Genomic DNA, 56,346 nt, shown 5'->3' with positions numbered 1-56,346 from the left:
GTCGGCGCCGACCCGGAGCTGCCGGTGCTCGCCGGGGTGCTGTTCGATGTGGAGCCGGACGGGGTGCGGCTGGTCGCCACCGACCGGCACCGGCTGGCCACCGCCTGGGCCGGCGGCCGGGTGGACGGCCCGGCGGTCCGCGCGCTGGTGCCGGTCGCCGCGGTGGACGAGCTGCGGGCGCTGCTGGACACGGGCGACGGGGTCACCCCGGACGCGCAGCTCACGGTCGGCCCGGCCGAGGTGGTCGGGTCCGTGGGCGGACGCGTGGTGCGCGCCGTCCCGCTGCCGTACGACTTCCCCGACCATCGCCGGCTGCTGCGCGAGGCGGTCAGCGACGCCCCGGCGCACCGGGTGCCCGTGGACGTGGCCCCGCTGCGCGCCGCGCTCACCGCCGGGGACGTGCCGGTGCTGCTGAAGGAGTACGCCGGCAGCCGCCACGAGGTGACCGTGCTGGGGCTCGACGAGGGCGGGCTGCGGGTGCTGGCGGCCGACGAGCCGCCGGTGCCCGGCGTGCTCCGGGTCGGGGTGAACCGGCACTACCTGCTCGACGCCCTGGACGCGGGCGACCGCGGACAACTGGTGCTGGAGCTGGACGGGCCGATCGCCCCGCTGGCCGTGCGCCGGCCGGACGACGGGGACGCCTTCTCCGTACTGATGCCGATCCGGCTCTGAGTCCGCGCCGGGCGGCGCGGGCGGGCCGGCGCGGCGGCGACGGTAGCATCTGGGGGTCCTACCTGAGTCCCTGGACGGAGGCGTACGGAGCGCATGCTCGACATGGAGTTGATCCGGAAGGATCGCGAGGCGGTGGCGGTCGCGCTGGCCAAGCGATTGGATCCGGCCGAGGTCAGTCAGGCGCTGGACGAGATCCAGCGACTGGACCAGGAGCGACGCGCGCTGATCACGGGGATCGACGCCGAGCGGCAGCGCCGCAAGGCGGAGGCCCGGGCGTACGCCGAGGCGAAGCGGGCCGGCCGGGAGCCGGAGCCGGTCGCCCCGGAGGCCGAGCGCAAGCAGCTCGCCGAGCTGGAGACCCAGCTGGACGAGGTGCAGGCGCGGCTGCGGGACCGGATGAGCGAGCTGCCGAACCTGCCCGCGGACGACGTGGTGCCCGGTGGCAAGGAGGCCAACCGGGTGGTCCGTACCTTCGGCGCGCCCCCGGTGATCGAGCGGGTCCGTGACCACGTGGAGCTGAGCCGAGCGCTCGGCCTGGTCGACCACGAGCGCGGCGTCAAGCTGGGCGGTTCCGGCTTCTGGATGTACACCGGGCTGGGCGCGCGGCTGGAGTGGGCGCTGCTCAACTGGCTGATCGAGCGGAACATCGCGGCCGGGTACGAATTCCTCCTCCCGCCGCACCTGCTGTTGGACAGCGCGGGTTTCGCCGCCGGCCAGTTCCCGAAGTTCTACGACGACGTCTACCACCTGGACCGGCAGTCCGCCCCGCGCGGGCAGTTCCTGCTGCCGACCTCGGAGACGGCGATCCTCGGGGCGTACCAGGACGAGATCCTGGAGACGGCGAAGCTGCCGCTGAAGGCGTTCGCCTACACCCCCTGCTACCGCCGGGAGGCGGCCGGTTCGCACTCCGACGAGCGCGGGACGGTGCGCGGGCACCAGTTCAACAAGGTGGAGATCTTTCAGTTCACCCTGCCCGACCAGGCGGACGCCGCGCTGGCGGCGATGGTCGCCCACGTGGAGGGCCTGGTCGAGCAGCTCGGGCTGCACCACCAGACCAGCCTGCTCGCCGCCGGCGACTCCAGCGCGTCGATGAAGAAGACCCTCGACATCGAGGTGTGGATGCCGAGCACCGGCAAGTACAAGGAGGTGTCGTCGGTCTCCTGGGCCGGCGACTACCAGGCCCGGCGGGCCGCCATCCGCTATCGCGAGCCCGGCGGCAAGCAGACCCGGTTCGTGCACACCCTCAACGGCTCGGCGCTGGCCACCAGTCGGCTCTTCCCGGCCATCCTGGAGCAGTTCCAGCAGGCCGACGGCTCGGTGCTGGTGCCGGAGGTGCTCCGCGACAAGCTCGGCACGGACCGGCTCACCCCGGTCCGCTGACCCGCCCCGCCCCGCGCCCGGGAACCGCCCCGGGCGCGGGGTCCGAGTTGCGGCAAGTAGCGCCTTCCTCAGGCCCGGAAGCAGCGTCACGCGGCAACTCGCGCCTTCGCCAGGCGACGACGAGGAGGGCGAGCAGGGCCGCCGCCACAAGCGCCGGGCCGGCCGCGTCCAGCACGGCGACCAGCCACTGCTGAAGGCGGGCCGCGGCGACCACCACCGGGCCGCCGAGGGCGTCGTGCCGGCCGAGGGCCAGCCGCACCTCGTACCAGCCGTACCAGGCGACGTAGCCGCCGGCGGCGAGCAGCACCAGGCCGCCGAGGCGGGGCACCTGCGCGCCGGCCCGGCGCAGCCGGGCCAGCACCGAGCCGCGGACCAGGGCCACGGCGAGGGCGGCCACCCCGACCACCAGACCCATCCCGATCGCGTACGCCCCGAACAGCGCCAGCCCGCGCAGCGTCGAGCCGGCCCGCAGGCTGGTCACCACGATCGCCAGGAACGGGCCGACGGTGCAGCTCAGCGACGCCAGCGCGTACGCCATCCCGAACAGCGCCATCGACGCCCAGGAGCGGGTGAGCCGGGGCGCCCGCAGCCCCGCGCCCGGACCGGGGAGCCGCCGGCCGGCGAGCAGCCAGCAGCCCAGCGCCACCAGCAGCAGGCCCAGCCACACGGTGAGCCAGGGCAGCCGGGGCCGCAGCCAGCCGGACAGCGGGGCGAGCGCCAGCCCGAAGGCACCGAAGACCAGGACGTACCCGCTGGTCAACCCGGCGGTGGCGACCAGCGCGCGGCGCACCGCGCCCCGGCCGTCGGCGGGGCCGGCGACCAGCAGCGACAGGTACGCCGGCAGCATCGCGAAGCCGCACGGGTTGACCGCGCCGAGCATGCCGGCGGTCAGCGCCAGCAGCAGCGGGGTGCCCACCCGATCATCCGGCCAGCTCGGCGACCCGGCGGGTCAGCGACTCGCCGTCCAGGAAGCCCTGGTGGATGATCCGGCCGTTCCGGTCGAGCACCACGAAGGTGCTCTGCTCGACCACCTTGAACCGGCGCCAGAGCGCCCCTTCCCGGTCGTCGAGCTGGGGCGTGCCGGCCAGGTCGAACTCGGCGACGAAGTCCCGCATGGCCGCTCGCTCGCCGAGCCCGGCCACCCCGACGATCGGCACCGTGTCGCGGTACCTCGGCGCGATCTCGGCCACCGTCCACGCCTGGCTGGCACAGGTCGCGCACCACGGCGCCCAGAACCAGAGCACCACCGGCCGCCCGGCCAGCGCGGCGGCGGGGAAGGCCGCGCCGTCCAGGGTGGTGCCGGTGAACCGCAGGGCCTCCGGCACCCGGACCGGGTCGGGCGAGGCGCCCGGGCCGACACCGCCGGCCGGGACCGGGGAGGCGACGGCGGACGGGCCGGACGCGGCGGAGACCGGGGCGGCGACGGCGGACGGGCCGGACGCGGCGGAGCCCGGAGCGGCGGTCGGTGCGCCGGCCGGTCCGGCGTCGACCGCGCAGCCGGCCGCCAGCAGCACGGCGGCCAGCCCGGCCGCCGGCATCCACCGGCGCACACCCGACGATCTCGACATCCCGCTCCTCCTCAATGGGCTACTCGGCCTTGGACAGCCGCAGCGCCAGTTCAGGGCAGACCTTGACCGCCTTCAGCGCCCCCTCCCGCAGCCAGGTCGGCACCGGGGTGGGCGGGAAGGCGGGGTACCCGTTCCCGTCGAGCCGGATGAAGTCCGGCACCACGTGGGCGCAGAGCCCGTGCCCGTCGCAGCGGGACCAGTCGAGAGTGAGCTGGCGCGGATCGGTGTCGGGGGCGCCGGGCAGCCCCAGCACCCCCTTGACCCGCCGGCCGCACCCCTCGCCGGTGGTGTGCAGCCGCAGGTCCTCGGCGAAGACCTCGATCGCGGAGAGGGCGAAGCGGGCCGTACCGTCGGGGTGGCTGCACGCGCCGCGGCCCTTCACGTCGCCCGCGGCCGCGCGGACGATCTCCACCGGCGCGCTGCCGGCGACCGCGAGGTCCACCGCGCGGGCCAGGTCCGGCAGGCCCATCTTGCACGGGCCGCACTGGCCGGCGGACTCGCCGGCCAGATAGCGCACCACCTGCGCGGCCTCGCCCAGCGGGCAGGTGTCCCGGCCGAGCGGCACGATGATGCCCGCGCCGAGGGTGCCGCCGACGGCGGTGAGCCCCTTGCGGGACACCTCGGCCCGGTCCGCGGCCTCGGCGGTGATCCACTTGCCGTGGTAGCCGCCCATCAGGATGCCCGGCCCGTCGGGCACCTCGCACAGCTCGAGGATCTCCCGCAGCGGCGTGCCGGCGGCGCACTCCACCACGGCCGGGCGGGCGGCGGCGCCGGTCACCGTCAACAGCACCGTGCCCGGCTCGTCGTCGGTGCCGAGCGCCGCGTACTCGTACGGGCCGAGCCGGGCGGCCACCGCCACCTGGGCGTACGTCTCGGCGTTCGAGAGCAGGGTGGGGAGCCCGCCGACCCCGGAGTCGCTGGACCGCTTCTTGGTGCCGGGCGGGATGTGCGGCAGCCCGTTGATGCCGTTGACCAGCGCGCCACCCTCGCCGGAGATGAACCGGTGCGGCACGGTGACGATGCTGGTCGGCACCGGCATCCGCCGCTCCCCCAGCGCCTCGGTCAGCGACGGCCGGCCGATGTCGTCGTCGGCCACCCCGATGACGATCTCCTCGGCGTCCAGCGCGTACGCGGCCAGCGCCGCGCCGTCGAGGATGAGGTGCGGGGCGCGGGTGAGCAGCACCTTGTCCTTCCAGCTGGCCGGCTCGCCCTCGGTGGCGTTGACCACCACCACCGCCGGGGCGTCCTGCCGCTGGCAGGACTCCAGCACGGCCCGCAGCTTGCGGGCGAACGGGAAACCGGCCCCGCCCTTGCCCTTGAGCTGGATGCCCTCGGCCAGCCGCAGCAGGTTCGCCGGTTCCATCGGGCCGATCGGCCCGTGCACCTCCTCGTGCGCGGCCAGGTCGAGCCGGCCGAACTCGGCGAACCCGGCGGTGAGCCGCGGCTCGCCGACGCAGGCCACCGGTGGCACCTTCGTCCGGATCACTTCGCCTCACCCCGCAGCCCCGCCCAGTACGCCCCGTCGACCGCGTCGGCGTTGGCCCGCCGCCGGCGGCTGGACCGGGACTCCCCGGCGGCCCGCCGCTTCCGGCGGGAGGCCAGGTCCACCAGGGTGGGGGTGTCGTCGTCCACCGGCGTGATGTCCGGCGCGTAGCTGACCGGCGGTCGCCAGTAGTCCGGCTCCACCGGCACGTCCTCCTCGCGGCTGTGCCGGCCCGCGGAGACCGGCTCGGCGGAGATCGGCTCGGCCGACACCGGCGAGGCGCTCGCCCAGCGGCGCGGGCTGTCCCACGGCAGCTCCGGTTCCTCCCGGCGCGGCGGTGCCGAGTACCGCGCGACCAGGTCCTCCTCCTCCCGGGCGGCGCGGCGGCCGGCGGAGGTCGGCGCGTCCTCCTCGACGTACCGCGACCGCCGCCCGCCGGAGGCCGGCGCCGTCCCGGTCGCCGTGCGGCGGGCGGCCGGTTCCAGGTCGCGCCCACGGCGGCGCGGCGTGTCACCGCGGGCCGCGCGCAGGGTGCCCGGCTCGGGCACCACCGGCACGGAGAACCGCTCCGGGTCACGCCGCCGGGACGGGCCGGCCGGGCCGATCCAGCCGGTGGCGGCCGGCTCGGCCCAGCCGCCCCGGTCGTCCTTCGACTCGCCGCCGGCCCGGCGGCGGGCGAACCCGGCCAGCAGGCCACGGCCCGTGCCGTCGTCCGTCGAGCGGGCGGCCATCGCCTTGTTCAGCGCGGCGGCCTGGTGCTGCTCGCGGCTGCGCCGCCCGAGGTGGACGGAGACCCGGACCAGCAGCGCCAGCACCACCAGCAGCACGCAGGCCAGGTAGCTGAGCACCACCCAGGACGCCGCGGCGCGGCCGGCGTTGAGGCCGTGGACCAGGGCGAACGGCCAGGAGACGTACGCCGCGGAGTGCAGCGCCCGCCACAGCCACTTCGGACCGGCCCCGGCGAAGCGGGCCCGGATCAGGCCCGTCCAGAGCACGCTCACCATCAGCAGGGCGGCCACCGTGCCCAGGCCGACGTAGAGGCCCTGCCCGCCGAGGAACGGCAGCACGGCGTCGGTGACCCCGGCGCGGCCGATGGCGACCTTGGTGATGACGTGGAACACCAGGCCGGCGACGCCGAGGACGCCGGTGGCCCGGTGCGCCGACTGGAGCAGCACCCGGTGCCGGATGAGCAACACCAACCGGTCGGTGGCGAGCAGGCCCATCATCACGGTGAGGCTCAGCGAGACCAGGGTGACCACCCCGGCGAAGAACTCGGTGAAGAAGAAGCCGTACGCGTACATCACGGCGCCCTCGCCGGTGAGCTCGATCCCCGCCCACAGCAGCGCGAGCACCGAGGCCGCCAGGGCCGCGAGGGCCCGCGCGGAGACGGTACGGACGCCGCGGCTGCTGCTGCTGGTCCGGACGGTGGCCGACTTCTGGTTCTGCTGTCCCCGGCCCATCTGCTCCTCGATCGTCACTCGCGGCGGCGCACGCACCACCGGTCGACCCTGCTCCGCCCAGCAGTACGCACGCCGGGGATGAACGGATCAGCGCGGCGGCCAATTTCTCGGCGGATCCGTCGAACCGTCCCGGTCCGGCGCGCGTGTAGCGCCCTACGCAACGACAGATTTCCATTCGTTGACAGTCGTTGCAACGGGCTTGTAACCTTGCCGAAAATTTTCAGTCCCGGTTGCAAGAACCGCGCACTGGAGCGCTCCCCCGCGCACCACCACCCCGTCCCCCCGCACCCCCAGGAGTACCGATGCATCGACGCCGACGCCGCTCGGTGATCGTCGCCCTCGCCGCGATCGCCGGCCTGCTCGCCCCGAACGCCGTGGCGGCACCCCCGGCCGCCGCCGCCACCCCGGGCAGCAAGAAGGTCATCGTCCAGCTCTTCGAGTGGAACTGGGCCTCGGTGGCCAGCGAGTGCACCAACGTGCTGGGCCCCAAGGGCTACGGCTACGTCCAGGTCTCCCCGCCGCAGGAGCACGTCAACGCCGCCCCGTGGTGGGTCTCCTACCAGCCGGTCGGCTACCGGATCGAGTCCCGCAAGGGCACCCGGGCGCAGTTCCAGTCGATGGTGAACACCTGCCACAACGCCGGCGTGAAGGTGCTCGTCGACACCGTGGTCAACCACATGTCCGGGCAGGACAACGGCGGCACCGGCTGGGCCGGCAGCGGCTACGGCCACTACGACTACCCGGGCACCTACGGTCCGCAGGACTTCCACTACTGCGGGCGCAACGGCGGCAACGACATCGCCAACTACAACGACCGGTACGAGGTGCAGAACTGCGAGCTGGTCAACCTCGCCGACCTCAAGACCGAGTCGGAGTACGTCCGGACGCGGCTCGCCGCCTTCATGAACGACCTGCTCTCGCTCGGCGTGGACGGGTTCCGGCTGGACGCCAGCAAGCACATGCCGGCCGCCGACATCGCCGCGATCAAGGGCAAGCTCTCCCGCTCGGCGTACCTCGTGCAGGAGGTCATCCACGGCGCGGGCGAGCCGATCCAGCCGACCGAGTACACCGGCAACGGCGACGTGCACGAGTTCCGGTACGGCAAGGACCTGGCCCGGATGTTCACCAACGAGCGGCTGGCGTACCTGCGCACCTTCGGCGAGTCCTGGGGCTACCTGCCCAGCGGCGGGGCGGTGGCCTTCGTGGACAACCACGACACCCAGCGCGACGGCGGGGTGCTCACCTATAAGAACGGCGGGATCTACGCGCTGGCCAACGCCTTCATGCTGGCCTGGCCGTACGGCACCCCGGCGGTGATGTCGAGCTTCACGTTCAGCAACAAGGACCAGGGGCCGCCCTCGGACGCCAGCAACCGGATCACGAACACCACCTGCAACTCCGGCTGGCAGTGCGAGCACCGCTGGCGGGTCATCGCCAACATGGTCGGCTTCCGCAACGCCGTCGAGGGCTCGGCCGTGGCGAACTGGTACGACAACGGCTGGCAGCACATCGCGTTCAGCCGGGCCGGCAAGGGCTACCTGAGCATCAACGACGAGGACTTCGCGATCACCGGCCGCTCGTACTACACCGGCCTGCCGGCCGGCCGGTACTGCGACGTCGTCCACGGCGACTTCAGCAATGGCTCGTGCAGCGGGCCGGTGATCACCGTGGACGGCAACGGCTGGTTCGCGGCGAACATCAGCGCGCACGACGCGGTGGCCATCCACGTCGGCGCCAAGCTGCCCTGACCGGGCCGGCGGCCGTTCCCACCCGCCGGCCCTCGGGAGTCCCCGCACCGCGCCCCGGTGTGGGGACTCTCCCGCCTCCCGGCGACCCGTCCATTACAGTCTCTTTGTGCTGTTTGACCGGTTGTTCTCGCGCTGGACGCGCGGTTGGCTGCTCGCCGCCCTCGGCGTACCCCTGCTGCTCGTCACCGTCCTGCTCGTGGACCGGGCGCTCACCCCCGGGTCCGCGCCCGCGCCGCCCGCCCCGGCGCCGGCCGCACCGCGGACGCCGGAGCAACCCGGCCCCGACGCCGAGGAAACGGTCCCGGTCGCGGCGCCCGCGCCGGCCGGCCTCCCGGTGGTCGACTACGAGCCGGCGCCCACCGGCTTCCCGGCCGATCCACTCCCGGGCGACACCACGCCGCTCACCGCGGGAGCCAGCCCGACCCGCAACATCGCCGCCTACGACGCGCCGGGCGGGCGGCCGCTCGCCTTCCTCGCCCCGACCATCAGCGGTGTACCGCTGACCATGCCGATCGCCGACCGGCGGTCCGGCTGGACCGCGGTGCTCCTCCCGTCCGCCAACCGCCGGCTCGCCTGGCTGCCGCCCGGCGACGGCTGGACCACCGTCCCGCTGCCCGACCAGATCGTGGTGGAACGCCGCCCGCACCGGCTCACCTGGTACCGGGCCGGCCGGGCGGTCCGGTCCTGGCCGGTGAGCCTGGGCCTGCCCGGCCAGGAGACGCCGCTCGGCCGGACCTTCATCCTGGGTCGCACTCCCCCGCCCGAGGCCGTCTACGGCGGGGTGGACATCTTCGCCCTCGGCGCGGTGCCCGACGACCCGGACGCGGTGCCCACCGGGTTGAAGGGCGCGCACATCGGGCTGCACAGCTGGCGGGACGACGACACCCTCGGCCAGAACGTCACCAACGGCTGCATCCGGCTCACCCGCACCGGGCAGCGGCAACTGCTCGACCAGCTGATCCCCGGGACCAGCCTGGTGGTGGTCGACCGGCTCCGCACCCCGCCGCCCACCGCCTGAGCGGGGAACCGGCCGGGGACCGGACGCGTCCCAGTCTTGTGTGGAGACGCCGGACCGCCCTGCTCACCCTGCCCCTCGCCCTCGCCGGTTGCGCCGCCACCCGGCCGGCGGCCCCGCCCGCACCGGCCGGTCCCACGGCCGGCCCCACCACCCCGGCACCGGACCTGGCGGACTGCGGCACGTGGACCCTGGGCAGGAGCGACCGGTTGCCGGCCGAGGCCACCGGATGCCTCGACGACGCGCTGCGCGACCGGCAGGCCGTCGAGATGACGGTGACCGCGCCGACGGTCGAGGGTGACCCGGTGACCACCCACTACCTGACGCGCGTCGACGGCCGGGTGGAGGTGACCGTCGACGGCCGGCAGGACCGCTACGGCACCGGCCGCGTCGAGCGGATGACCTGCACCGGGCCGGTGAGCTACCCGGCGATGCCGGCCTTCGACACCTGCACCACCCCGAGCCCGGTCTGACCGCCTCACCCGCCGAGCAGCCAGCCGTTCTCCTCGGCGACCCGCACCGCGTCGGCCCGGTTGCGGGCGCCGGTCTTGCCGATCGCGGCGGAGAGGTGGTTGCGGACCGTCCCCTCCGACAGGTGCAGCGTCGCGGCCAGCTCGGCGACGGTCCCGCCGCCCCGGGCGGTCCGCAGCACCTCGGTCTCCCGGTCGGTCAGCGGGCTCGCCCCGGTGGCCAGGGTCTCCGCCGCCAACGCCGGGTCGACCACCCGCAGCCCGGCGTGCACCCGGCGGACCGCGTCGGCGAGCTGCCGGGCCGGGGTGTCCTTGACCACGAAGCCACCCGCGCCGGCCTCCATCGCCCGGCGCAGGTACCCGGGGCGACCGAAGGTGGTCACCACCAGCACCCGGCAGCCCGGCACCGCGGCCCGCACCGCGCGGGTGGCGGCGATGCCGTCCAGGCCGGGCATCTCCACGTCGAGCAGGGCCACGTCCGGCCGGGTGCGGTGGGCCTCGGGGACCACCTCGTCGCCCCGGCCCACCTCGGCGACGACCACCAGGTCCGGCTCCAACGACAGCAACGCGGCCAACGCCCCCCGCACCAGCGCCTGGTCGTCGGCGAGCAGCAGCCGGATCGGCTCGGTCATCGGGTCGTCCTCCCGCCCGCTCACCGGTCTCCGGCCGGCACGGCCACCCGGAGCAGGAAGCCCCGGGCGTCGGGCCGGCGGCCGACGGTCACCGTGCCGTCCAGCCGGCGGGCCCGCTCCCGCAGCCCGGCCAGGCCGTGCCCCGCCTCGCCCGGCGCGCCGGCCGGGCCCCGCCCGTCGTCGCGGATCTCCACCGCCGCCGGCTCCACCCGGATCACGCACCGCCGCGCGCCACTGTGCCGGACCACGTTGGTCACCCCCTCGCGTACCGTCCAGCCGAACAGTTCGTCACGCTCCGCCGGCAGCGCCGGCACCGTCTCCGGCAGGTCCGCCGCGACGCCCGCGGCGGCCAGCGCCGAGCGGGCGCCGGCCAGCTCCGCGGCCAGGCTCACCCCGCGGTACGCCCCAACGGTGCCCCGCACGTCCGCCAGCGCCTGCCGGGCCAGCCGCTCCACGTCGGCGATCTCGGTGGCCGCCCGGGCCGGGTCCAGCTCCAGCAGCCGGCCGGCCAGCTCCGCCTTGACCGCCACCACGGTGAGCGAGTGCCCGAGGATGTCGTGCAGGTCCCGGGCGGTACGGGCGCGTTCCTCGGTCACCGCCAGCCGGCGGATCTCCGCCTGCGCGGCCTGGAGTTCGGCGTTGCGCTGGGCCAGCCGGCTCACCCCGAACATGGCGAAGGAGGCGAGCAGCACCGCGAAGACGACGGTGCTCTCCGCCTCCCAGCCGGGCACCAGGCGCGACGCCACCGGCGGGGTGGCCGCGGCCAGCACCACCACGACCAGGGACTCCACCGGAGGCAGCAGGAACACCGCGGCGGCGGCCACGAAGACCAACGTGGTCAGCCAGTCGCCGCCGGTGCCCGGGATGCCGACGAGCCCGAGCACGAGCAGCAGCCCGATCAGCAGCCGGGCCTGACCGGGCGGGACCGGGCGGTGCTGCTGCCGGCGGGCCCGGGACCACTCGAAGATCAGCACGTACGCCGCGCCGAAGGCGATCACGGAGCCGATCCCCAGCAGCCGCCGCCACAGCTCGGGCTGGCGCAGGGCGGTGCTGAACGGAATGTTGAGGAAGAAGAGCCAGACCGCCGCCAGCAGCCAGCCGGTGAACCGCCAGTGGCGGCTCACCGGCCGGACCCGGTCGGGCGGCGGCGTCACGCCGACCACGCTAGTCCCCGCCGCGGCCGGTCAGACGCGGGTGGTGTCGCGGCGGAACAGCCGGGCCGCGCCGAGGCCGAAGAAGGCGGCCCAGGCGGCCACGTTGCCGACCGCCGCCCAGTCCACCCCGGCGCCGGTCAGTGGCGCGCGAGCGAGCTGACCGACCCCGTACACCGGGGTGAACTTGGCGATCTGCCGCATCACGTCGGGCAGCAGCTCCAGCGGGATGAACAGGCCGCCCAGCATGGCCAGGATGGCCAGCGCCGGACCCATGAACTGCATGACGTTCTCGGCCGGGGCGAGGTAGCCGACGAAGAGCCCGAGGGCGGCGAAGACCAGCGAGCCGAGCCAGGCGGTCAGGCCGGACTCCAGCCAGACGTGCGCCGGCAGCCGCACCCCGGAGGCGGCGCCGACGGCGAACTCGACCAGCACGCCGAGCAGGCCGAGCACCATCGCGGTGCCGATCTTCGTGGCCACGTACGCCGCCGGGTGCAGCGGGGTGAGCCGCAGCTGCCGGCTCCAGCCCAGCGCGCGCTCGGTGGCGACCGCCCCGCCGGCGCTGGTGGTGGCGACCATGGCCGCGTACACGGCGAGGCTGATCATGATCCAGCCGGTGACCGGCAGGCCGTTGTCCAAGGTCTGGCCGCGCTGCGGCAGTCCGAAGAGGAGGAAGAACACCGCCGGCATGACCAGGATGAACAGCAGGGTCCGGCGGTTGCGCAACACCCGGCGGATCTCGATGCCGAGTACGGCGGTGGAGAACCCGCCCAGGGCGGGCGGCCGGCGGTGGCGGGTGGCGGCGGTGGTGGGCGAGGCGGTGACGGTCATCTCGGACTCCGGTCTCAGGCGGCGGCGGTGGCGGTCAGGGCGAGGAAGGCGTCCTCGAGATTGCGCGAGGTGATCTCCAGGTCCCGGGCGGCCGTCCGGGACAGCAGGTGCCGGGCCACCACGTCGGAGTCCTCGCTGTGCACCAGGATCACGTCGCCGCGTACCTCGACCGAGCGGACGCCGGGCAGCGCGGCCAGCGCGGCCTGGTCGGCGCCCGGCAGGGTGGCCCGCACGACCCGGCCGGCGGCCAGGTTCTTGATCTCGGCGGTGGTGCCGTCGGCGACGATCCGGCCCTGCCGGACCAGCACGATGCGGTCCGCGTACGCGTCGGCCTCGTCCAGGTAGTGGGTGGCGAACAGGACGGTCCGGCCGGAGCGGGCGTCGGCCCGGATCGCCTGCCAGAAGTCCCGCCGGCCCTCGACGTCCATCCCGGTGGTCGGCTCGTCCAGCACCATCAGGTCCGGATCCGGCAACAGCGCCAGGGCGAACCGCAGCCGCTGCTGCTGGCCGCCCGAGCACCTGCCCACCGGCCGGTCGGCCAGCTCGGCGATGCCGGCCCGCGCCAGCACCTCGGTCACCGGACGGGTGTGGCCGTAGAAGTGCGCGGTCATCCGTACCGTCTCGGCGACCGTGAGGTCCTTGAGCAGCCCGCCGGTCTGCATCACGGCGGCCACCCGGCCGAGCCGGACCGCGTCGGCCGGCGTGCCGCCGAAGAGCCGTACCGTGCCGGTGTCCGGGCGGGCCAGCCCGAGCAGCATGTCCACCGTGGTGGTCTTACCGGCGCCGTTGGGGCCGAGGAAGGCCACCACCTCGCCCGGGGTGATCCGCAGGCTGAGTCCGTCGACGGCGGTCACCGGGCCGAAGGTCTTGGTGAGTCCGGCCAGTTCGACGGCCGGTGCGGTGTCGGTCATGCCAACGATGCTCCGGGGTACGGCGCCTCATCCCCCGGAGCGCGCGTCACCTTGCCACCGTGACATTTGTCAGGCCGGCCGGGTGCGTGCCCGGCGCGGCCGGGTAAGCGCCTGCGGTCCGCGCACTCGGGGAGGTCAGGACATGGCGGCACCGACGGGACGGGTCGACACGATCGTGCTCATCCACGGGCTCTGGATGACCTCACGCAGCTGGGAGCACTGGGCCGACCGGTACGCGGCGCGGGGTTTCCGGGTGCTCACCCCGGCCTGGCCCGGGATGGACCGCGAGGTGGCGGAGCTGCGAGCCGACCCCGCGCCGATCGCCGGCCAGCGGATCGCCGACATCGTCGACCACTACGCGGCGATCATCCGGGAGCTGCCCCGCCCGCCGATCGTCATGGGCCACTCGTTCGGCGGCCTGATCGCCCAACTCCTGCTGGACCGGGGCCTGGGCGCCGCCGTCGTCGGGGTGCACCCGGGCCCGGTCAAGGGTGTGCTGAAGCTGCCGCTGAGCACCCTGCGCGCCGGCTTCTCCATCCTGCACAACCCGGCGAACCGGCACCGCGCCGTGCCGTTCACCGCCGACGACTTCGCGTACGCCTTCGGCAACACGCTGAGCCGGCCGGACTCCGACGCCGCCTGGCAGCGGTACGCCGTACCCGGCGCGGGCCACGTGCTGTTCGAGGGCGCGTTCGCCAACCTGGACCCGCAGTCGGCCACCGAGGTGGACACCAGGCGCGGCGACCGGGCCCCGCTGCTGCTGTTGGCGGGCGGCGAGGACCATGTGACGCCACCGGCGCTGGTCGCGGCCAACGCCCGGCTCTACCGGGGCTCACCGGCGATCACCGGCTACCGCGAGTTCCCGGGCCGGTCGCACTTCGTCGGCGGCGAGCCCGGGTGGGAGGAGGAGGCGGACTTCGCGCTGGAGTGGGCGGTGGAGGCGGCGAACATGTACTCGCCGACAGTGGTCAGCGAGGCGCCGGGCTGGGTGACCGAGAGCCGGCGCGGCGGCAGGTGAGTCCGGGCGCGCCGACCTGACTTGGGATGAGCTTCACCGGCTCCGTCACGCCCGGCCCGGCACCCGCACCCCTGCGGCGCGCCAGCAAATCTTCGGCGATGAGCAGTCCGGCCGGAACGAAGCCCAGCAGGAAGCCGCTGGGACCGACGAGCAGTACGCACCCGGCCACCCAGCCGCCCAGTCCCCAGCCGACGTAGGCGGGCACCCGCTCGCCGCGCCGCCCGAGCCGCGCCACCAGGAGGCCGAACAGGACCAGGGGGACGACGAATCCCCCGGGCAGCGCCCAGAACACGGAGAGGGACTCGTCACCGCCCTCGCCCGAGCGCAGCCCCCCGGTGAGCCACTCGCCCCAGTAGGGGTGGGGCAGAAAGACCGCGGTGTGCAGGACGCCGATGGCGGCCATCGACCATCCGGCACCGACCGTCAAGCGCTTCTTGATCATGTCCCCAGCCTCCGCCTCCTGCCCGGGACCGCGCCTCCCCCATGAGAGCGGCTTCCTCCCTCACAGGAGGAACCCCGCGGACCCGGCTCCGAACATGCTCACCGCAGCCGGAACCGTCTGGAGCACTCGCCGTCGTGGTCAGGCCGGAGCAGGCAGCGCCGGCCACCGGGCAGGAGCCGGTCGCAGAAGACCCAGTGGCGCACGTGCTGCTCGTCCTCGGCCGACACGGTGGTGCCGCCCGGGCGCTCGTCCAGGTCGCCCGCGATGCCCGCAAGCGCGGCTGGTGGCAGGCGTACGACGACGTCTTGCCGGACTGGTTCGAGGTCTACGTCGGACTGGAGGCCGAGGCGGCGGAGATCCGCACCTTCCAGCCGCAACTAATCCCGGGTCTGCTCCAGACAGCCGACTATGCCCGCGCGGTCATCCGGGCCGAGCATCCGGACGCCCCCGGCGACGAGGTCGACCGGCGGGTGGAACTGCGGATGCGCCGGCAGAACACCGAGACTCCGCCGAAGCTCTGGGTGGTGCTGGACGAGGCGGCCCTGCGGCGGCCGGTCGGCGGTGCCGAGGCGTTCCAGGCTCAGTTGCGGCGGCTGGCCGAGCAGGGCGACCGGCCCGGCCGCACCATCCAGATCCTGACCTTCGGCGCCGGCGAATACGGCTCGATGGGCAGCGCCTTCAGCGTGCTGACCTTCCCCGAGCCGGCCGATCCGGGGGTCGTCTACGTCGAAACCCGCGCGGGTAGCCTCTATCTCGAAGGCCAACAGGTCAGGGAGTACAGCCGCGTCTTCGAGCACCTGGTCGCCACGGCGGCCAGCGCCCGGGAATCGCGCGACCTGATCCAGGGGCGATCGACGAGCTATGAGAGGACGGCGCGGGTGGAAGGGGTCAAGCAGGCCCCGGTGACCTGGCGCAAGAGCACCCGCAGCAACGGCTCCGGTAACTGCGTCGAGGTCGCGGACAACCTGGCGGGCAAGGTCGGGCTGCGCGACAGCAAGGAACCGAGCGGGCCGATTCTCACCTTCGACCCCGCCACCTGGTTCGTCTTCGTTGATGCCGTTAAGCGTTCCGGCTTCCGCCGCTAGGCGGTCGAAGGCACAACGGAGCCGGGCTATCCGCACGGACGGCACGCCTTCAGCTCGATCACCGCCAGATTCTACGGCCGTCCGGCGCACCCTCGGGGACCGGCGACGCCTGGCGTGGCAGGGGTTGCCGCGCCGGTCCGGTCAGCTTCCGCCACAGGAACTCCAGCGTCAGCGCCCAGACGAAGGCGCGCTGCTCGTTGTTCGCCGCCGCGCCGTGCCCGCCCTCGACGTTCTCGTAGTACGCCACCTCGTGGCCGTGCTCGCGCAGCCGGGCCGCCATTTTCCGGGCGTGCCCCGGGTGCACCCGGTCGTCGCGGGTCGAGGTGATGAGCAGGACCGGCGGGTACGGCCGGTCGCCGCGGACGTTGTGGTACGGCGAGTATTCGCGCAGGTAGGCCCAGTCCTTCGGCTGGTCCGGGTCGCCGTACTCGGCCATCCACGAGGCGCCGGCCAGCAGCCGGTGATAGCGCCGCATGTCCAGCACCGGCACGGTCGCGACGACCGCCCCGAACAGCTCCGGCCAGCGGGTCAGCATCACCCCGACCAGCAGCCCGCCGTTGCTGCCGCCCTCGACGCCGAGCTGCGCCGGCGTGGTGAGCCCGCGGGTCACCAGGTCGGCGGCCACCGCCGCGAAGTCCTCGTACGCCCGCAGCCGGTTCTCCCGGATCGCCGCGCGGTGCCACCGCGGGCCGTACTCGCCGCCGCCCCGGATGTTCGCCACCACGTACGTGCCGCCCCGGGCCAGCCAGCCGCAGCCGGTCATCCCGTCGTAGCCGGGGGTCAGCGCGTGCTCGTACCCGCCGTACCCGGTGAGCAGCGTCGGACCGGCGGGCGCGGCCGGGTCCCCGACCACGAAGTACGGCACCCGGGTGCCGTCGGCGGAGGTGGCGAAGAACTGGCGGACCGTCAGGCCGGCCGCGTCGAAGAACACGGGCTCCCGCTTGAGCGTCTCCGTCGCGCCACCGACCTGCCCGAGCCGCAGCGTCGCCGGCCGCAGGAACCCCTCGGCGGCGAGCAGGTAGTCGTCGCTGTGGTCCGGGTCGGTCTTCACGATCTGGCTGTGGTCGTCCGCTGGCACCCCGGCGAGCGGCCCGCGCCGCCAACCCGTCCCGTCGGGCGTCAGCACCTCCAGCCGGCTCCGCACGTCGACGAGGGTGGCCAGGATCAGGTGGTGTCGCGTCCAGGCCCAGCCGCTCAACGCGGTGCGGTCGTCCGGCCGGAACAGCACCGCCAACTCCCGCCCACCGGCGAGGAACGCGTCGAACCGGGTCACCAGCAACGTTCCCGCCGGATGCGTCACCCCGTCGACCGTCCACGGCGAGCGCACCCGGATCAGCAGCCACTCCCGGTGCACGTCCCAGTTGGCGTCCTCCGGCACGTCGATCCGGACCAGCTCGCCGCCCGCCGTGAGCAGATGGTTCTCGGTGCGGTAGAAGTCCAGGCCACGGCCCACGAAGTCGCGCTCGAAGCCGGGGGTCGGGTCGTGCGAGGCGTAGACGCCGACGTCGTCCGGGTGCCCTTCGTGCACGACGGCGGCCTCGGCCAGCGGGGTGCCGCGCCGCCAGCGCCTGACGACGCGCGGATACCCGGAGGTGGTCAGCGACCCGGGGCCGAAGTCGGTGCCGACGTAGATGTGGTCGGCGTCGATCCAGCAGACGTCGCTCTTCGCCTCGGGCAGCGTGAACCCGTCCTCGACGAAGGCACGGCGCACCAGGTCGAACTCCCGCACCACGACCGCGTCGGCGCCACCCCGGGACAGGCTGATCAGGCAGCGTTGGTAACCGGGGCGCAGCACGGTCACCTGCTGCCAGACCCAGTTCTCGCCCTCCTCGGCGGCCAGCGCGTCCAGGTCCAGCAGCACGTCCCACTCCGGCTCGGGCCGCCGGTACTGGTCGAGCGTGGTGCGCCGCCACAGGCCGCGCGGATGGGTCGCGTCAGTCCAGAAGCCGTAGTAGAACTGGTCGCCGCGCCAGCCCGGCCAGGGTATGCGGTCCGCGGCGTCGAGCACCTGCCGGATCTCCCCCCGCAGGGCGGCGAACCGCTCGCTCCCGGTCAGCGCGGCGATGGTCTCCGCGTTGCGGTCCCGCACCCACCCGGCGGCGTTCGCCCCGTCAAGATCCTCCAACCAGAGGTACGGGTCATCGCCCTCATCGATCAGCGTCGCCACCTTCGCAACTATCCCCGACGAGTGACCAGCATCCAGGGCCTCGCATTGTCGGCATGGCGACTGGAACCATCCGGGGTACGACGTGGGAAACTTCGGCCGCGTCCCGGGCCACCATCGATATCGATGCCAAGCTGCTCGCCCAGTCGGCGAAGATCTTCGGCACCACGACGAAGACGGCCATCGTCAACGCCGTCCTCAAGGCTGTGGTCGACTGGGACAAGCGCCGGGAGTTCGCCGACTGGCTCAAGAGCGGTGGCCTGCCCGACCTGACCGGTCCGGCCGAAACGACCGAGCCAAGGGCCGACCATCAGGATGCCAGACCCAGGTCTGGCCGATATCGAGAATCCCCTTTGGGGCATCGCCGGCGACACGGCCTTCGGGTCTCGGGTGACCAGATAACACCGGTAGAGCCCGGCGACTCCGACCTGATCACCGCGGTTACCGGGCAACCCCCCGTCTGGGCGGTCCCAACCGGAACGGCTGCCTCGGTCCAAGATCAGAGTGCGTCGTAGACGTCGCCACGATGGCCGAGGTGGACCACGAGGACGATCAGTTCATGATCGCGGACGGTATAGATGATGCGATAGTCGCCGACACGGATGCGCAGCAGACCGGGGTGTCCGGCGAGCGCCTTGACGCCAGCCGGGCGGGGCTCAGCAGCCAGCCCGGCGAGGGCGGCGACGAGGCGGGTCGATCGAGATTGCGCAGCAGTTTGGCAGCGACCCGATCAACCTGAACAGCGTAGACCGGCTCGGGTGGCACGCTCACAGGCCCAACTCGTCGCGCAGTTCAGTCAGCGAGACCGGGGAGTCGCCGGCATCGATCCGGGCCAGGGCGTCGCGGGCGGCCGAGACGTCGGCAGCGTCCTCTGCTCGTTCGATCGCTTCGGCCAGGTCGGCGGGGACAATGGCGGCCAGACGCTGCCCACGGCGGGTGACGTAGGTGATCCGCCCAGCGTAGTGGGCGCGGGACACCACGTCCGCGAGGCTGTCGCGGGCATCGGAGATCGGGAGTTCGGCGGCGGGCTCGCTCATACCCCAATCGTACAGCTTGTACGAGTCGTACAAACACTAGTCACCCCACGCCGACCGCCTCGATCCAGTCGTTGGCAGGCCACAGCGACTGGCTCGCCGGTGAGGTAAGCGGCACTCCTTGAGGCCGGTCAGCCCGCAGCCCGTCCTGCTCCCACGGGTACGAGCTGGCGTTGATCTGCTCCCAGCGCGGCGAATCCTCACGCATGCGCTGTCCCCTCCACCCTGGCCGTCGCTGTTCCGGCTCAGCCCCCGCACTTCACCGTTCATCTGGTGTGGGGCTGCTTTCGACGGGTATGACGGACCCATGAGGGCGAGCTTCCGGCTTGGCCGGGTCGCGGGGGTACCCGTCGGAGTCAACTGGAGCGTCCTGGTCATCTTCCTGCTCATCGCCTGGGCGCTGTCGGCGAGCCAGTTCCCGCGCGCCTACCCGGGCCGGTCGCTGGTCGAGTACTGGGCGGCCGGGCTGGCCGCGGCGGTGGTCTTCTTCCTCGGCCTGCTGGCGCACGAGGTGTCCCACTCGGTGGTGGCCAAGCGCAACGGCATCCAGGTCGAGGGGATCACGCTGTGGCTCTTCGGCGGGGTCTCCGAGCTGAAGGGCGAGGCCCGCGACCCGGGCGCCGAGCTGCGGATCGCCGGGGTGGGGCCGCTGGTCAGCCTGCTCATCGGCGCGATCTTCGGCGCGATCGCGCTGGTGCTCAGCCTGGCCGGGGTGCACGGCCTGCTGCTGGGCTCGCTGGCCTGGCTGGCCGGCATCAACGTACTGCTGGCGATCTTCAACATCCTGCCCGCCGCCCCGCTGGACGGCGGGCGGTTGCTGCGTGCCGCGGTGTGGAAGGCGACCGGCGACCGGACGAAGGCGTCCGTGGTCGCGGCCCGGGCCGGCCGGATCCTGGGCGTGGTGCTGATCGGCCTGGGCCTCTGGCAGTTCATCGCCGGTGCCGGCGTCGGCGGGCTGTGGCTGGCGCTGATCGGCTGGTTCCTGATCGGCGCCGCGGGCGTGGAGGAGCGGCAGGCCCGGATGGGCGGCACGCTGCGCGGGATCCGGGTCGCCGACGTGATGACCCCGCAGCCGCAGACCGCCTCCGGGGCGATGACTGTCGCCGACTTCGTCGACCACTATCTCTTCGCGTACCGGCACACGGCGCTGCCGCTGACCGACGGGGACGGCCACCCGGTCGGCCTGGTCACCCTGGACCGGGTACGCGGCATCCCCGCCGACCGGCGCGGCTCCACCACGCTGGGCGAGGTGGCCTGCCGGGCGGACGAGCTGGTGCTGGCCCGGCCGGACGAGGACCTCACCGAGCTGCTGCCCCGGCTCAGCGAGTGCGCCGACGGCCGGGCGCTGGTGGTCACCGACCAGCGGCTGGTCGGCATCGTCTCGCCCAGCGACATCAGCCGGGCGGTGCAGCGCGGCAGCCTCCGGGAGCAGATGTCCCACGGCGGTCGCTGATGCGGCACGCGCGACAGCGGTCAGCCTGACCGGGACGCCGGGGCCCCGTACACCCGCAGCACGCCCGCCCGCAGCGCCGCCCGGGCCTTGTCGACGGTCATCCGCCCGGCGGCCACCTCCGTCCCGGCGGCGTGGCCGAGCGCCGCGGTGGCGGCGATGAGCCAGCCGGTGGCGGCGTCCGGGTCGAACTCGCCGGAGCGCTGTCCACGGTGGATCAGGCGCTCCAGCCGGGCGAAGACGGGTTCGTGCAACTCGTCCCCGTCGGAGACGGGCGCCGCAGACCACAGCAGCGGGAATCGTTCGAACACCTGCCAGCTCACGTCGAGCAGCCGGGACAGCGCCTCGGCTGCGGGACCGGAGTCGAGGTTGGCCGCGTCCAGGGCGGCGACCGCGTCATCTGTGAGCCGGCGCACCGCGGCGTCGAGCAGGGCGTCCCGGGACGGAAAGTGGGCGTAGACGGTCTGCCGGGAGACCCCGGCCGCGGTGGCCACCTCGTCCATGCTGGCCTGCGGTCGGTCGCCGAGCACCTTGATCGCCGCGTCGAGGATCGCGGCGACGCTGCGCCGCGCCTCGACGCGGGCCCTCCGCCGCCTCGCGGCCGGCTCCAGCCCTGACACGGTTGTCAACCGTACGCCTCGGACTTAGCCTTGACAGCACTGTCAAGGAAAATGGAGGGCGACATGACCCCGCTGCCCGGCACCGACCTCGCCGGATACCTCCGTGCCTACGTCACCGAGATGGCCTTCGGGCAGGAGGAACCCGGCGTCGTCATGGACCGGTACCACACGCCGGACGTGACCTGGCACAACGACGGCGTACGCCTCGACCGGCAGCGGCTCATCGACCACGCCCGCCCGGTGCGGCGTACGGTGCAGCGCTGCGACGTCGACGTCCACGACACGCTCGTCTGCGGCGACCGGGTCGCCGCCCGGTACACGCTGCACGCGGTGAACCGGAGCCGCGCCGTCTCCAGCCAGGTCCACATGTTCGGTCGGCTGGCGCCCGACGGTCGGCTGCGCCGGGTGGACTCGATCACCCGACCCGTCGCGGCCCCGGAGAGTCCGGGACCCGGCTGACGGCCGACCCGGCACGGCGCCCACCGGCGGCGGCCGGCCGGGGTTGGCGCCGCCACGGAGACCGGTCGCGGTCAGGGCCGGGGGAAGTAAAGATCCAGCAGCTCGGTGCGGAACACCCCGCGCGGATCCAGGTCGCCCAGCAGGGCCTGGAAGTCGGCGTACCGGGGGTAGCCGGCGGCCACCGCCGCCGGGTCCAGGGTGAACACCTTGCCCCAGTGCGGGCGCGCCCCGAACGGCGCCAGCCGCCGCTCCACCTCGGCCACCACCGGCAGCACCGCGGCCTCGTCGGCGATCCAGGTGAAGTGGACCGCCAGGGTGTCCCGCCCGTGGTTCGGGCTGAGCCACAGCTCGTCGGCGGCGACCGTACGCAGCTCGCACACCTGCGTCAGCGGGGCCAGCAGCTCCCGGATGCCGGCCAGGGCGGCGTACGCGTCGGGCAGCGCCGCCCTGGGCAGGTGGTACTCGGACTGGAGCTCGTCGCCGGCACTCGGGGTGAAGTCGAGCCGGAAGTGCGGCAGCCGCTCGTGCCAGGCGCCGGGCGCACCGAGCTGCGGCGTGCAGTGCGCGGCCGGCATCCCCGGGATCGGGTGCGCCGGTTCCCGCGCGGCGGTGGCGCCCAGCCAGTCGGCGGGCGGCGCCGGCTGCTCCGCCCGCTGCTTGCGCCACACCTGGTCCAGCCGGTCCGACCGCCACCGGGTGAAGGCGCTGACGCTGTACGCCGAGCCGAACGCGGCCGGCAGGGCCTCGGCCGGCAGGCCGAGGTGGACGTACTGGCGGAGCTCGAAGGCCGGTACGACGTCCAGGGTGACCCGGGTGACCACGCCCAGCGCGCCCAGCGCCACCACCATGCCGGCGAACCGGTCGTCGGCGCGGTCCACGGTCAGCAGCTCGCCGTCGGCGGTGACCAGCTCCAGCCCGGCCACCGCCGCGGCGAGGTTGCGGTTGCCGTCGCCGCTGCCGTGGGTGCCGGTGGCGACCGCGCCGGCGACCGAGATGTGCGGCAGCGAGGCGAGGTTCGCCAGGGCCAGCCCCTCGGCGTGCAGCCGGGTGGCCACGTCCCCGTAGCGCAGCCCGGCGGCGACGGTGACGGTGGCCCGCTTCCGGTCGATCTCGACGCTGGGCGGCAGCCCGGCGAGTGACACCAGGTCGCCGGTGGTGTCGCCGAACCGGTTGAACGAGTGCCCGGTGCCGACCACCCGCAGCCGGTCGCTGCCCGCGACCAGCCGGCGCAGCTCGTCCAGGTTGGACGGACGGTGACGGCGGGCCGCCGCGTACGTGATGTTGCCCGCCCAGTTCCGGTCACTCACCGCCACATTTCACTCCCTGCCGGCGCACCGCGCGGTTGTCGGCCCCGTTTCCGGGGAACCATACGCCGATGAGCAGCTACCGCGACCCGAGCCTCCGGGGCGACGTGTACCCGTCCGAGAGACGGGTCCACTCAGGTCGCAAACGGCGGCCGCACGGCTCAGAGCTGCGGCATCACCTCGGCGGCGACCAGCTCCAGGTGGTCCAGGTCGTCGAGGTCGAGCAGCTGGAGGTAGAGCCGCTGGCTGCCGACCGCCGCGTACCGGCCGATCCGGTCGACCAGCTCCGCCGGGGTGCCGGCCAGGCCGTTCTCCCGCAGCTCGGCCGGTTCCCGCCCGATCGCGGCGGCCCGGCGGGCGACCTCCGCGTCGTTCCGCCCGCAGCACACCACGAGCGCGTTCGACCAGCGCATGGTGTCCGGGGCGCGGCCGATCGCGGTGCACGCCGCGCGGACCCGGGCGAACTGGGCGGCGGTGTCGTCGACCGAGACGAACGGCAGGTTGAACTCGTCGGCGTACCGGGCGGCGAGCCGGGGCGTGCGCTTCGGGCCCATCCCGCCGAGCAGGATCGGCGGGCGCGGGTCCTGCACCGGCTTGGGCAGCGCGGGCGAGTCGCTGACCGGGTAGTACGTCCCGGCGAAGTCGAAGGTCTTGCCGACCGGGGTCTCCCACAGGCCGGTGATGACGGCCAACTGTTCCGCCAGCCGGTCGAACCGCTCCCCCACCGGCGGGAAGGGGATCCCGTACGCGGTGTGCTCGTCGGCGTACCAGCCGGCGCCGATGCCCAGCTCGACCCGGCCCCCGCTCATCTGGTCGACCTGGGCGACGGCGATGGCCAGCGGGCCGGGCAGCCGGAAGGTGGCCGCGGTCATCAGCGTGCCGAGCCGGATCCGGGAGGTCTCCCGGGCCAGCCCGGCCAGGGTGGTCCAGGCGTCGGTCGGTCCGGGTTCACCGCTGCCCGAGCCCATCTTCAGGTAGTGGTCGGAGCGGAAGAACGCGCCGTAGCCGGCGTCCTCCGCGGCCCGGGCCACCGCGAGCAACTGGTCGTAGCTGGCCCCCTGCTGGGGTTCGGTGAAGATCCGCAGTTCCATGCCGGAAGCATATGACCGGGCAAGGAGGGGCTCCCGCTTAACGCATTCGGTAGCGGGCCCCCGCCTAACACATGCCTTGACGGGTATATAACGCAGGAGGCATGCTGGCGGTGTGACCGTCGACGCTTTCGCCGTACTCGCTGAGCCGACCCGCCGCCGGATCCTCGACACGCTGCGCGGCGCCGAGCGGAGCGTCGGTGACCTGGTCGACCTGCTGGGGGTGAGCCAGCCGGCCGTCTCCAAGCACCTGCGGGTGCTCCGCGAGGCCGGCTTCGTCACCTGCCGTACGGCCGCCCAGCAGCGCATCTACCGCGTCGACGTACGCCCGTTGCGGGCCGTCGACGGCTGGCTCGCGCCGTACCGCCGGCTCTGGACCGAGCACCTGGACGCCCTGGAACGCCATCTCGACAAGGAGTGACATGGACAGGAAGCACTTCCGCCCCGGCCCGCTCGCCCAGGTCTCCCGGGTGCCCGTGGCGGACCGCTGGGACCTGGTCCTCGTCCGGGACCTGCGGCACCCGCCGGAGCGGGTGTGGGCGGCGCTCACCGAGCCGGCCCGGCTCGCCGAGTGGGCCCCGTTCCTGGCCAGCCGGGATCTCGGCGCGCCGGGCGAGGCCACCCTGAGCACCGTCGACGGCGACCGGAGCCTCGACGCACCGTCCATCGTGCTGCGCGCCGACCCGCCGAACCTGCTGGAGTACACCTGGGGCGACGACCGGCTGCGCTGGGAACTGGACCGGACCGACGGCGGCACCCGGCTGACCCTGCGGCACCGGATCGGCCGGCCGGAGCTGGCGCCGGTCATGGCCGCCGGCTGGCACCTCTGCCTGGACGTCGCCGGGCACCTGCTCGACGGCGACCCGGTCGGCCCGATCCGGGGCCGGGAGGCCAGGGACTTCGGCTGGGACGAGCTGCGCGCCGCGTACGCCGAGCGGTTGGAGACCGACGGCGAGGCGTGACCGGGCTGGCTAACCTGACCCGGTGACCTCACCGGCCGTGTCGATCCACGGGCTCCGCCTCAGCTTCGGCGCCCGGACCGTCCTGCACGACGTCGACCTGACCGTCGCCACCGGCGGCGCGCTCTGCCTGACCGGCGAGAACGGCGTCGGCAAGACCAGCCTGCTGCGCTGCGTCACCGGCCTCGTCGAGCCGGACGCCGGCACGGTACGGGTGTTCGGCACGCCGCCGGACGCCACCGCCGCCTTCTGGCGTCGGGTCGCCACCACCGTCGAGCAGCCCAGCTGGTACGCGGGGCTGACCGTCCGGGAGCACGTCGAGCTGGTCCGGCTGGCCGTCGGCGCCGACCCGGGCGACGGCCGGATCGACGAGCTCTTCGCCACGCTGGGCCTGCGTCCGCTGGCCGACGCCACCCCGGACACCCTCTCCTCCGGCGAGCGGCAGCGGCTGCTGCTCGCCGCCGTGCTGGCCCGCCCCAGCGACCTGCTGGTGCTGGACGAACCGGAGCAGCGGCTCGACGCCGCCGTCCGGCGGGTCGTCGCCGGGCAACTACGCGAGCACGTGGCCGCCGGCGGCACCCTGCTGATGGCCAGCCACGACCCGTCCTTCGTCGCCGCCGTCGGCTGCCCGGTCCGCGCGCTGGACCCGGCCCCCGCCGCCGACCCCGTCGCGCCCCGATGAGCGAGACGCTGATCCGCGCCGGCGGTACGACCGGCCGGCCGGCGTCGGCGCGGCAGCTGCGCCGGTGGGTGCGCCGCCGCCAGGTCGCCACCCTCGGATCGATCGGTCTCGAAACCGTCTACCTGGCGGTGTTGGCCGCCGCGATGACGGTGGCGCTGTTCGGCCCGCCGTTGGGGCGTACCCTCTGGCCCGCCGGACCGCTGCCCGACCCGCACCCGCTGACGGTCGTCGCCCTGGTCGGGGTCGGCGCCGCCGGCCTGCTGGCGGCGCTGCGCCGGCTCGGCCCGGTGGTGATCGGGCGGCCGGACGCCAGCTGGCTGCTCGCGTCACCCGTGCCGCGGCGCGGCCTGCTGCTGCCGCCGCTCGCCCGGGTCCTGGCGCTGGCGAGCCTGCTGGGTGCCGCCGGCGCCGGGGCCGGGGTCGCCCGGCTCGCCGCCCGTCCGGTCGACGTCGGCGCGCTGCTCGGCTGGGCGACGGCCGGCGCGGCCGGCGGGGCGCTGCTGGCGACGGCCGCGACGGCCGGGCAGCGCGACCCGGCCTGGGCCCGGCGGCTGGACCGGCTGGTCGCCGCGGTGCTGCTCGGCGGCGGCGCGGCGGCGCTGGTGGCGCCGGAGGTGCCGGCCCCACGGGTCCCGGCGCCCGCCGCGGCGCTGCTGTGGGGCGCGGCGACGGTGGCGGTCACGGCCGCGGCCCTCGCGGTCGCCGGCACGGTACGGCGGCTCGACGCCTTCCCCGACCGGCGTCTGCGGGGGACCGCCACCCTGGTCGGGGCGCACCTGGACGCGGTCTACGCCGTCGAACCGTCCTACCTGTCCGACCTGTGGGAACGCCGTTCGTGGCAGGGCCGTCGGCTGCGCTCGACACCGGTACGCCGACCGCTCGGGCTGCCCGTGGAGGTGGCGCACGACCTGCTGGTGCTGCGCCGCAAGCGCCGTCGTCTCGGCTGGCTCGCGGCGGCCACGCTGCTGCCGGCGCTGCTCGCCGACGCGCCCGGCTGGCTGCTCGCGCTGGTCGTCTGCGCCGGCGCGCTCGGCTGCGCCGACACCACCCTCGACGCCGTACGCCGGGACGGCCGGCAGCCGGCCCTGCTCCGGCTGACCGGCCGCACCGGTCGTCAGGTGGTCGCCGCCCGGTTCCTCACGCCGGCGGTCCTGGCCACGCTCTGGTCGGCGGTGGCGCTGACCGGCCTGGCGGTTCGGTCGGGTCTGCCGCCCGGGCCGTGGTGCCTGCTCGGGCTGGCCGTGGGGCCCGCCGTCGCGGCGGCCGCGCTGCGGCGGGCCCGGTCCCGCCCGGTCGACCACAGCATGCCGATGGTCGACACGCCCATGGGCAGCTTCACGCCGGGGCCGCTGATCTGGCTGCTGACCGGGCCGGACCTGCTGGTCGTGCTCGCCCTGCCGACCCTCGCCGCGATGCTGGACGTCACCGGCACGGGCGGGCCGGGTCCGGCCCGGCTGCTGCTCCAGGCCGCGCTCTCCGCGCTGGGCGCGGCGGCCTACCTGCTGCTGGGCGCGGACCGCCGGCGCAGCCTGCTCTGAGCACCGCGTCACTCGTCGAAGGCGGCCACCCACATGTCGACCGGGCTCAGGCAGGAGCCGGGCGGGCCGTCCGGGCAGTGCCGCTGGTTCCACCACCAGAGCCAGCCGAGCGCCGCCAGCAGGACCAGCCCGCCGTGCACCCGGGACAGCCGCTGCGTCGCCGGGGAGACGGCGGCGGTGAGCCGTTGCAGCCCGAGCACCAGGGACACCACCGCGTCGCCGTAGCCGTAGACCGCCGCCGGGGGTCGGTTCCCGCCCCGGCGGAAGACCGCCGCCACCACCAGGTCGGGCAGCAGCAGCACCGCGCCGAGCAGCACGGCCAGCAGGCCGAGCCCGGCGGTCACCAGCCGGCCGAGCGGGGGCAGCGCGCGGCGGGCCAGCAGCAGGCCGAACACCACCACGGCGAGGAGCAGGGGCAGCCAGAGTACGCCGCGCGCGTCGGCCGGCAGCACCGGCAGCCCCTGCAGCCAGCCGGCGAGCAGATCGAGGACCTTCACGACCGCTCCCCGGCGCCGTCCTCCGGCTGGTCCGGGGCGGCCTGGTCGGCGATCATCGGCGGCTCCTCCGGGCGGCCGAGCGCCGGTTCGCCGAGGCGCAGCCCGCCACCGGCGGGGCCGACGATCGCCTGGAACCGCCGCACCGCCGCGGTCACCGCGTCGTCGAGGTCGCCCAGCCGGAGCTGCCCGCCGTCCGAGATGACCTTCAGGGCGTCGATCGCCAGCTGCTGGTCCTTCGCGTACAGGTCGACCATGAAGCGGACCGCTTCGTTGGCCTTGCTCGGGTCCTCGGCCGCGATGACCCCGGCGAGCGCCGCCCCGCCCCCCGCCAGGAGCCCGGCGAAGTACTCCGACCGCTCCCGGTGCCGGGCCAGGTCGGCCTCCTGGGCGAGCTTCGTCCGGGTGATCTCGCCCTCCTGTTTCAGCAGCTCCACCCGCTGCCGCAGCGCCTCGATCTCCAGCTCGCTGGCGAGGGCCTTCTGCTCGGCGTTGATGGTCAGCTCCACCTGCAACCCGCTGACCCGCAGCCCGCGACCGACGTCGACGCCGACCGCGGGCAGGTCGTCGCGGATCGCCTCCTCGGCCCGGTGGCTGTCCAGCGCCGTGAACCGCTTGGCGACCGTGCGCAGCCGCTCCCGCAGGAACCGTTCGCAGTGCGCCGCCGGGTTCGCCTCCTGCTCGCGGACCACGGTCTCCGGCTCGGTCACCAGCCAGGAATAGTCGACCACGGCGTCGAAGTGCAGCGCACCGGCGGAGCACGGCAGGGTGCAGGTGAAGCGCTCGGCGTGCTCGGTCACGTCCACCACGTACAGCGCCCGCGGCCCGCGCCACCAGCGCTCCCCCGCCGTGTACGGGTGCCGTGGGGCGACCAGCTCCCCGTCCGGCTTCTCGAAGACCAGCCGCGTCCCCTGCCGGGGCACCGGCCACCGGCGGAACGGCAGCCGGCTCAGCTCCTCACGACTCAGTACCGGATTCATGCTCACCCACGGCCCCTTCTGTCCAGCACGTCCAACAATCTCGCCGCCAGGTCCGGCGCCAGCGGCTCCGGATCCCGCCACCGCCGCGCGTGCGCGGCCAGCAACTGCCCTTGGCGCTTCGTGGTGGCCGCCTCCACCAGCAGCTGGATCAGGTGCGGTCGCAGCTCCGGCCACCGTTGCGCGCTCCACGCCCAACCGCGCAGCACCCGGTGCACGGCGTCGTCGGCCCTCGGAGCCACCAGCGCCCGGCCCCAGAGCCGGGCGATGATCGGCCGGGCGGGCGCCAGCTCGGTGTCCTCGGTCGCGCCGACGGTGGCCAGCCAGAGCAGCGCGGGCCAGTGCACCTCACCGTCCGGGCTGGACCTCGGCAGCCAGAGCGAGGCGGCCACCTCCAGGAAACCCAGCACCCCGGCGGACTGCCGGCCGGACGCCGACTCCGCCGACCAGTCGTCCAGCAACCGGAGCAGCGCCACCCGCCGGCCGGCGTCCGCCGTCACCGTCACCAGCTCGGCGATGCTGTCGCCGATGAGGATGTGCAGCATCAGGTCGTCGTCCTTGGCGAGCTCGGCGAGGCGCTCGTCCGGCCCGCCGGCCAGCAGCATGCCGACGCTGTCGCCCAGCGCGCGGGCCGCCATCCGCCGCAGTGCCGGGTCGCGCCGGCCGTACCAGTCGAGGACCAGCCGGAACGCCCGCTCCGCCACCTCCGGTCCGCGGGCCGCGACCTCCAGGGCCGCCACGCCGCGTTCCCGCAGGCCGCCGTCGCCGCTGACCGCCCAGGGGGTGATGATGTCGCGCCGGATGGTGTCGAAGGCGAACCAGCTCAGGTAGCCGATCGCCTGCGCGGCCCGGATCCCGACCCGACCCTCCACGTCGGCGGCGAGTTGCCGGAGCCAGCGCAGCAACAGCTCCCGGTCGTAGTCGTGCTCGTGCCAGGCGTGCCGCAGGATCCGCCGGGGGTAGGTGTCGTCGAGGAACGACACCACCTCCAGCTCACCGCTGCCGTACCGGGCGGACCAGACCTCCCGGTCGATGCGCGCCCGGGCGGCGCGCAGCCGGACCTTGCGGGGGCGGCGGTCGCGGGGCGGTGGGGCCCCGGCGCCGGCCTCGTCCGCCCGCCACGCGTCCACCAGCAGGCCACTGGCGCGGGCGACCGCGTCGAACGGCATCCCGTCGAGCACGGCCAGCGCGAGCACCAGTGCCCGTTGGTCGAGCGCCTCGGTGTCGTCGTACCAGGACTCGACGTCGCGTTGGGAGCGTTCCTCGAAGCGGCTCAACGCCTCCTCGAGGCCCAGCTCGTGCCGGGCCACCTCCGCCAGGTCCCGGGCCAGCTCGACCAGCTGCGACGCGTCGAACGAATCCGGCCCGACCACGGCGAGCCGCTCGCCGACACCCGGCTCGGCCAGCAGCTGCTCCGCCGCCGGAGCCGAGTCCAGCAGCAGGGTCAGGTGACGGGTGACCAGTTCGGCGGCGGCCGGCGGGGCGGTGATCCGCTGGGCGGCCCGCTCGACCGCGTGGTCGGCAAACCGCCACTCGGCGTCGACCACGACCACCAGCTTGCTGTCCCGCTTCGCCAGGCGCTCCTCCAGGACCGCCAGGTCCTGCGCGCGCAGCGAGGCGACCTGCCGGGCGGTGATCCGGTCGAAGACGTAGCCGTAGCCCTCGGGCAGCGACTCGACCGGCAGGTTCGCCAGGTCGCCGCCGAAGCGCAGCTCGTGCACCTGCGCCATGCCGCGCAGCAACTCCACGGCGGTGCTGCTGCCGCCCCACCGGCGGCAGCAGCGCAGCAGCAGCAGGAACCGGCCGTCGCAGGCGTGCCGGATCTCGTCGAAGCCGCCGGGCGGGACGTACACCTCGCCCGCCTCGGCCACCGTCCGGGGCGGCAACTGCTGGGACACCGCCTGGTCCCCGGCGGTGGCACCGATGATGACGTCCCGGCCGGCGACCGGGCCGTTGAAGGTGTTCTCCGCGCCACCGACGACGATGGCGCCCTTCCGGACGTCGTACGCGCCGAGCCCCCGCGACCGGGTCCGGCGGAACTCCTCCTGCTCGCGGGTGCGGTCCTCGTCACCGGCCCGGGCGTCCCCCTCGGCCGCCCGGTGGTTCTTCGGACCGTCCCCCACGCCGGTGGCGAGACCGTCCGCCACCGCCCCGTCGCCGGCCTGGCCCGGCTGGCCACCCTTGGCGTCGGCCGCCGGACCGCCGGCCCCGGCCTGCCCCGCTCCGGCCTTCGGGTCGGCTCCGGCGGCGGGCGCGGCCTTCGGCTCCTCAGTCACGGCCCCACCCACCCTCGATGCGCAGGTCCCGGCCGGCCGTCGGCCCGTGGAAGGTGGCGCCGCCCTGGACGTGGATGCCGTTGTGTTCGCCGGCCTGGTCCGGGCCGCCGGCCCGCTCCGGGCCGTCGCCGGGGCCGGACCGGGGCACGTACGCCGACAGCTTGTCGACCAGCGTGCGCAGGTCCGCCTCGTCGTGGCGGGCCCGGAACTCCGCCCAGTGCCGGCGCGCGAAACCGGAGATGTCGTCCGGAAGTTGCTGCGCCTTCGGCAGCGTCGCGCCGTTGAGCAGCAGCGGGATCAACACCATGTCCGGCCGGCCGAGCGCGTACCTGATCTCCATCCGGACGAAGTCGTCCGGATCCTCGATCCGGCGTCGCCCCCGCTCGTCGCGCAGGTCCCACCAGCGGGGGCCGACCAGCGCCAGCAGCACGTTGCTGCGCTTCAACGCCTGCTGGATCTCCGGCTCGAAGTCGCGGCCGGTACGCAACGAGCGACAGTCCCGGAAAACCCGCTCCCGGCCGAACTCACGCGACAGTTCCCGGTCCACCAGGGCGGCGGCGGAGGCGTCGTCGTCGGTGCGGTAGTTGACGAATATGGCGGCCATCGAGGACCTTTCCACACGGGCTCGCCAGGCGCGTCGAGGGGATTTCCTCGCACCGCGCCTCGCGGGCGGAATGGCGTGTCCGTAGTGGACGGCGCCGGCCTGGGTCGGAGGTGACCGGCGTCGCCGAACTCGTGGTGGTGCCCTCCGTCGAGCCTGGCATCAACGAGCCGGTCGGAGCAATGCGTTGCCCTCGGCCGAGTGGACGGGCAACGGAAGACGAGCGGAACCGCGGCCTGAGCCGGGCGTACCGGCGGTCCACCAAATGACGATCGGCGTCAATCACACGGGTGACCCGCGCATCGTGTTCCGGGGCCGCGCAAGCGGAAAGGCCCACGATTTCCGTGGGCCTTTCCGGCTTTGTCGGGCCGCCGTTTTCCGAGGTGATGTCAGACGTACGGCGGGGTGGCGTACGCGGCGCGCAGCGCGGCGAGCCCGGACGTCTTCGGCGAGAGGGTCCCCCATCCCGAGTTGAAGTAGTTGGTCCGGGCGATCCGGGGCCGGCCCGCCGCGTTCAGCTGGGCGATCGCCGCTGGCACGGTGGCGATCCAGGCGGCCTGGTCGGGGAACTCGGCCACCCGTACGCCCCACTCGCCGACCAGCACCGGGCGGGACAGCGCGACCGGCCCCAGGTCGGCCACCGCCCAGTCCTTGGTGCGGCGGAACCGGCCGAGCGCGGTGTGGCTGGGGTCGGTGGCGTAGACGTTCCAGTGTAGGAAGTCCAGCTTGGCCATCAGCGCCTCCGGGTGGGTGCGCTGGTAGCAGGCCCGGTCCCAGCCGCCCACCCCGACCGAGAAGGTGGTGCCGGCGGGCAGGCTGCGCGCCTTGAACCAGTTGACGAGGTACGTCACCGCCTGCACCGCCCGGGCGTCGGAGTCGGCCCAGCCGTACGCCACCCCCGACTCGGTGGTGCCGTACTGGTGGTCGGTGTCGAGCTCGGAGGCGAGCTGGATGTTCACCCCGAAGCCCAACGTCCGGTACTGGGACAGCGCGCGGGCGAACAGCCCGTCGCACTGGCCGGCGAGCACCTGGCCGTACCCGTACGCCTTCGGCCAGGTCGTGCCGGGCTGCTGCTGGATGGTCATCGCGGGCGCCGGGACGGTGTATGTCACCCCGTCCACGGTGAACGTCTGCGCGCCGGTGTTGGAGTTGCCGTAGTGCTTCAGCTCCAGCACCATATTGATCTTGATGCCGGCCTGGCCGAGCGTGGTCAGCCAGGTCTTCTGGTAGCCGGGGAAGGTGTAGCCGTCGGCGAAGCTGCGGTACTGGGTGAGCGAGCGGAAGTTCCCGCCCGTCAGGTCCGCCGTCGGGTCGGCGTTCCCGGCGAGGTAGTAGCCGCCCAGCACCGGCGGGGCGATGCTGTAGTCGGCGGTCGCGGTGGCGGTGCTCCCGCCCTTGTCGCGCACGGTGACGGTGACCCGGGCCATCACGCCACCGACCGGTAGACGGCGACCGAACCGGTGTCGGAGACCTTGGTCCAGGCGCGGGCGGAGTCGTCGGTCACGGTCACGGTCAGCGGGTCGATGACGGCGCTGACCTTCACCGGGTTGCTGCTGTTGCCCTTCGAGTCGGTGACCACGACGGTGACGGTCACCTGCTGGGTGTCCGGGTCGCCGTAGGTCACCGTGAGGAGCATCTGCTCCCCGGGCGAGTAGGTGGTGGCGTTCAGCGAGGCGGACGCGGTCGGAACGGCCATGGTCGGCCCCTCCCTTTCTTCGCTCGGCCGCCGAGCCGATCGCCGGCTCGACGGCCGGCAACGGCGGAGGTGGCGTGTCCGAGGAGTGGGACGAGGCCCGTCGTCGTCGCTTCTCGAGCTCCTTCAACACTGCTCCTACCAGGCACTTCGCGTCCTGTGAGGTTTCCGACGGCCGCGCCGTCGCACAGCTGACTGCGCCCACGCCGGCACCGGCGGACAATCAACGGCTCGCGCCGGGATCCCCTGTGGACGGCACCACTCGCCGGGGCACCGGAACACCGGTGGGATGACGTACGGTGGGTCAGCCGTGGCCGTGCCGGCCACCGGCGCGAGCGGGCGGAGGGACGCCCGATCAACGGGGAGGACGGCATGACCCAGATGCCGGCGGGTGACTTCGGCGCGGCGACCGAACGCTTCGTGGCCTCCTGGACGGCGAGCGTCTCCGAGCGCGCCGCCCGGGCCCAGGCGCTGTCCGAGCGGGTGGCGGCCCTGTCGGCCACCGCCGACGGCGCGGACGGCGCGGTACGGGTCACCGTGGCCGCGACCGGCGCGATGACCGACCTGCGCCTCGACGACCGGGTGCTGCGCTGGCGGGCCGACGAGATCGCCGCCGAGGTGCTCGCGGTGATGCGGCGCGCCCAGGGCCGGCTCGCCGCAAAGGTGGCGCAGGCGACGACGGAGACCGTCGGCGCGGAGTCGGAGACCGGCCGGGCGGTGGTGGCCAGCTACGCCCGACGCTTCCCGGAGCAGCCGGAGGACGAGTCGGACGCGCCGGACGCCGGAGCCCACCGTGGCCGCTGGTGACGGCTTCCAGGTCGCCAGCGCCGCGCTGGTGCGGCACGCCCGGTCGGTGGACCGGATCGCCGACGAGGTGGGCACCGCCCAGGCCGCGGCGGCGCACGTGCGGATGGGCGGCGAGGCGTACGGCAAACTGCCGGTCTGCCAGGCGATCCCGCTGTTCCTGAACGTCCTGCAGGACCGCGCGGTGACGGCGTTGAGCGCCGCCGAGGCGGCCCTGCACAGCGCGGCTGCCGCGCTGGACCACAACGCCCAGGCCTACGACGACGCCGAGTCGGGCATCTCCACCGGCCTCACCGGGATGTACCGGTGACCGCCGGCGTGGCCAACCCCCTGGTCGCGCAGCGGCAGGACAGCACCCAGTGGTACTCCGGCGTCGGGGTGGCCGAGAGCATCGCCGACCTGCGGTCCGGCATCGAGTCCGGCTCCTGGGTGGATCTCACGATCGGCGGCTTCGGCACGTCGATGGAGGCGCTGGCCTTCTGCACCGACCCGCTGGGCTCGCTGGTCTCGTGGGGCGTGGCCTGGCTGATCGAGCACGTGCAGCCGCTCTCCGACGCCCTCGACTGGCTGGCCGGCGACCCGGACCAGATCGCCGCGTACGCCCAGACCTGGCGCAACGTGGCCCGGCACGTCGGCGGCCAGGCCACCGCCCTCGGCGCCGCGGTGACCAACGAACTCGCCGAGTGGACCGGCACCGCGGCCGACGCGTACCGCAGGTACGCCGAGCGGCACCTGCACAGCCTCACCGAGATCGGCGGCGCCGCCGACCTGCTCGGCCTGATCGTCGAGGGCGCCGGCCTGCTGGTGTCCCTGGTCCGGGAACTGGTCCGGGACCTGATCGCCGACTTCGTGTCGGTGCTCGCGGTCCGCCTCTGGGAGTGGCTGGCCGAGGCGGGCCTCACCCTCGGCATCGCCACCCCGTGGGTGGCCACCCAAGTGTCCGCCCTGGTGGCCAAGTGGGTCGCGAAGGTGGCCAAGCTGCTCACCGCCCTCGCGTCCAGCATCAGCCGGCTCCGGCCGATCCTCGCCCGCCTCGGCGAGATCGTGGACACCCTGGAGTCGGTGCTCAAGGGCCTGCGGCGAACGCCCGGGGGCGGCCCCGGCACCCCGGACCTGCCGACCACCGGGCCCCGGGTGGACGCCCCGGTCACCTCTGGTTCCGGTGGCCCGACGCACCCGCCGTGGGCGACCGACAGCCCGGCCGGCGGCCCCGGGCACTCCGGTGCGCCGGGCGGCACCGCCCCGCACGCCCCCGGCTCCGGGGGTGGCCCGGGTGCGGGCTCCGGGGGTGGCCCGGGCGCCGGCCAGCCGCATGCTCCCGGCCCGGCCGCGACCCCGCACCCGGGCGACCCGGGCACCGGCCAGCCGCCCGGGTCGCCCGGCGGAGGGACCGACGGGCACCCGCCGCCGAAACCCGACCCGGGCACGCCCGACCCGACGGACCCCGCCGACCCGACGAGCCCGACGGACCCGGCCGATCCCGCCGATCCCGTCGACCCGGCGGACCCGGCGGCGCGGCCCGCCGACGTGCCGCCGCCGCGCGAGTTCGGGAGCAACGCCGACGGCGCGGCCTACGGCCGGGACACCTGGGCGCAGGCGCAGTCCGACCTCACCCCCGACCAGGCCGACGCGCTCAGGTGGTACACGGGTGAGAACCCGCCGGGGGCCGCGCCGTGGCCGCCGGACTACAAGGACATCAACGGGGCCCTGCGCGGGCACTCGCCGATGAGCCCCGAGCTGTCCGAGGTCGTCGACCGGATCGACGAGTCGATGGGGCTGCGCCCGGTGCCGGAGAACGTCATGGTCACCCGGGAGACCGGCCTCAACGCCTTCAACTGCGACCCGGCGGACCTGGTCGGCAGCGTCCAGCGCGAACCGGCGTACCTCTCCACGGCGCTGGGCCCCGACCCGAACTTCGCCCCGCACAAGCCGGTGGTCCTGCACCTGGAGGTGCCCGCCGGCACCCCCGCCATGTACGTTGACGGCGTCTCGAAGTTCCCCGCCGAACGGGAACTGCTGCTCGGCCGGGGGCAGACCTACGTCATCGACTCGGCCGAGTACGACGCGGCGGGCCGGCTGCATCTCAAGGCCCGCATCATCCCCGGCGCGAGCAGTTGAGAGGTGTCATGACCCGCGGCCCGATGTCCGAGGATCCGGAGTTCCAAACCGTTTCCGTGCCGGACAACTATCCGAACACCACCACGGCGCCGGTGCGCTGCGTCCCGGTGCTGCTCGGTGAGCGGACCATCGGCTACCTCTGGGCCGCCGTCACCGACGACGCGGCCGGTTTCGTGCCCCGACCCGACGCCGGTCCGGCCGGGCTGAACGCGGGCATCGGCTGGGTGCAGCGCATCCGCTGGGCGAAGGCCAACCAGGTACGCCCGTTGCAGCTGCTGCGGCACTGGGCCGGCAAGCCGGAGCACGCGCGGGCCGGGCTCGTGCCGGACGTGGCCCCCGCGGAGGCGCCGAGCCTGGCGGAGCTGCGCGCGTACGCCCAGGGGCAGGGACCGGCGGCCTGACCGCGGCGGCTCAGCGGGGCCGGCGGCGGGTGGTCGTGGGCCGGGCGGCGGTGTCCTGCCCGCCGCACCACGGGCGGCGATGGCGTCCGCGGCGGTAGGGCCGATGACCTCGAAGTCAGCGCCGGGGCCCGCAAAGACCAGGTGCCGGAGCACGCCAGGCGTGCTCCGGCACCGGTCGGGGAGCCGGCCGGCACCGGCTCCCGCGTCATCTCACAGCCGCGCCCGCAGGTAGGCGCCGGCGGCGAGCAACTGGGTGCGGGCCGTTTCGTCGGTGACGGTCCGTGCCGCCGCCGCGAACCGGTCCAGCGCGGCCCGAGCCTGATCCGGCCGGCCCGCCGCCGCAGTGCTCTTGGCCGCCTGGAGCTGGCCGAACAGGTCGTCGGCCAACTCGTCGCCGAGCAGACCCTGCGCCTGGTACCGCCGCACCAGCGCCTGGGCGTTGGCGTACGTGGCGACGACCTCGAAGGCGACCGTCACCTCCTTGGCGTTGCCGGCCTTGTCGGTCGCCGCGACGGTCAGCTTGTGGCTGCCCGCCGTGGGTTCGACACCCGCACCGCTGGAGATCACCTTTCCGTCCAGGCGGAGCACCACCTCGTCGACGTCGGAGGTGGCGTCCCGTGCCGTGGCGGCGATCGGCAGCGACGTGCCGAGGTCGTAGCTGCCGCCATTGCGCACGCCGTCGACGGTCACGACCGGGGCCGTGGCGTCGACGCGCAGGGACACCACGGCCGGCTCGGAGACGTTGCCGGCCTCGTCGGTCGCCCGGAACCGCAGCGACCGCAGGCCGTCCTCGTCCACCCGCACCGGCTCCCGGTACGGCGTCCAGGCGCCGTCACCCTGGGCGAACTCGATCCGGACCGGGCCCTCGCGGTCGTCGCTCGCCGAGGCGGCGACCGTCACCGGCGAGGTGTACCAACCGTTCTCACCGTTCGGGTTCGCCGGGTCGAGCGACACGGTCAGGCTCGGCGCCGTCGTGTCCAGGACCCGGAAGTAGTCGAACCCGACCGTGACCGGCTGCGCCTGGTCCGGCCCCAACGCCATCAGACCGAACGAGGTCATCGGGGCGTCGTTGGTGACCGGCTGGCCGAGCGACGTCCAGTTGATCCCGCCGTCGCTGATCTGGGCCGAGTAGCTGTTCCCCTTGCGGCTCAGCCGCAGGTGGTACCAGCCGCTCTCGGACGAGTCGGCGATGTCGATCGACCGGTTGCCGCCGTTGCCGAACTGCGCGTTGCGTTCCGAGACGAGTTCGGCGCGCAGGTTGGTCGGCGTACCGGCGTTGTTGTCGGCCAGTACGTCGAACTTCACGTAGTTGTCGTCGTTGTTGTAGACCAGGAAGCCGGCCAGTTGCCACTTGTGCAGCATGGTCGGCGTCAGCCGGGTCTCGACCGTCCAGTCACCGGCGGCGACGTCCGCGGGGATCTTCTGCAGGATGAAGTTCCGCGGCCCGCCGTTGCTGGTGCCGTTGATGTCGCCCGGCTGGGTCTCGATACGCAGTGCGCCACCGCTCACCGCGACCTTGGACGAGTCGTACCGCACGACGGCGTTCCACCGGCAGCCGTCGAGCGCGCCACCGGCGAACTCGTCGTCCGGCGCGCGGACCCCGTCGTCCGTGCCGTCCGGGGTGACGGTGAAGTGGTCGAACACGGCGTCTACCCGCGCCGCCCCGGTGTCCCCGGCGGCCACCGGGCCGACGGTCGCGTTCGGGATGACGGTCGCGGAGCCGGCGAGCGCCGTCCAGGTCTGGCCGTCGGCGGAGTACGCCGCGGTCAGCCGCTGGCCGTCGCTGACCAGCCGCAGGTGCGCGGTGGACGGGAAGTTCGCCGGCAGGCCCACGTTGGCGTGCCAGGTCCGCGTCCCGCCGGCCTCGGTCTGGAACTCCATCAGCCGACCACCCGACGAGTTGCGGGTGAAGGCCAGCTTGACGTAGTCGTTGTCGGTGCCGTGCATGAGCAGGCCGGCGTGCTGCCACTCGCGGTCGTGCGGCACGGTCACCTTCGTGGTGATCGTCCACGGCCCCGTCTTGGCGCGCTGGCCGACGTAGCTGATCGGCCCGGTGGCCGCCTCGTTGATGTCACCGTTGGTGACCGGCAGCACCAGTCCGCCACCGGTGACCCGCACCGGCAGGTTCGGTGCGTTTCGCACCGTGCTCCACCGGCTGGCGTTCAGCGTGTCACCGTCGAAGGTGTCCGAGCCGCGGATCGCGCAGCCCGGAGCGGTCTCCGGCGGGGCCGGGTGAACGGCCCGGTCGACCAGCGTGAAGCCGCTGAACTTCGCCTCGCTGGTGGCCGAGGTGCTGTGCGCGGTGACCGCGAGGCCGATGTCCTGCGGGCTGGCCGCGCCGGGCAGCGTCACCGGGTCACCGACCGCGGTGAACGATTTCCCGTCCTTGCTCCAGTACCCGTAGTACTTCCCGCCGTCCCGCACGATCCGTACCCAGGACGGGTAGCTGGTGTTGCCGGCGCCGGTGCTCGCGTCGAGCTGGCCGTTGCCGTCGGTGTCGCGCAGCCACTCGAACCCGAGGCCCGCCCGCAACGTCATCGCCGCGTACCCGGGCGACGTGCCGGGCTGGGTGACGTCGTTGCGGACGATCAACCCGGCCTTGGCGGAGTTGTTCGTGTTGGTCTGGCTCTCGATCTTCACCGTGGCGGTCCACGTGTTGCCGGCCGCCGCCGGCAGGTACACCGCGCCGTACTGGTCGGTGCCCTGCCACATGTTCGCGCCGCCCGCGTTGACGATCCAGGTGTCCTGGTCGGGCCGATCGAACGCGGCCGTGGTGTTGGTGTAGGTCTGCCAGTCGCCGTAGAGGTCACCGACCTCGACCTGCACCACCCGGGACTTGGTGCGGTAGCCCTTGTCATTGGTCGCGACCGCGGTCAGCTGGTAGCGCTTCTCGCTGGACGCGTTCCAGGCGATCGAGTACGGCGCCGTGGTGTCGGTGCCGATCGACGAGCCGTCGACGAAGAACTCCACCTTGGTGATCGTGTTCTCCGCGTCGCTCGCGGCGGCGGTCACCTGGATCTGGCCCGGCTCCAGCTTGTCGGCCGGGGTCGGCGAGGTCACCGCGACCTTGGGCTTGGTCGCCGGGGAGACGCCCTTGCCGTCGGCCTCGATGAAGTTCAGCCGCCGCTCGCCCGGGCCGGGGAAGACCACGTACAGGGTGAAGGCCTCGCCCGGGTCGGTCACGGTGACCGGGACGTCCCGGTAGCCGCCGCCGGTGGTCGCCGGCACCTGGGCGGTGCCGATCAGCGCACCGTCCGGCGCTCCCCTGCGCAGCTCGATGGTGCCCGCGCTGGCCGCCGACGCCCGCAGCACCAACCGGTCCACCTGGTACAGGTTCACCGGCTCGTACGAGGCCCAGGCGCCGTTCTGACCAGTGATGGAGTTGGCGTGGCCCTCGATGTCCCGGGACGAGCCGACCGTCACGTTCGACGAGGCGGCGAAGAACTCCGCCTCCCGCTGCTTCGGGAACAGCAGGGTGGTGTCCGAGCCGGTCAGGCTGGGGATGCCACCCGGGCCACCGGAGTCGGCGTACCGGCCGTCGAGGGCGTAGAAGACGTTCATGTCCTCGCCGTGCCCGCCACCGAGGGCGGTGACCACCGAGCCGGTCCGCCCGTGCAGCGGTTCGGCCGGGTGCGCGTGCTCGTCGTGGCCCATCGCCGGCTGGATCACCACGTCGGCGTCGTCGATCTGGGTGTCCTCGGCGTCGGTGACCGACAGGTTCCAGCTCACCTCGTCACCGAAGTCGAAGAACGACCCGTTCGGGGGCAGGTTGAAGCTCACCTTCGGGCGGGTGTTGCCGACGGTGATCGGCGCGGTCGTCGTGCCGGTCTTGCCGGCCGGGTCGGTCACCGTGAGCCGGGCGTTGTAGACCCCGTTCGCGGTGTAGGTGAAGGCGGGCTTCAGCTCGGTCGAGTCGACCGTGCCGTCACCGGTGAAGTCCCACTCGTAGCGCAGTTGCTCCTTCTCCGGGTCGGTGCTGCCCGAGCCGTCGAAGCGGACCTCCAGCGGCGCCTTGCCGCTGTCCGGCGAGGCGGTGATCTTCGCGGTCGGCGAGCGCGAGCCGGAGATGTAGTCGACCCGGTACAGGCCCGAGTTGGGGTTGTCCCGGCCGAAGCCGCCGCCCCAGTCCAGGACGTACATCGAGCCCTCCGGGCCGAACTTGGAGTCGATCGGCGCGAGGAACTGCTGCTGCGGCAGGAACGGGTTGACCTTCTCCACCCCGCCCGACCCGTCCGGGATGATCGAGTACATCTTGTTCCGCGCCCACTCGTAGAAGAACGGCTTGCCGTCGTGGTACGCCGGGAACTTGGTGTCCGACTCCAGGTCGGGGTCGTACTGGTAGAACGGGCCGCCCATCGGGGCCAGGCCGCCGCCCTGCGGGATCACCGACGGCACCGAGGAACGCTTGTAGCCGTACCACATCTTCGCCGGCTTGGCCGGCGGCAGCTCGGTCAGGCCGGTGTTGCGTACCGAGTCGTTGATCGGCTTGGCGCAGTCGAAGTTCGGACCGACCGTCACCGGGTTCGTCCGGTAGTCGACGTCCCGGAACGGCTCGTTGTTGCCCATGCACAGCGGCCAGCCGTAGAAGCCCGGCTCGGTGATCAGGTTCCACTCGGCGATGCCGGCGGGCCCGCGGTCCGGGTTGTCGTTGCTGTTGTCCGGCGAGTAGTCCGCCATCCCGATGTTCCCGGTCTTCGGGTCGATCGAGAACCGGAACGGGTTGCGGAAGCCCATCGCGTAGATCTCCGGACGGGTCTTCGGCGTGCCCGGCGCGAACATGTTGCCCGCCGGGATCGAGTACGTGCCGTCCGCTTCGGGGCGGATCCGCAGCAGCTTCCCGCGCAGGTCGTTGGTGTTGGCCGAGGTCGCCCGGGCGTCGTGGAACGTGCCGTCCCGCTCGGACAGCGGCGCGTAGCCGCCGGACGGCTCGGAGTGCGGGTTCACGTCGTCACCGACGCTGAGGTAGAGGTTGCCGTCCGGGCCGAAGTCGAGGCCGCCACCGGTGTGGCCGGGCTCGTCGGGCAGCCGGCGCGCCGGCACCTCGAGCAGGACCTTCTCGGTGGCCCGGTCGATCTGCGAGCCCGCCCCGACGGTGAGCCGCGACAGGCGGTTGACGAAGTTCGCCGGGTCGCTGTCGTTCGTGCTCGCCGGCGAGTAGTAGACGTAGAGGTGGCCGTTCTCGGCGAACTTCGGGTCGAGCGTGATGCCGAGCAGACCGTCCTCGCCACCGGAGTAGACCGGGATGGTGACCGCGGTCGAGGTGGTCCTGGTCTTCGGGTCGTAGACCCGGATCTGGCCGCGGACCAGCTCGGTGAAGAAGACCCGGCCGTCGGGCGCGACGTCCATGGCGAACGGGGCGCTGGTGTTCTGGTCCAGCGGCACCCGCTCGTAGTTGCCCCAGCTGGTGGCGCCGCAGTCGCCCTGCTCCAGCCCGGCGGCCCACTTCACGCCGCCCACGATGTGCTGCACCAGGGCCGTCTCGCCGGTGTAGTGGGCGCCGAAGTGACCCATGCCGGTCATCCAGGCGCGACCGCCGTCGTACGGCTTGCACCAGGAGATCGGGTGGTCGTAGCCCATGGCGTTGGTGCCCGGGTTGTACGTCGTCTCGTCCATCGTCGCCAGCACGTGCGCGTTGCCACGGACGTTGAGCGAGTAGTTGTACCACTCGTCGGCGCGCTGCCACCGCTGCGGCAGGTGCTTGGTCGACGGGTGGGTGTGGTCCTCGACCCGGACGGTGCCCGGTAGGCCGGGGCTGGTGCCGGTGGCGGCGTGACCGGGCATCAGCGAGCCGATCATGTTGTCCCACCACGCGTAGTTGCCGCGCATGTCGGTCGCGTTGTGGATGGCGACGATGCCGTGCCCGGCCTGCATGTAGCGTTCCAGCGCCGCCTTCTGGTCGGCGGTCCACGGGTCGCCGGACGCCTGGAACATCACCAGGGCGTCGTAGTGGGCGAGGTCCTCGTCGTTGAAGACCGACGAGTCCTCGGTGTGCTCCGAGGTGATCCCGGCGCTGGCGAACGCCGCCTGCAGCACGGGCAGACCCTGGTCGATCGCCTCGGTGTGCCGGAACTGCGTGGTCTTGGTGAAGATCAGCACATGGCCGGCGCCGTGCGCACCGGGGTGCGCGGCGGCCGGCGCCGGGCTGATCATGGAAAGCGCGAGCGCAACGGCGACCGGTATCGCGATCAGCCGTCCCCATCGGGAGCGCCAGTTCACGTTCATGAGATTTTCCGGTACCTCTCTGGGACGCGAGGAACTACTGGGGTGGTCATGACCGTGCGGCGTGCCGGCGCCGTCGGTTGGAGGTGCGGTCTGCGGCAGGGGCTACGGCATCACCGCCCGCAGGAACCGCAGGCCGTCGACGGCGATCGCGTCCTGGTCGACGGCGAGCGGGCGCCAGATGGCGGCGGCGGTGGCGATCGTCGCGTTCTCGGCGGTGAACGACTCGATGCACAGCGGCCCGGCGTAGCCCGCCTCGTCGACCGCGGCGAGGATCGCCGGCCAGTCCAGGTGGTCGGTGCCGGGGGTGCCGCGGTCGTTGCCGCAGACCTGGACGTGGGCCACCCGGCCGGCGGCGGCCCGGATCGCCGCCGGGATGTCGGACTCCTCGATGTTCTGGTGGTAGAGGTCCAGCGCCACCCCGCAGTGCGGCAGGTCGCCGATCGCCTCGAGGGTCTGCCCGACGGTGTTGAGCAGGCTGGTCTCGTAGCGGTTGAGCGGCTCGACGGCCACCGTCACACCGGCCGCGCCGGCGTACGCCACGACCGGCTCGAGGTGCTTCCGCAACTGCGCGTACGCGGCGGCCCGCTCGGCCGGTGACAGCCGCCAGGTCCGGCCGACCGAGGCGTACGCCGGCCCGGCGATCACCGACGAGCCGACCGTGGCGGCGGCGTCCACCACGCCGTACAGGTAGTCCTGGGTGGACCGGACGGTGGCCGGGTCGGCCGCGACCAGTTCCCGGCCGGGCGGCATCACCAGGCAGACGGTGGCACCCAGGCCGTGGTCGGCGAGCACCCGGGCGGCCCGCGCCGGATCCCAGTCACCCGGGTGCTCCACCGGCAGTTCGAGCACGTCGAAACCCCACCCCGCGACCTTGGCCGCCAGGGCGGCCAAGGTCGCGTCGGTCAGCGGAGAGGTCCACACCCAGGTGTTGACCCCGAGCGGGTGTCCGCTCACTTCCACGGACCCGGGTAGCCCGGCATGCCCTCGCAGCCACACATCGCGTAGTGCAGCGGCGGCATGTCCTGCTTGACGTACTCCTTGACGTCGTCGCCGGTGATCCGCGGCTGCGGCAACACCCACTCACTGGGGACCTGCTCGCCCTTGAGGATTTTCAGCGCGGCGATGACCGGGGTGCGCCACTGGTAGGTGGGGTAGGTCGGGGCGACCGCGGTCAGCCCCTCGTCGGCCCAGAGCCGCAGGAAGTCCTGCTGGTCCTCGCCGACGATGGCGGGCACCGCCACCCCGGCGTCCTGGAACGCCTCGACCGCGGCGACGGCGGTCGCGCCGGCGTCCATCCACACGCCGTCGATCTGGCCCTCGCGCTGGATGTAGTCGGCCACGATGCCCTTGGTCTTGGCCGCGTCACCGTCGGTGAACTCCACCCCGACCACGTTCAGCTCGCTGCCGGAGAAGATCTCGTTGGCGGCCGCCCAACGCTGTTCGAGCACGTCCACGCCGGGCAGGATGCGCAGGGCGAGGACCTTGCCCTTCGGCTTGACCTTCTCCTTCAGGAACTCCGCGCCGTCCGCGCCGAAGGCGAAGCCGCCGATGGGGTGGATGAAGGTGACCGCGCAGTCGGTGTTGACGCCCCGGTCGAACACGATCACCGGCACCCCGGTCGCGCACGCCTTCTCGACCGCCGGCGTCAGGGTGGCGGTGGTGTTCGGCGAGACGATGATCGCCGAGCAGCCCTTGCCGGACAGCGACTGGATGTCGCTGATCTGCTTGTCGTCCTTGGCCTCCGCGTCCAGCACGGTGAACTTGGTGATCTCCGCGTGCTGCTTCACCTCCTGCTGCATGGTCTTGAAGCCCACCTGCCGCCACGGGTTGTCCACCGCGGCGTTGGAGAAGCAGAGGTTGTAGTTGCCCCCGGGCTTGGCGAACTTCGCCGTGTCGACCAGCTCCGGCTGGAGCATCTGCTCCCACGGCTTGCCGTCCGGGCCTTCCGGCTTGGCCTCGCGGAACTTCAGTTGGCGGTCGTACTCGGCCTGGTCGAAGAACTTCGACTTCGCGGTGTCCGACTTGGACGGTCCGCCACCGCCGGCGGTGGCCTGGTCGTCGGGCAGGTCGCTCGAGCAGCCGGCGAGCGCGAGCGCGCCCGCCACGACCACCAGGGCCCATTTCTTGGTCATTATGTCGATCTCCTTCTACTGGCGAGGAATTCAGGAGGAGGCGGCCGGCGCGGGTGTCACGCCGGTCCGCCGCTTCGGCCACGACCGCAGCCGTTGCCGCAGGCCGCCGCCGAGGGAGGCGTAGGCGACCGCGGCGATGATGATCACGCCCTGCACGGCCGATTCCAGGGCGCCGCTCACGCCGAGCAGGTTCAGTAGCGTGAACAGGGATTCCAGGGAGAGCGCGCCGGCGGCGGCCGCGACCACGGAGCCGCGCCCGCCACCGAGCAGCACCCCGCCCAGCACGACGGCGGTGATCGCCCGGAACTCCAGACCGCTGCCGACCTGCGCCGAGACGCCGGCGAAGCCGCCGAGCAGGATCGCGGCGACCGCGGCGAGCAGCCCGGAGAGGACGAAGGCGAGCAGCCGGAGCCGGTCGACCTGGCCACCGGAGAGCCGTACGGCGGCCTCGTTGTCGCCCACCGCGACCAGGGCCCGGCCGATGCCTCCGCGCATGAACAGGGCCGCGGCCGCCAGGATCGCCAGCAGGATGAGCACCGACCACGGGATCGCGCCGAGCACCGGCACCTCGACGGCACCCCGTCCGAAGGTCCGGAACCCGGTCGACAGCGCCCCGCGCGGGGCTCCGCCGGTCCACAGGAAGATCGCGCCGTCGAGCACGAGCAGCATGCCGAGCGTGACGATGAACGACGGCACCAGGAGCTTCGTCGTGATCAGCCCGTTGACCAGGCCGACGAGCAGGCCGAACCCGAGCACGAGCAGGATCACCCAGCCGGTCGCCGACTCGTCGCCCCCGAGGAGCCGGGCGGCGATGACCACCCCGGCGGTCACCAGGGCGCCGACCGAGAGGTCGAACCCGCCGGAGACGATGACGAAGTACTGCCCGATCGCGAGGATCATCAACGGCGCGGCCCGCTTGAGCAGTGCCAGATAGCCGGCCGGCTCGGCGAAGGCCGGACCGGTGATCGCGAGCCCGACGAGCAGCAGGAGCAGGACCACGAGCACCGGGGCGGTGCCCTCGGCCAGACGGGGACGCCAGGTCATGTCAGCCTCCCACGGCGGTTGGCGGTCATGCGCCGGGCGTAGAGCGCGACCGCGGCGACGAGGACGACGCCGCGCACCACGTCCTTGAAGAACGGGTCGACCGCGAGGTCGTCGAAGATGGTGTCCAGGGTGGCCAGGATGAGGACCCCGCCGATCGTGCCGACCACCCCGCCCCGGCCGCCGGCGAGCAGTGTCCCGCCGAGCACCACGGCGGCGATCGACTCCAGGTCGTAGCCGGCGTCGGTGCCGACGTACGGGGCGCCGGAGCCGAGCCGGCTGGCGAGGTAGATCCCGGCCAGGCCGGCGGCGACCGAGCAGAGCACGTGGGCGGTGACCACGGTCCGGCGGGTCGGTACCCCGGACAGCCGGGCCACCTCGATGTCGCCGCCGACGGCGTACATGTGGTAGCCGGTCCGGGTCCGGGACAGGTACCACCAGGCCAGCGCGGCGACCGCCAGCATGAGCAGGGCCGCGATCGGCACCGGACCGATCCGGTCGTAGCCGAGGTGCTGGAAGCCGCGCGGCACGTCACCGGCCGGCCCGGTGTAGTTGTCTTCCAGGTAGCCGCGCAGGATCAGCGCCACCCCGAGGGTGGCGATGAAGGCGTTGGCCTTCAACACCGTGATGACCAGCCCGTTGACCAGGCCCACCCCGGCGGCCACGGCGAGCGCCAGCAGCACGGCGGGCCCGACCATCCCGTCCCGCCCGGCCATCGTCTCCGCGGCGAGCAGCGAGGTGAGGCCGACCAGGTAGGCCACCGAGAGGTCGAGGGACCCGGTGAGGATCACCATCGTCTGCCCGATGGCGACCAGACCCAGCGCGGTGGCCCGGGTGAGGATGTTGAGGATGCCGTCCTGGTCGAGCAGGAGCTCGCCGCGTGCCCCGACGAGCAGGCTGCCGACGACGAGCAGGGCGACGAGCGCGAGGTAGACCACGGCGACCGGGGTGAGCCGGCGGCGGGCCACCGGCCTGGCGGCCCCCGGCCGGACCGGCAGGGTGTCCTGCTGAACGGTGCTCATGCCGAGTCCTCCTCAGTTCGCGACTGCGGGGCTCGCAAACCCGGCTCACTCCTCGCGCTCATGCCGCCTCACCGATCCCGTGTCCGGTGGCCAGCGCCATCACGGTTCCCTCACTCGCGCCGGCCGGCAGCTCGCCGGCCAGCGCGCCGTCGTGCATGACGAGGATCCGGTCGCTCATCCCGATCAGCTCGGGCAGTTCCGAGGAGATCATCAGCACCGCCACCCCGCGTCGCGCGAGATCGCGCAGCAGGTCGTGCACGGCCCGCTTCGCGCCGACGTCGATGCCGCGGGTCGGCTCGTCGACGACCAGCACCTTCGGCTCGACCGCCAGCCACTTGGCGAGGACGACCTTCTGCTGGTTGCCGCCGGACAGGAAGCGCACCTCCTGGTGCTCGCCCCGGGCCACCACGTTCACCAGCTTGAGCAGCGCCGGCAGGTCCGATGTGGCCCGGGCGCGGGCCCCGCGCAACGCGGCGCGGCGCACCAGCAGCGTGTTGTCGCGTACGGACTGACGCAGCACCAGCCCGTCGCCCTTGCGGTCCTCGGTGACCAGCGCGACTCCGAGGCGCACCGCGGTGCGGGGCCGGGTCACCCGTCGGGGCACCCCGTCCAGCTCCAGCGTGCCGCGGGTGAGCGGTTCGACGCCGAACACCGCGCGCGCGACCGCCGAGCGGCCGGAGCCCTGGAGCCCGGCGAGGCCGACGATCTCACCGGCGCGTACCTCGAAGTTCAGGTCGCGGACCCGGCTGTTGCCGGCGCCGCGCAGGGCGAGCCGGACCGGCCCGAGATCCTCGGGCGCGGCCGGTTCCGGGTAGTACTCGCCCAGGTCGCGGCCCACCATGTGGCGGACCAGGTCCTCGGAGGTCAGCTCGCCGGAGGGGGCGCAGGTGACGAACTGGCCGTCCTTGAGCACGGTGATCCGGTCGGAGAGGTCGAACACCTCGCGCATCCGGTGCGAGACGTAGAGGATCGCGATGCCTCGCTCCCGCAGCCGGCGGACGAGGTCGTACAGCAGCTCGACCTCGTGGTCGGCGAGCGCTGCGGTCGGCTCGTCCATGCCCAGCACCCGGGCGTTCGTCGACAGTGCCTTGACGATCTCGACGACCTGCCGTTGGGCCACCGACAGCGCCGACACCGGGTCGGTCGGGTCGATCCCGTCCTCGCCGAGCCAGTCCAGCAGCTCGCGGGTGTCGGCCACCATGCGCCGCCGGTCGACCTGCATTCGGCGCACCGGCTCCCGGCCCAGGTAGACGTTCTCGGCGACGCTGCGGTGCGGCAGCAGGGTGAACTCCTGGTGGATGATCGCGATGCCGGCCCGCTGCGCGTCGGTGGGGCCGGCGAAGGAGACCTCGGCGCCGTCGACCTCGATGGTGCCGCCGTCCGGGCGGTGCACCCCGGCCAGCACCTTGAGCAGTGTGGACTTGCCCGCGCCGTTCTCGCCCATCACCGCGTGCACCTCGCCGCCGCGCACCTCGAGGTCCACCCCGCGCAGCACCGGCACGCCGAGGAAGGACTTGGTGATCCCGGTGAGGCGTACCGTCGTGGTCGCACCGGGCGTCATGCCGGCACCTCTTCCCACGCTCCGTCCGCGGCGGCGGACGCCAGCACCGCGTCGGTGATCCGGACGGCGCGCAGGCCGTCGGCGAAGGTGGGCAGGCCGTCCGGGGTCTCTTCGCCGCGCACCGCGCGGTAGCTGTCGGCGACGAACGCGTCGAAGCAGTCCTGGTAGCCCTGCGCGTGCCCGGCGGGCAGCCGGACGTAGCGCGCGGCGGAGGGATGCAGGGTGCCCGGGTCGCGCAGCAGGGTCTGCCCGCCCTCGCGCCGCCCGACCCACAGCCGCTCCGGGTCTTCCTGGTCGAAGCCGAAGCTCGCCTCGGTGCCGGAGAGTTCCAGGTGCAGCCGGTTCTTGCGGCCCGCCGCGACCTGCGACACCACCAGGGTGCCGACCGTGCCGGTGGCGGTGACGAAGTGCACGCCGGCCAGGTCCTCGGTGGCGGGCCCGCTGCGGCGCGCGCGTTCGTGCACGACCGCGGTGCGCGCGGACAGCCGGACGATCCGGTCGCCGGTGACGAACTCGAACAGATCGCACCAGTGCGAGCCGATGTCCGCGAACGCCCGGGAGGGACCGCCGACCGCCGGGTCGACCCGCCAGTCGTCGTCGGTGGGACGGGACAGCCAGTCCTGGAGGTAGCCGCCGGTGACGCTGGCGACGACGCCGGCCTCGCCGGCCGCGAGCCGGGCCCGCAACTCCCGCACCATGGGGTGGAACCGGTAGACGAACGGCACGGCGGCCAGCCGGTCGCCGGCCGCCGCCACCAGCGCCATGGCCTCCGCGCTCCCGGTGGCGAGCGGCTTCTCACAGATCACCGGTACGCCGGCGGCGAGCGCGGCGGCGGCGACGGGGGCGTGGGACGCGTTGGGAGTGCAGACGTGCAGCACGTCGACCTCGGCGTCGCCGAGCAGGGCCGCCACGTCCGGGTAGCCCTTGTCCGCGCCGACCGCGTGAGCCGCGGCGCCAGCTCCTTCGGGGCGCGAGGACACCGCGGCGACGACGTTCGCCCCGGCGCGCCGGGCCGCCTCCGCGTGCACCTGCCCCATGAACCCCGCACCCACGACCGCGACACGCAGTGTCTGCCGCTCAAACCTGAGTTCGCCAGGCACCTTTGTTAGATCGGTCACAGACATGTGACGAACGTAGCCTCCACTTATGACGGTGGTCAACCAAAAGGTGCCCGAGTTTCCTCCATAGTGGGATGATCAACGTCTCCCTTGGTCATGTCGTCCGGCGGAAGACCCCCGTTCCGCTGCTTTAATGGCGCTATGAACAACGGGCAGAGTGCCGCCCCGACCTCGCCCGGTGAGCTGCTCCGACTGCTGCGCGACGGGCAGGCGCGCACCCGTGCCGAGCTGGCCACCGAGACCGGGCTGGCCCGGTCGACGGTGCGCCTGCGACTCGACGCGCTGATGGACGCCGGGCTGGTGACCGATGGCGGCAGCGACACGGTCACCGGCGGCCGGCCGGCGAGCCGGTTCGTCTTCAACGCCCGCGCCCGGACGGTGCTGACCGCCGATGTCGGGGCCACCCACGCCACCGTCGCCGTCGCCGACCTGACCGGTGAGCCGTTGGCCGTCGAGCGGCTCGCGCTGGACGTCGCCGACGGTCCCGACGCGGTGCTCGGTCTGCTCGCCGAGACCTGGCGCCGGCTGCGTGCCGGCCTCGGCACCGGGGTCCCCATCGCCGGCGTCGGCATCGGGCTGCCCGGACCGGTCGAGCACTCGACCGGCAAGCCGACCCACCCGCCGATCATGCCGGGTTGGAACGGCTACGACGTGCCCGCGCGGATCGCCGCCGACTTCGCCGTGCCGGTCCTGGTGGACAACGAGGTCAACCTGATGGCGCTCGGGGAGCACGTCCGCTGCTTCCCCGCCGAGGCGCACATGATCTTCGTGAAGGTCGCGACCGGCATCGGCTCCGGCCTGATCAGCAACGGCCAACTGCACCGCGGCGACGTCGGCGCGGCCGGCGACCTCGGGCACATCCTCGCCCCGCACGGCGGCGACGTACGCTGCCGCTGCGGCAACAGCGGATGCCTGGAGGCGGTGGCCGGTGGCCCCGCCATCGCCGCCCGGCTCCGCGCCGCCGGTCTCGACGCCACCACCAACGCCGATGTGGTGGCCCTCGTCCAGGCCGGCAGCCCGGTCGCCGGCCAGGCCGTGCGGCAGGCCGGCCGGGACATCGGCGAGGTGCTGGCCGCCGGCGTGAGCCTGTTCAACCCGTCGCTGATCGTGGTCGGCGGGGCGCTCGCCCAGGCCGGCGAGATGCTGCTGGCCGGTGTCCGGGAGTCGATCTACCGTCGCTCCCTGCCGCTGGCCACCGAGCGGCTGCGCATCGTCACCTCACAGGCCGGCCCCAACGCGGGCGTCGTAGGCGCCGCCGCGATGGTCGTCCAGCACGCCCTCTCCCCCACCCTGCTGGACCGCGAGCTGGCCTGAGCCGTACCGGCGGGGACGGCGTCCGTCGGGAAACCGATCAGGAATCGACAAGCACGGACCGCGGACCTTCGCCTAGGTTGCTCACCGGGGGCACCCGACGCGCCGGGCCTTGGGCGGGCGGCTGGAGAGGTAGCGTGGACGCCCCGACGCAACCGACCGGCACCCAGCACCTGCTCGCCGAGGAGATGGAGACACGATGAGCCTGGCGACGAGGACGGACCGGCAGCCGCCCGCGCCGCACGCTGCCGACAGCCACGACCTGATCCGGGTGCACGGCGCCCGGGAGAACAACCTCAAGGACGTCAACGTCGAGATCCCGAAGCGGCGGCTCACCGTGTTCACCGGCGTCTCCGGCTCGGGCAAGAGTTCCCTGGTGTTCGGCACGATCGCCGCGGAGTCGCAGCGGATGATCAACGAGACGTACAGCGCCTTCGTGCAGGGCTTCATGCCCACGCTGGCGCGCCCCGACGTCGACGTACTCGACGGGTTGACCACCGCGATCATCGTCGACCAGGAGCGGATGGGCGGCAACGCCCGGTCCACGGTCGGCACCGCGACCGACGCGAACGCGATGCTGCGGATCCTGTTCAGCCGGCTCGGGCAGCCGCACATCGGCTCGCCCCAGGCGTTCTCCTTCAACGTCGCCTCGATCAGTGGCGCCGGCGCGGTCACGGTCGAGCGCAGCGGAAAGACGACCAAGGAGCGGCGCAGTTTCAGCATCACGGGTGGCATGTGCCCGCGCTGCGAGGGCATGGGCCGGGTGAGCGATTTCGACCTCTCCGCGATGTACGACGACAGCAAGTCGCTCAACGAGGGCGCGCTCACCATCCCCGGCTACAGCACGGACGGCTGGTACGGCCGCATCTTCAGCGGCTGCGGCTTCTTCGACCCGGACAAGCCGATCCGGAAGTTCACCAAGAAGGAACTGAACGACCTGCTCCACAAGGAGCCGACCAAGATCAAGGTCGACGGCATCAACCTGACCTACGAGGGGCTGATCCCGAAGATCCAGAAGTCGATGCTGTCCAAGGACATCGACGCGCTCCAGCCGCACATCCGCGCCTTCGTGGAGCGGGTGGTGACGTTCACCGCCTGCCCCGACTGTGGCGGCACCCGGCTCAGCGAGGCGGCCCGGTCCTCGAAGATCGCGGGCATCAACATCGCCGACGCCTGCGCCATGCAGATCAGCGACCTGGCCGCGTGGGTGCGCGGCCTGGACGAGCCGTCGGTGGCGCCGCTGCTGGCGTCCCTCGGGCACACGCTCGACTCGTTCGTGGAGATCGGGCTCGGCTACCTCTCCCTCGACCGGCCGTCGGGCACGCTCTCGGGTGGCGAGGCGCAGCGCACCAAGATGATCCGCCACCTCGGCTCGTCGCTGACCGACGTCACCTACGTCTTCGACGAGCCCACCATCGGGCTGCACCCGCACGACATCCAGCGGATGAACGACCTGCTGCTCCAGCTCCGCGACAAGGGCAACACGGTGCTCGTGGTGGAGCACAAGCCGGAGGCCATCGCGATCGCCGACCACGTCGTCGACCTCGGCCCCGGCGCCGGCTCCGGGGGTGGTCAGGTGGTCTTCGAGGGCACCGTCGAAGGGTTGCGGGCCAGCGACACCGTCACCGGCCGCCACCTCGACGACCGCGCCACCCTGAAGCCGTCCGTCCGGACCCCGTCGGGGACGCTGCAGGTACGCGGCGCCGACACCCACAACCTGCGGGACGTCGACGTCGACATCCCGCTCGGGGTGCTGGTCGTCGTCACCGGTGTCGCCGGCTCGGGCAAGAGCTCGCTGATCCACGGCTCGGTCTCCGGGCGCGAGGGCGTGGTGTCGATCGACCAGAGCGCGATCCGGGGCTCGCGGCGGAGCAACCCGGCGACGTACACCGGGCTGCTCGACCCGATCCGCAAGGCGTTCGCGAAGGCCAACGGCGTGAAGCCCGCGCTGTTCAGCGCCAACTCCGAGGGCGCCTGCCCCGGCTGCAACGGCGCCGGGGTCATCTACACCGACCTGGCGATGATGGCCGGGGTCGCCACCGTCTGCGAGGAGTGCGAGGGGAAGCGGTTCCAGGCCTCGGTGCTGGAATACCACCTCGGTGGCCGGGACATCAGCGAGGTGCTCGCGATGTCGGTGGCCGAGGCCGAGCGGTTCTTCGCCGAGGGCGAGGCCCGGACGCCGGCGGCGCACCAGATCCTCGACCGGCTCGCCGACGTCGGGCTCGGCTACCTCACCCTCGGCCAGCCGCTCACCACGCTCTCCGGCGGCGAGCGGCAGCGGCTCAAGCTGGCCACCCAGATGCGCGACAAGGGCAGCGTGTACGTGCTCGACGAGCCCACCACCGGCCTGCACCTCGCCGACGTCGAGCAGCTGCTCGGGCTGCTGGACCGGCTCGTCGAGTCCGGCCGGTCGGTGATCGTCATCGAGCACCACCAGGCGGTCATGGCGCACGCGGACTGGATCATCGACCTCGGTCCCGGCGCCGGCCACGACGGCGGGCGGATCGTGTTCGAGGGCACCCCGGCAGACCTGGTCGCCGCCCGCTCCACCCTCACCGGCGAGCACCTCGCCGCGTACGTCGAGGGCTGACCGGGGGGCGGCACCGTCGACGCCGCGACCAGGTCCAGCCCGTCGGGCACGACGGCGTGGTCGGTGGCCGGCACGACGAGCTGCTCGGCGTACGTGCCGAAGTCGCGGTCGAACCCGGCCACCAGTCCGGCGACCCGGGTGCCGACGGCCAGCTCCACGCCGGGGCCGGTGGCCGCGACGATGCCGGCGAACGGACGACTGCGGCGCGGAAGGTACGCGTACTCAAGGTTTCGCTCCTCGTGGCTGTCTCGGCGGCTGTCCCACACCACGATGGGCGGGTAACTCTCCGGCGGGAAGTAGGCACTTGGAGGTGCGTAGGTCACCCCCGGGTAGGAAGGGGGCGGGCCGATGCCGACGCAGACGGCGACCCAGAGGCGGGCACACGCGCGGGCGGAGTACGACGCGTTCCTGGCCGGCTGCCCCAGCCGGCAGCTACTCGACCGGATCTCCGACAAGTGGTCGCGCTGATCCTCGCCGCGCTCGGCCGCGACGGCCCGGAGCGCCCCGGCGAGGAGCACACCGGCGAGCCCCGGGCGATGCGCTACTCCGAGTTGTCCCGCCAGCTCGGTATGACGCCCGGGTCCCCGCGACGCCGGGCGGGTACGTTGCCGCGGAGCGCCTGGCCGGGTGGACGCCACCCCGGCCGCTTCCCGCCTGATGATCCCCGTCCAGTCTCGCTACGAGCCGGTAAGGAAGTCGGATGCCACACCAGAGCGACCGGGCGAGGCTCGCCCGCCACTATCGCCGGCTCCTGCTGACCTATCCCCGGTCCTATCGGCGCCGACATGGGCCCGAAATGGTGACCACCCTGCTGGATGCCGCTCCCGCCGAACGGGTCCGGCCGGCCCGCGCCGAGATCTTCGACCTGCTCCTCGGCGGAGTGCGGTTCCGGTTCCGCGTCTGGGGATGGGCCGGGGTCCTCGCCGCGATCTCGGCTGCCACGTTCACGGCGGTGGCTCTGGGCGCGTTCGGCAGCTACCTGGGCTGGCAGACCGCGCCGCCCTTGCCGAGCAATGCCGAGGCGCTACGGATGGTCGAGCCCGCGGTGCCGCCGGAGGCATCGGCGCAACCGCAGCGCTGGGACTTCCTGTTCGACGACAACCCGCGATTCACCGATCCCCGTTGGCTCTACCTGGTGGGCGGCACGGACGAGTACCGCGCGGGAAGGGTGTTCTTCCAGTTCACCTACGGCCATGACCGTCCGGCCGCACAGTTGGTGCGCGACGCGGACGAGAGGATGCGAGCGGCGGGATGGCGGCCGGCCACCAGCGACACTGCCGGTTGCTGCCCCGCGACCACGCTCTATCGGGACGGCTGGCTGGTGGACGTCCTCTCCGAGGGCTACCTCGACGAATCCCACCACGGACTCCAGATCGCCGTCAGTCGCGCGGCACCCGCCGCCGTCCTACCCCTGACCACGGCCGGACTACTCGCCGGCGGCCTGGCCGGTTGGCTGGTGGCGGCATGGATGTTCCGGCGCGCCCGCGCGTCCACCCCGGCACGACGAATCGTGACCAGCGTCGTTGTCGGTACCGGATTATTCGCCCTCCTGCCCGCTACTGCACTGAGCGCCGTGGCCGTGGTGGTCAGCTATCTCGGCCCGGACCACGCCGCGGCACCCGGCTGGGCCGGTTACACCTTCATCCTCTTCCGCCCGCTGGCCTACCTCGGTGCCGCTGCCGCCGTCGGCGGGCTCCTGATCACCGCGATGCCGCACTCCGCCGGTCGACGCCCAGCCAGGACGGCTCAGCAGGCACCCCGGTGATCCCGGGCCGCTGACCTGCCGCACTTGCCCGACGAGGCCCTGGGCGAGCGCGCGGAGCCACACCTCGCCGACCATCCAGAGCATGTCCGGGTGCGCGGGCGCCCAACCGAGTGCGGCGGCTGCGCCCGTGGTGCGGGCCGGCCGCGCCGGGACAGGCGGCGGAACGACACCAGCCCCGGCAGGGTGGCGGAGAGCAGGCCGAGGCCGGAAGGTTTCGGCGTGGCACCGAACCATCCCTACGGCCGGCAGAACGATCGCGCCGGCCAGCCGTCCGGCGGGCGGCCGACACAAGGGAACGGCCCGGCTTTCCGAGGAGCGGCCACACACCGGAACCATCGACATTGACCGATCGTGGCGTCGGGAGTATCTTCCCGTTGAAGTTACCGGTACATCTCCGAAAAGTTTCAGAGAACAGTGACAGGTACGCGGGCCCGCGTTTCCCCACAACCTTGCGCATCATCGTCCGATATGCAGAGGAGTGTCATGAAACGTCTACTAAGGCATGGTCGCTACCGCGTGGTGGTGGCTGCCGCCGCCAGCTCGTTGGCCCTGGCCGGCGCGGCGCTGGTGGTGCCCAGCCTGGCCCAGGCAGCCAGCACCCTGGGCGCCGCGGCCGCGCAGTCGGGCCGGTATTTCGGTACCGCCATCGCCGCGAACAGGTTGAACGACTCCACGTACAGCACCATCGCGGCGCGCGAGTTCAACATGATCACCGCCGAGAACGAGATGAAGCCGGACGCGACGGAGCCGAACCAGAACCAGTTCAACTTCTCCGCCGGGGACCAGATCTACAACTGGGCCAACAGCCGCGGCCTGAAGGTCCGGGGTCACACCCTGGCATGGCACGCCCAGCAGCCGGGCTGGATGCAGAACATGAGCGGCAGCACGCTGCGCAACGCGATGATCAACCACATCAACGGCGTCATGGCCCACTACAAGGGCAAGCTCGCCGCGTGGGACGTGGTCAACGAGGCGTTCAACGAGAACGGCAGCCGCCGTGACTCCAACCTGCAGCGCACCGGCAACGACTGGATCGAGGTGGCGTTCCGCACCGCC

52 protein-coding genes and 1 pseudogene (2 of these 53 running past the window's edge) are annotated in these 56,346 nt (G+C 73.4%); 23 read left to right on the top strand and 30 right to left on the bottom strand.

The genetic code is table 11. From position 1 onward, the window contains the following. Positions 1–672, top strand: partial view of a MerR family transcriptional regulator gene (locus AB0H57_RS09610; RefSeq protein WP_357504508.1) — the 3' portion only. Its footprint begins 405 nt before the window's first position; only the last 672 of its 1,077 coding nucleotides appear in the window; its start codon lies beyond the left edge, outside the window; the stop codon is at positions 670–672. A gap of 93 nt (positions 673–765) precedes the next feature. Then, positions 766–2,052 carry a serine--tRNA ligase gene (gene serS, locus AB0H57_RS09605; RefSeq protein ID WP_357504465.1) on the top strand — a complete coding sequence of 429 codons (1,287 nt, stop codon included), beginning with the start codon at positions 766–768 and terminating at the stop codon, positions 2,050–2,052. Here the strand turns inward: serS and AB0H57_RS09600 are convergent. From AB0H57_RS09600 to AB0H57_RS09585, 4 genes are read right to left on the bottom strand one after another with little or no spacing between them, the layout of a single operon-like run. Next, a complete protein-coding gene (locus AB0H57_RS09600) occupies positions 2,036–2,968 on the bottom strand; it encodes a cytochrome c biogenesis CcdA family protein (RefSeq protein WP_357504463.1) in 933 nt (310 codons plus the stop codon). The two genes, serS and AB0H57_RS09600, sit on opposite strands and share 17 nt — an antisense overlap. A gap of 4 nt (positions 2,969–2,972) precedes the next feature. Then, on the bottom strand, positions 2,973–3,620 hold the full coding sequence (locus AB0H57_RS09595) for a TlpA disulfide reductase family protein (RefSeq protein ID WP_357504461.1): 648 nt from the start codon (positions 3,618–3,620) through the stop codon (positions 2,973–2,975). 19 nt (positions 3,621–3,639) lie between these two features. After that, positions 3,640–5,106, bottom strand: coding sequence for an NADH-ubiquinone oxidoreductase-F iron-sulfur binding region domain-containing protein (locus tag AB0H57_RS09590; protein ID WP_357504459.1), 1,467 nt, complete (start codon positions 5,104–5,106; stop codon positions 3,640–3,642). Next, positions 5,103–6,602, bottom strand: coding sequence for a hypothetical protein (locus tag AB0H57_RS09585; protein ID WP_357504457.1), 1,500 nt, complete (start codon positions 6,600–6,602; stop codon positions 5,103–5,105). The genes AB0H57_RS09590 and AB0H57_RS09585 overlap by 4 nt, the downstream gene beginning before the upstream one ends. A gap of 263 nt (positions 6,603–6,865) precedes the next feature. Here AB0H57_RS09585 and AB0H57_RS09580 point away from each other — a divergent pair, with 263 nt between their 5' ends. The 3 genes from AB0H57_RS09580 (at position 6,866) to AB0H57_RS09570 (ending at position 9,799) form a co-directional block, all read left to right on the top strand. Further along, positions 6,866–8,311 (top strand): alpha-amylase family protein, encoded by a 1,446-nt coding sequence (locus AB0H57_RS09580; RefSeq protein WP_357504454.1) that lies wholly within the window; start codon positions 6,866–6,868, stop codon positions 8,309–8,311. Positions 8,312–8,417: 106 nt separating this feature from the next. Next, complete coding sequence (locus AB0H57_RS09575; RefSeq protein ID WP_357504452.1) at positions 8,418–9,329, top strand: L,D-transpeptidase; 912 nt, start codon at positions 8,418–8,420, stop codon at positions 9,327–9,329. 38 nt (positions 9,330–9,367) lie between these two features. Next, the gene (locus AB0H57_RS09570) at positions 9,368–9,799 is read left to right on the top strand and encodes a DUF4362 domain-containing protein (protein ID WP_357504450.1); all 432 of its coding nucleotides are present in this window, start codon (positions 9,368–9,370) and stop codon (positions 9,797–9,799) included. 5 nt (positions 9,800–9,804) lie between these two features. Here AB0H57_RS09570 and AB0H57_RS09565 read toward each other — a convergent pair whose 3' ends face one another. Genes AB0H57_RS09565 through AB0H57_RS09550 form a run of 4 tightly spaced genes read right to left on the bottom strand, consistent with a single transcriptional unit; the run spans position 9,805 to position 13,321 of the window. Next, positions 9,805–10,428, bottom strand: coding sequence for a response regulator transcription factor (locus tag AB0H57_RS09565; protein ID WP_357504448.1), 624 nt, complete (start codon positions 10,426–10,428; stop codon positions 9,805–9,807). A gap of 20 nt (positions 10,429–10,448) precedes the next feature. After that, entirely contained in the window at positions 10,449–11,582 is a 1,134-nt protein-coding gene (locus tag AB0H57_RS09560) for a sensor histidine kinase (protein WP_357504446.1), read from the bottom strand. Positions 11,583–11,612: 30 nt separating this feature from the next. After that, positions 11,613–12,410 carry an ABC transporter permease gene (locus AB0H57_RS09555; protein ID WP_357504444.1) on the bottom strand — a complete coding sequence of 266 codons (798 nt, stop codon included), beginning with the start codon at positions 12,408–12,410 and terminating at the stop codon, positions 11,613–11,615. 14 nt (positions 12,411–12,424) lie between these two features. Beyond that, positions 12,425–13,321, bottom strand: a complete 897-nt coding sequence (locus tag AB0H57_RS09550; RefSeq protein ID WP_357504442.1) for an ABC transporter ATP-binding protein — start codon at positions 13,319–13,321, stop codon at positions 12,425–12,427. A 142-nt stretch (positions 13,322–13,463) separates the two neighbouring features. Here AB0H57_RS09550 and AB0H57_RS09545 point away from each other — a divergent pair, with 142 nt between their 5' ends. Then, positions 13,464–14,339 carry an alpha/beta fold hydrolase gene (locus AB0H57_RS09545; protein WP_357504440.1) on the top strand — a complete coding sequence of 292 codons (876 nt, stop codon included), beginning with the start codon at positions 13,464–13,466 and terminating at the stop codon, positions 14,337–14,339. Here AB0H57_RS09545 and AB0H57_RS09540 read toward each other — a convergent pair. Together AB0H57_RS09540 and AB0H57_RS09535 are read right to left on the bottom strand one after the other, a co-directional pair. Further along, positions 14,290–14,781, bottom strand: coding sequence for a DUF6463 family protein (locus tag AB0H57_RS09540; RefSeq protein WP_357504438.1), 492 nt, complete (start codon positions 14,779–14,781; stop codon positions 14,290–14,292). The two genes, AB0H57_RS09545 and AB0H57_RS09540, sit on opposite strands and share 50 nt — an antisense overlap. A 98-nt stretch (positions 14,782–14,879) precedes the next feature. Further along, positions 14,880–15,071, bottom strand: coding sequence for a hypothetical protein (locus AB0H57_RS09535; RefSeq protein ID WP_357504506.1), 192 nt, complete (start codon positions 15,069–15,071; stop codon positions 14,880–14,882). Here AB0H57_RS09535 and AB0H57_RS09530 point away from each other — a divergent pair. After that, positions 15,024–15,626 (top strand): annotated as a pseudogene (locus AB0H57_RS09530) (DUF5753 domain-containing protein); the annotation flags it as partial. The gene AB0H57_RS09535 and the pseudogene AB0H57_RS09530 sit on opposite strands and share 48 nt — an antisense overlap. 33 nt (positions 15,627–15,659) lie before the next feature. After that, positions 15,660–15,866 (top strand): DUF397 domain-containing protein, encoded by a 207-nt coding sequence (locus AB0H57_RS09525; RefSeq protein WP_357504504.1) that lies wholly within the window; start codon positions 15,660–15,662, stop codon positions 15,864–15,866. A gap of 58 nt (positions 15,867–15,924) precedes the next feature. On the opposite strand, the gene AB0H57_RS09520 is transcribed toward AB0H57_RS09525, so the two are convergent. Next, complete coding sequence (locus AB0H57_RS09520) at positions 15,925–18,033, bottom strand: prolyl oligopeptidase family serine peptidase (RefSeq protein WP_357504436.1); 2,109 nt, start codon at positions 18,031–18,033, stop codon at positions 15,925–15,927. Positions 18,034–18,086: 53 nt separating this feature from the next. On the opposite strand from AB0H57_RS09520, the gene AB0H57_RS09515 reads away from it, so the two are divergent. Further along, positions 18,087–18,545 carry a type II toxin-antitoxin system VapB family antitoxin gene (locus AB0H57_RS09515; RefSeq protein WP_357504434.1) on the top strand — a complete coding sequence of 153 codons (459 nt, stop codon included), beginning with the start codon at positions 18,087–18,089 and terminating at the stop codon, positions 18,543–18,545. On the opposite strand, the gene AB0H57_RS09510 is transcribed toward AB0H57_RS09515, so the two are convergent. The 3 genes from AB0H57_RS09510 to AB0H57_RS09500 form a co-directional block, all read right to left on the bottom strand. After that, positions 18,530–18,697, bottom strand: a complete 168-nt coding sequence (locus tag AB0H57_RS09510) for a type II toxin-antitoxin system RelE/ParE family toxin (protein ID WP_357504502.1) — start codon at positions 18,695–18,697, stop codon at positions 18,530–18,532. The genes AB0H57_RS09515 and AB0H57_RS09510 overlap by 16 nt on opposite strands. Positions 18,698–18,797: 100 nt before the next feature. Next, the gene (locus tag AB0H57_RS09505) at positions 18,798–19,067 is read right to left on the bottom strand and encodes a type II toxin-antitoxin system prevent-host-death family antitoxin (RefSeq protein WP_357504432.1); all 270 of its coding nucleotides are present in this window, start codon (positions 19,065–19,067) and stop codon (positions 18,798–18,800) included. Between the two features lie 40 nt (positions 19,068–19,107). Beyond that, a complete protein-coding gene (locus AB0H57_RS09500; protein ID WP_357504430.1) occupies positions 19,108–19,272 on the bottom strand; it encodes a hypothetical protein in 165 nt (54 codons plus the stop codon). Positions 19,273–19,371: 99 nt separating this feature from the next. Between AB0H57_RS09500 and AB0H57_RS09495 the strand changes: the two genes are divergently transcribed. Beyond that, on the top strand, positions 19,372–20,517 hold the full coding sequence (locus AB0H57_RS09495; protein WP_357504428.1) for a site-2 protease family protein: 1,146 nt from the start codon (positions 19,372–19,374) through the stop codon (positions 20,515–20,517). Between the two features lie 20 nt (positions 20,518–20,537). Here AB0H57_RS09495 and AB0H57_RS09490 read toward each other — a convergent pair whose 3' ends face one another. Next, positions 20,538–21,134, bottom strand: a complete 597-nt coding sequence (locus tag AB0H57_RS09490) for a TetR/AcrR family transcriptional regulator (RefSeq protein WP_357504426.1) — start codon at positions 21,132–21,134, stop codon at positions 20,538–20,540. A gap of 63 nt (positions 21,135–21,197) precedes the next feature. Between AB0H57_RS09490 and AB0H57_RS09485 the strand changes: the two genes are divergently transcribed. Beyond that, positions 21,198–21,593 (top strand): nuclear transport factor 2 family protein, encoded by a 396-nt coding sequence (locus tag AB0H57_RS09485; protein WP_357504424.1) that lies wholly within the window; start codon positions 21,198–21,200, stop codon positions 21,591–21,593. Between the two features lie 71 nt (positions 21,594–21,664). Here AB0H57_RS09485 and AB0H57_RS09480 read toward each other — a convergent pair whose 3' ends face one another. Both AB0H57_RS09480 and AB0H57_RS09475 read right to left on the bottom strand, forming a co-directional pair. Then, the gene (locus AB0H57_RS09480; protein ID WP_357504500.1) at positions 21,665–22,900 is read right to left on the bottom strand and encodes an FAD-binding protein; all 1,236 of its coding nucleotides are present in this window, start codon (positions 22,898–22,900) and stop codon (positions 21,665–21,667) included. A 158-nt stretch (positions 22,901–23,058) separates the two neighbouring features. Beyond that, the gene (locus AB0H57_RS09475; RefSeq protein ID WP_357504422.1) at positions 23,059–23,988 is read right to left on the bottom strand and encodes an LLM class F420-dependent oxidoreductase; all 930 of its coding nucleotides are present in this window, start codon (positions 23,986–23,988) and stop codon (positions 23,059–23,061) included. A 112-nt stretch (positions 23,989–24,100) separates the two neighbouring features. Here AB0H57_RS09475 and AB0H57_RS09470 point away from each other — a divergent pair, with 112 nt between their 5' ends. Genes AB0H57_RS09470 through AB0H57_RS09455 form a run of 4 tightly spaced genes read left to right on the top strand, consistent with a single transcriptional unit; the run spans position 24,101 to position 27,164 of the window. After that, positions 24,101–24,406, top strand: coding sequence for a metalloregulator ArsR/SmtB family transcription factor (locus AB0H57_RS09470; protein ID WP_357504420.1), 306 nt, complete (start codon positions 24,101–24,103; stop codon positions 24,404–24,406). 1 nt (position 24,407) lies between these two features. Continuing rightward, the gene (locus AB0H57_RS09465; RefSeq protein ID WP_357504418.1) at positions 24,408–24,947 is read left to right on the top strand and encodes an SRPBCC family protein; all 540 of its coding nucleotides are present in this window, start codon (positions 24,408–24,410) and stop codon (positions 24,945–24,947) included. A 22-nt stretch (positions 24,948–24,969) separates the two neighbouring features. Then, positions 24,970–25,626: an ABC transporter ATP-binding protein gene (locus tag AB0H57_RS09460; protein WP_357504416.1), complete on the top strand. Its 657-nt coding sequence runs from the start codon at positions 24,970–24,972 to the stop codon at positions 25,624–25,626. After that, a complete protein-coding gene (locus AB0H57_RS09455) occupies positions 25,623–27,164 on the top strand; it encodes a DUF6297 family protein (RefSeq protein ID WP_357504414.1) in 1,542 nt (513 codons plus the stop codon). The genes AB0H57_RS09460 and AB0H57_RS09455 overlap by 4 nt, the downstream gene beginning before the upstream one ends. A gap of 8 nt (positions 27,165–27,172) precedes the next feature. Here AB0H57_RS09455 and AB0H57_RS09450 read toward each other — a convergent pair whose 3' ends face one another. The 6 genes from AB0H57_RS09450 to AB0H57_RS09425 all read right to left on the bottom strand — a co-directional run bounded on the left by AB0H57_RS09450 (position 27,173) and on the right by AB0H57_RS09425 (position 33,208). Further along, positions 27,173–27,661: a hypothetical protein gene (locus tag AB0H57_RS09450; protein WP_357504412.1), complete on the bottom strand. Its 489-nt coding sequence runs from the start codon at positions 27,659–27,661 to the stop codon at positions 27,173–27,175. Continuing rightward, positions 27,658–28,644: a hypothetical protein gene (locus AB0H57_RS09445; RefSeq protein ID WP_357504411.1), complete on the bottom strand. Its 987-nt coding sequence runs from the start codon at positions 28,642–28,644 to the stop codon at positions 27,658–27,660. Before AB0H57_RS09445 ends, AB0H57_RS09450 begins: the two co-directional genes overlap by 4 nt. Continuing rightward, on the bottom strand, positions 28,641–30,911 hold the full coding sequence (locus AB0H57_RS09440; RefSeq protein WP_357504409.1) for a hypothetical protein: 2,271 nt from the start codon (positions 30,909–30,911) through the stop codon (positions 28,641–28,643). The genes AB0H57_RS09445 and AB0H57_RS09440 overlap by 4 nt, the downstream gene beginning before the upstream one ends. Beyond that, entirely contained in the window at positions 30,904–31,515 is a 612-nt protein-coding gene (locus AB0H57_RS09435) for a toll/interleukin-1 receptor domain-containing protein (protein ID WP_357504407.1), read from the bottom strand. The genes AB0H57_RS09440 and AB0H57_RS09435 overlap by 8 nt, the downstream gene beginning before the upstream one ends. A 386-nt stretch (positions 31,516–31,901) precedes the next feature. After that, complete coding sequence (locus AB0H57_RS09430; RefSeq protein ID WP_357504405.1) at positions 31,902–32,939, bottom strand: hypothetical protein; 1,038 nt, start codon at positions 32,937–32,939, stop codon at positions 31,902–31,904. Further along, positions 32,939–33,208, bottom strand: a complete 270-nt coding sequence (locus AB0H57_RS09425) for a hypothetical protein (RefSeq protein WP_357504403.1) — start codon at positions 33,206–33,208, stop codon at positions 32,939–32,941. The genes AB0H57_RS09430 and AB0H57_RS09425 overlap by 1 nt, the downstream gene beginning before the upstream one ends. Before the next feature lie 369 nt (positions 33,209–33,577). Here AB0H57_RS09425 and AB0H57_RS09420 point away from each other — a divergent pair, with 369 nt between their 5' ends. From AB0H57_RS09420 to AB0H57_RS09405, 4 genes are read left to right on the top strand one after another with little or no spacing between them, the layout of a single operon-like run. Then, positions 33,578–34,012, top strand: coding sequence for a YbaB/EbfC family nucleoid-associated protein (locus AB0H57_RS09420; RefSeq protein WP_357504401.1), 435 nt, complete (start codon positions 33,578–33,580; stop codon positions 34,010–34,012). After that, positions 33,999–34,319: a hypothetical protein gene (locus AB0H57_RS09415; protein WP_357504399.1), complete on the top strand. Its 321-nt coding sequence runs from the start codon at positions 33,999–34,001 to the stop codon at positions 34,317–34,319. The genes AB0H57_RS09420 and AB0H57_RS09415 overlap by 14 nt, the downstream gene beginning before the upstream one ends. Next, positions 34,316–36,127, top strand: a complete 1,812-nt coding sequence (locus tag AB0H57_RS09410; RefSeq protein ID WP_357504397.1) for an ADP-ribosyltransferase — start codon at positions 34,316–34,318, stop codon at positions 36,125–36,127. Before AB0H57_RS09415 ends, AB0H57_RS09410 begins: the two co-directional genes overlap by 4 nt. A gap of 23 nt (positions 36,128–36,150) precedes the next feature. Beyond that, the gene (locus AB0H57_RS09405; RefSeq protein WP_357504395.1) at positions 36,151–36,528 is read left to right on the top strand and encodes a hypothetical protein; all 378 of its coding nucleotides are present in this window, start codon (positions 36,151–36,153) and stop codon (positions 36,526–36,528) included. 210 nt (positions 36,529–36,738) lie between these two features. On the opposite strand, the gene AB0H57_RS09400 is transcribed toward AB0H57_RS09405, so the two are convergent. The 7 genes from AB0H57_RS09400 to AB0H57_RS09370 all read right to left on the bottom strand — a co-directional run bounded on the left by AB0H57_RS09400 (position 36,739) and on the right by AB0H57_RS09370 (position 49,630). Beyond that, positions 36,739–42,750 carry a ThuA domain-containing protein gene (locus AB0H57_RS09400; protein WP_357504393.1) on the bottom strand — a complete coding sequence of 2,004 codons (6,012 nt, stop codon included), beginning with the start codon at positions 42,748–42,750 and terminating at the stop codon, positions 36,739–36,741. Between the two features lie 102 nt (positions 42,751–42,852). Next, on the bottom strand, positions 42,853–43,704 hold the full coding sequence (locus AB0H57_RS09395; RefSeq protein ID WP_357504391.1) for a sugar phosphate isomerase/epimerase family protein: 852 nt from the start codon (positions 43,702–43,704) through the stop codon (positions 42,853–42,855). Further along, positions 43,701–44,882, bottom strand: coding sequence for a substrate-binding domain-containing protein (locus tag AB0H57_RS09390; protein WP_357504389.1), 1,182 nt, complete (start codon positions 44,880–44,882; stop codon positions 43,701–43,703). Before AB0H57_RS09390 ends, AB0H57_RS09395 begins: the two co-directional genes overlap by 4 nt. 30 nt (positions 44,883–44,912) lie before the next feature. Then, positions 44,913–45,926: an ABC transporter permease gene (locus AB0H57_RS09385; protein WP_357504387.1), complete on the bottom strand. Its 1,014-nt coding sequence runs from the start codon at positions 45,924–45,926 to the stop codon at positions 44,913–44,915. After that, positions 45,923–46,945, bottom strand: a complete 1,023-nt coding sequence (locus tag AB0H57_RS09380; protein ID WP_357504385.1) for an ABC transporter permease — start codon at positions 46,943–46,945, stop codon at positions 45,923–45,925. The genes AB0H57_RS09385 and AB0H57_RS09380 overlap by 4 nt, the downstream gene beginning before the upstream one ends. 58 nt (positions 46,946–47,003) lie before the next feature. After that, positions 47,004–48,506: a sugar ABC transporter ATP-binding protein gene (locus AB0H57_RS09375; protein WP_357504384.1), complete on the bottom strand. Its 1,503-nt coding sequence runs from the start codon at positions 48,504–48,506 to the stop codon at positions 47,004–47,006. Continuing rightward, positions 48,503–49,630, bottom strand: coding sequence for a Gfo/Idh/MocA family oxidoreductase (locus tag AB0H57_RS09370; RefSeq protein WP_357504382.1), 1,128 nt, complete (start codon positions 49,628–49,630; stop codon positions 48,503–48,505). The genes AB0H57_RS09375 and AB0H57_RS09370 overlap by 4 nt, the downstream gene beginning before the upstream one ends. Positions 49,631–49,765: 135 nt before the next feature. Between AB0H57_RS09370 and AB0H57_RS09365 the strand changes: the two genes are divergently transcribed. From AB0H57_RS09365 to AB0H57_RS09350, 4 genes are all read left to right on the top strand, one after another. Beyond that, a complete protein-coding gene (locus tag AB0H57_RS09365) occupies positions 49,766–50,938 on the top strand; it encodes an ROK family transcriptional regulator (RefSeq protein WP_357504380.1) in 1,173 nt (390 codons plus the stop codon). Positions 50,939–51,134: 196 nt separating this feature from the next. After that, positions 51,135–53,525, top strand: coding sequence for an excinuclease ABC subunit UvrA (locus AB0H57_RS09360; RefSeq protein ID WP_357504378.1), 2,391 nt, complete (start codon positions 51,135–51,137; stop codon positions 53,523–53,525). A gap of 700 nt (positions 53,526–54,225) precedes the next feature. Then, a complete protein-coding gene (locus tag AB0H57_RS09355; protein ID WP_357504376.1) occupies positions 54,226–55,290 on the top strand; it encodes a hypothetical protein in 1,065 nt (354 codons plus the stop codon). A 483-nt stretch (positions 55,291–55,773) separates the two neighbouring features. Next, positions 55,774–56,346: the start of an endo-1,4-beta-xylanase gene (locus AB0H57_RS09350; protein WP_357504374.1), read on the top strand. It continues 891 nt past the right edge of the window; only the first 573 of its 1,464 coding nucleotides appear in the window; it begins with the start codon at positions 55,774–55,776; the stop codon falls past the right edge of the window.

Source organism: Micromonospora sp. NPDC050686 (assembly GCF_040654475.1).
Taxonomy (GTDB): domain Bacteria; phylum Actinomycetota; class Actinomycetes; order Mycobacteriales; family Micromonosporaceae; genus Micromonospora.
This window is presented reverse-complemented; position numbering and strand designations above follow the sequence as displayed.

Coding starts and splice junctions, on each gene's coding strand:
- AB0H57_RS09465 (WP_357504418.1), top strand. CDS start 24,408: ATGGACAGGAAGCACTTCCGCCCCGGCCCGCTCGCCCAGGTCTCCCGG.
- AB0H57_RS09355 (WP_357504376.1), top strand. CDS start 54,226: ATGCCACACCAGAGCGACCGGGCGAGGCTCGCCCGCCACTATCGCCGG.
- AB0H57_RS09580 (WP_357504454.1), top strand. CDS start 6,866: ATGCATCGACGCCGACGCCGCTCGGTGATCGTCGCCCTCGCCGCGATC.
- AB0H57_RS09430 (WP_357504405.1), bottom strand. CDS start 32,939: ATGGCCCGGGTCACCGTCACCGTGCGCGACAAGGGCGGGAGCACCGCC.
- AB0H57_RS09455 (WP_357504414.1), top strand. CDS start 25,623: ATGAGCGAGACGCTGATCCGCGCCGGCGGTACGACCGGCCGGCCGGCG.
- AB0H57_RS09400 (WP_357504393.1), bottom strand. CDS start 42,750: ATGAACGTGAACTGGCGCTCCCGATGGGGACGGCTGATCGCGATACCG.
- AB0H57_RS09435 (WP_357504407.1), bottom strand. CDS start 31,515: ATGGCCGCCATATTCGTCAACTACCGCACCGACGACGACGCCTCCGCC.
- AB0H57_RS09545 (WP_357504440.1), top strand. CDS start 13,464: ATGGCGGCACCGACGGGACGGGTCGACACGATCGTGCTCATCCACGGG.
- AB0H57_RS09370 (WP_357504382.1), bottom strand. CDS start 49,630: ATGTCTGTGACCGATCTAACAAAGGTGCCTGGCGAACTCAGGTTTGAG.
- AB0H57_RS09425 (WP_357504403.1), bottom strand. CDS start 33,208: ATGGCCGTTCCGACCGCGTCCGCCTCGCTGAACGCCACCACCTACTCG.
- AB0H57_RS09595 (WP_357504461.1), bottom strand. CDS start 3,620: ATGTCGAGATCGTCGGGTGTGCGCCGGTGGATGCCGGCGGCCGGGCTG.
- AB0H57_RS09555 (WP_357504444.1), bottom strand. CDS start 12,410: ATGACCGTCACCGCCTCGCCCACCACCGCCGCCACCCGCCACCGCCGG.
- serS (WP_357504465.1), top strand. CDS start 766: ATGCTCGACATGGAGTTGATCCGGAAGGATCGCGAGGCGGTGGCGGTC.
- AB0H57_RS09475 (WP_357504422.1), bottom strand. CDS start 23,988: ATGGAACTGCGGATCTTCACCGAACCCCAGCAGGGGGCCAGCTACGAC.
- AB0H57_RS09375 (WP_357504384.1), bottom strand. CDS start 48,506: ATGACGCCCGGTGCGACCACGACGGTACGCCTCACCGGGATCACCAAG.
- AB0H57_RS09405 (WP_357504395.1), top strand. CDS start 36,151: ATGTCCGAGGATCCGGAGTTCCAAACCGTTTCCGTGCCGGACAACTAT.
- AB0H57_RS09515 (WP_357504434.1), top strand. CDS start 18,087: ATGGCGACTGGAACCATCCGGGGTACGACGTGGGAAACTTCGGCCGCG.
- AB0H57_RS09365 (WP_357504380.1), top strand. CDS start 49,766: ATGAACAACGGGCAGAGTGCCGCCCCGACCTCGCCCGGTGAGCTGCTC.
- AB0H57_RS09500 (WP_357504430.1), bottom strand. CDS start 19,272: ATGCGTGAGGATTCGCCGCGCTGGGAGCAGATCAACGCCAGCTCGTAC.
- AB0H57_RS09380 (WP_357504385.1), bottom strand. CDS start 46,945: ATGAGCACCGTTCAGCAGGACACCCTGCCGGTCCGGCCGGGGGCCGCC.
- AB0H57_RS09360 (WP_357504378.1), top strand. CDS start 51,135: ATGAGCCTGGCGACGAGGACGGACCGGCAGCCGCCCGCGCCGCACGCT.
- AB0H57_RS09565 (WP_357504448.1), bottom strand. CDS start 10,428: ATGACCGAGCCGATCCGGCTGCTGCTCGCCGACGACCAGGCGCTGGTG.
- AB0H57_RS09420 (WP_357504401.1), top strand. CDS start 33,578: ATGACCCAGATGCCGGCGGGTGACTTCGGCGCGGCGACCGAACGCTTC.
- AB0H57_RS09495 (WP_357504428.1), top strand. CDS start 19,372: ATGAGGGCGAGCTTCCGGCTTGGCCGGGTCGCGGGGGTACCCGTCGGA.
- AB0H57_RS09505 (WP_357504432.1), bottom strand. CDS start 19,067: ATGAGCGAGCCCGCCGCCGAACTCCCGATCTCCGATGCCCGCGACAGC.
- AB0H57_RS09550 (WP_357504442.1), bottom strand. CDS start 13,321: ATGACCGACACCGCACCGGCCGTCGAACTGGCCGGACTCACCAAGACC.
- AB0H57_RS09485 (WP_357504424.1), top strand. CDS start 21,198: ATGACCCCGCTGCCCGGCACCGACCTCGCCGGATACCTCCGTGCCTAC.
- AB0H57_RS09385 (WP_357504387.1), bottom strand. CDS start 45,926: ATGACCTGGCGTCCCCGTCTGGCCGAGGGCACCGCCCCGGTGCTCGTG.
- AB0H57_RS09390 (WP_357504389.1), bottom strand. CDS start 44,882: ATGACCAAGAAATGGGCCCTGGTGGTCGTGGCGGGCGCGCTCGCGCTC.
- AB0H57_RS09540 (WP_357504438.1), bottom strand. CDS start 14,781: ATGATCAAGAAGCGCTTGACGGTCGGTGCCGGATGGTCGATGGCCGCC.